The sequence below is a fragment of the Allobosea sp. P1_B10 genome (assembly GCF_056406735.1).
In genome coordinates this window covers 55,768-111,027 of sequence record NZ_JBFTZP010000001.1, presented here as the reverse complement: position 1 = coordinate 111,027, position 55,260 = coordinate 55,768, and the positions used below count along the sequence as shown (strand labels likewise).

General features: G+C 65.7%; 57 protein-coding genes (2 of these 57 cut by a window edge). 38 read left to right on the top strand and 19 right to left on the bottom strand.

Going from position 1 to position 55,260, the window contains the following annotated elements; all coding sequences use genetic code 11:
• From AC1D2L_RS00580 to AC1D2L_RS00555, 6 genes are all read left to right on the top strand, one after another.
• Positions 1-539: the 3' portion of an amino acid ABC transporter substrate-binding protein gene (locus tag AC1D2L_RS00580; protein ID WP_476843874.1), read on the top strand. It extends 487 nt beyond the left edge of the window; only the last 539 of its 1,026 coding nucleotides appear in the window; its start codon lies off the left edge, out of view; its stop codon occupies positions 537-539.
• Positions 540-707: 168 nt separating this feature from the next.
• Positions 708-1,733: an amino acid ABC transporter substrate-binding protein gene (locus AC1D2L_RS00575; protein WP_476843873.1), complete on the top strand. Its 1,026-nt coding sequence runs from the start codon at positions 708-710 to the stop codon at positions 1,731-1,733.
• A 145-nt stretch (positions 1,734-1,878) separates the two neighbouring features.
• Positions 1,879-3,072, top strand: a complete 1,194-nt coding sequence (locus AC1D2L_RS00570; RefSeq protein WP_476843872.1) for an amino acid ABC transporter permease — start codon at positions 1,879-1,881, stop codon at positions 3,070-3,072.
• A gap of 10 nt (positions 3,073-3,082) precedes the next feature.
• Positions 3,083-4,462, top strand: coding sequence for an amino acid ABC transporter permease (locus AC1D2L_RS00565; protein WP_476843871.1), 1,380 nt, complete (start codon positions 3,083-3,085; stop codon positions 4,460-4,462).
• A gap of 95 nt (positions 4,463-4,557) precedes the next feature.
• Positions 4,558-5,274, top strand: a complete 717-nt coding sequence (locus AC1D2L_RS00560) for an amino acid ABC transporter ATP-binding protein (RefSeq protein WP_476844640.1) — start codon at positions 4,558-4,560, stop codon at positions 5,272-5,274.
• 238 nt (positions 5,275-5,512) lie between these two features.
• Positions 5,513-5,782: a hypothetical protein gene (locus AC1D2L_RS00555; RefSeq protein WP_476843870.1), complete on the top strand. Its 270-nt coding sequence runs from the start codon at positions 5,513-5,515 to the stop codon at positions 5,780-5,782.
• A gap of 191 nt (positions 5,783-5,973) precedes the next feature.
• On the opposite strand, the gene AC1D2L_RS00550 is transcribed toward AC1D2L_RS00555, so the two are convergent.
• The 3 genes from AC1D2L_RS00550 to AC1D2L_RS00540 form a co-directional block, all read right to left on the bottom strand.
• Positions 5,974-7,143 (bottom strand): glycerophosphodiester phosphodiesterase, encoded by a 1,170-nt coding sequence (locus AC1D2L_RS00550; protein WP_476843869.1) that lies wholly within the window; start codon positions 7,141-7,143, stop codon positions 5,974-5,976.
• Between the two features lie 125 nt (positions 7,144-7,268).
• Entirely contained in the window at positions 7,269-7,412 is a 144-nt protein-coding gene (locus AC1D2L_RS00545) for a hypothetical protein (protein ID WP_476843868.1), read from the bottom strand.
• Positions 7,413-7,614: 202 nt separating this feature from the next.
• Positions 7,615-7,794, bottom strand: coding sequence for a hypothetical protein (locus tag AC1D2L_RS00540; protein WP_476843867.1), 180 nt, complete (start codon positions 7,792-7,794; stop codon positions 7,615-7,617).
• Between the two features lie 110 nt (positions 7,795-7,904).
• Between AC1D2L_RS00540 and AC1D2L_RS00535 the strand changes: the two genes are divergently transcribed.
• Together AC1D2L_RS00535 and guaA are read left to right on the top strand one after the other, a co-directional pair.
• Positions 7,905-9,209, top strand: a complete 1,305-nt coding sequence (locus AC1D2L_RS00535) for an RsmB/NOP family class I SAM-dependent RNA methyltransferase (protein ID WP_476843866.1) — start codon at positions 7,905-7,907, stop codon at positions 9,207-9,209.
• Positions 9,210-9,252: 43 nt separating this feature from the next.
• Positions 9,253-10,818, top strand: coding sequence for a glutamine-hydrolyzing GMP synthase (gene guaA / locus AC1D2L_RS00530; protein ID WP_476843865.1), 1,566 nt, complete (start codon positions 9,253-9,255; stop codon positions 10,816-10,818).
• Between the two features lie 489 nt (positions 10,819-11,307).
• On the opposite strand, the gene AC1D2L_RS00525 is transcribed toward guaA, so the two are convergent.
• Together AC1D2L_RS00525 and AC1D2L_RS00520 are read right to left on the bottom strand one after the other, a co-directional pair.
• Positions 11,308-12,108 (bottom strand): class I SAM-dependent methyltransferase, encoded by an 801-nt coding sequence (locus tag AC1D2L_RS00525; protein WP_476843864.1) that lies wholly within the window; start codon positions 12,106-12,108, stop codon positions 11,308-11,310.
• Between the two features lie 151 nt (positions 12,109-12,259).
• On the bottom strand, positions 12,260-12,865 hold the full coding sequence (locus tag AC1D2L_RS00520) for a cupin domain-containing protein (RefSeq protein ID WP_476843863.1): 606 nt from the start codon (positions 12,863-12,865) through the stop codon (positions 12,260-12,262).
• Positions 12,866-13,084: 219 nt separating this feature from the next.
• On the opposite strand from AC1D2L_RS00520, the gene AC1D2L_RS00515 reads away from it, so the two are divergent.
• Complete coding sequence (locus AC1D2L_RS00515) at positions 13,085-13,501, top strand: YHS domain-containing (seleno)protein (protein WP_476843862.1); 417 nt, start codon at positions 13,085-13,087, stop codon at positions 13,499-13,501.
• 30 nt (positions 13,502-13,531) lie between these two features.
• Here the strand turns inward: AC1D2L_RS00515 and AC1D2L_RS00510 are convergent, their stop codons facing one another.
• On the bottom strand, positions 13,532-15,289 hold the full coding sequence (locus tag AC1D2L_RS00510) for a winged helix-turn-helix domain-containing protein (RefSeq protein ID WP_476843861.1): 1,758 nt from the start codon (positions 15,287-15,289) through the stop codon (positions 13,532-13,534).
• Between the two features lie 157 nt (positions 15,290-15,446).
• On the opposite strand from AC1D2L_RS00510, the gene AC1D2L_RS00505 reads away from it, so the two are divergent.
• The 13 genes from AC1D2L_RS00505 (at position 15,447) to AC1D2L_RS00445 (ending at position 27,482) form a co-directional block, all read left to right on the top strand.
• A complete protein-coding gene (locus AC1D2L_RS00505; protein ID WP_476843860.1) occupies positions 15,447-16,352 on the top strand; it encodes a LysR family transcriptional regulator in 906 nt (301 codons plus the stop codon).
• A gap of 90 nt (positions 16,353-16,442) precedes the next feature.
• Positions 16,443-17,276 (top strand): NAD(P)-dependent oxidoreductase, encoded by an 834-nt coding sequence (locus AC1D2L_RS00500; RefSeq protein ID WP_476843859.1) that lies wholly within the window; start codon positions 16,443-16,445, stop codon positions 17,274-17,276.
• A gap of 36 nt (positions 17,277-17,312) precedes the next feature.
• Positions 17,313-18,293 (top strand): Bug family tripartite tricarboxylate transporter substrate binding protein, encoded by a 981-nt coding sequence (locus AC1D2L_RS00495; RefSeq protein WP_476843858.1) that lies wholly within the window; start codon positions 17,313-17,315, stop codon positions 18,291-18,293.
• A 3-nt stretch (positions 18,294-18,296) separates the two neighbouring features.
• The gene (locus AC1D2L_RS00490) at positions 18,297-19,439 is read left to right on the top strand and encodes a 4-oxalomesaconate tautomerase (RefSeq protein WP_476843857.1); all 1,143 of its coding nucleotides are present in this window, start codon (positions 18,297-18,299) and stop codon (positions 19,437-19,439) included.
• Positions 19,432-20,157 (top strand): PIG-L deacetylase family protein, encoded by a 726-nt coding sequence (locus AC1D2L_RS00485; RefSeq protein ID WP_476843856.1) that lies wholly within the window; start codon positions 19,432-19,434, stop codon positions 20,155-20,157. Before AC1D2L_RS00490 ends, AC1D2L_RS00485 begins: the two co-directional genes overlap by 8 nt.
• The gene (locus AC1D2L_RS00480; RefSeq protein WP_476843855.1) at positions 20,154-20,837 is read left to right on the top strand and encodes a 4-carboxy-4-hydroxy-2-oxoadipate aldolase/oxaloacetate decarboxylase; all 684 of its coding nucleotides are present in this window, start codon (positions 20,154-20,156) and stop codon (positions 20,835-20,837) included. The genes AC1D2L_RS00485 and AC1D2L_RS00480 overlap by 4 nt, the downstream gene beginning before the upstream one ends.
• A 47-nt stretch (positions 20,838-20,884) precedes the next feature.
• A complete protein-coding gene (locus tag AC1D2L_RS00475) occupies positions 20,885-22,063 on the top strand; it encodes an ABC transporter substrate-binding protein (RefSeq protein WP_476843854.1) in 1,179 nt (392 codons plus the stop codon).
• Between the two features lie 27 nt (positions 22,064-22,090).
• Positions 22,091-22,948 (top strand): branched-chain amino acid ABC transporter permease, encoded by an 858-nt coding sequence (locus AC1D2L_RS00470; protein WP_476843853.1) that lies wholly within the window; start codon positions 22,091-22,093, stop codon positions 22,946-22,948.
• The gene (locus AC1D2L_RS00465; protein ID WP_476843852.1) at positions 22,945-23,946 is read left to right on the top strand and encodes a branched-chain amino acid ABC transporter permease; all 1,002 of its coding nucleotides are present in this window, start codon (positions 22,945-22,947) and stop codon (positions 23,944-23,946) included. The genes AC1D2L_RS00470 and AC1D2L_RS00465 overlap by 4 nt, the downstream gene beginning before the upstream one ends.
• On the top strand, positions 23,943-24,695 hold the full coding sequence (locus AC1D2L_RS00460) for an ABC transporter ATP-binding protein (RefSeq protein WP_476843851.1): 753 nt from the start codon (positions 23,943-23,945) through the stop codon (positions 24,693-24,695). The genes AC1D2L_RS00465 and AC1D2L_RS00460 overlap by 4 nt, the downstream gene beginning before the upstream one ends.
• Positions 24,688-25,398 (top strand): ABC transporter ATP-binding protein, encoded by a 711-nt coding sequence (locus AC1D2L_RS00455; protein WP_476843850.1) that lies wholly within the window; start codon positions 24,688-24,690, stop codon positions 25,396-25,398. The genes AC1D2L_RS00460 and AC1D2L_RS00455 overlap by 8 nt, the downstream gene beginning before the upstream one ends.
• Positions 25,399-25,422: 24 nt before the next feature.
• Entirely contained in the window at positions 25,423-26,529 is a 1,107-nt protein-coding gene (locus AC1D2L_RS00450; RefSeq protein WP_476843849.1) for a 5-methyltetrahydropteroyltriglutamate--homocysteine S-methyltransferase, read from the top strand.
• The gene (locus AC1D2L_RS00445; RefSeq protein ID WP_476843848.1) at positions 26,526-27,482 is read left to right on the top strand and encodes a catechol 2,3-dioxygenase; all 957 of its coding nucleotides are present in this window, start codon (positions 26,526-26,528) and stop codon (positions 27,480-27,482) included. The genes AC1D2L_RS00450 and AC1D2L_RS00445 overlap by 4 nt, the downstream gene beginning before the upstream one ends.
• 37 nt (positions 27,483-27,519) lie before the next feature.
• On the opposite strand, the gene AC1D2L_RS00440 is transcribed toward AC1D2L_RS00445, so the two are convergent.
• The 12 genes from AC1D2L_RS00440 to AC1D2L_RS00385 all read right to left on the bottom strand — a co-directional run bounded on the left by AC1D2L_RS00440 (position 27,520) and on the right by AC1D2L_RS00385 (position 38,762).
• The gene (locus AC1D2L_RS00440) at positions 27,520-28,419 is read right to left on the bottom strand and encodes a hypothetical protein (protein ID WP_476843847.1); all 900 of its coding nucleotides are present in this window, start codon (positions 28,417-28,419) and stop codon (positions 27,520-27,522) included.
• Positions 28,420-28,648: 229 nt separating this feature from the next.
• The gene (yghX, locus tag AC1D2L_RS00435; protein WP_476843846.1) at positions 28,649-29,536 is read right to left on the bottom strand and encodes a YghX family hydrolase; all 888 of its coding nucleotides are present in this window, start codon (positions 29,534-29,536) and stop codon (positions 28,649-28,651) included.
• A 147-nt stretch (positions 29,537-29,683) separates the two neighbouring features.
• Entirely contained in the window at positions 29,684-30,010 is a 327-nt protein-coding gene (locus AC1D2L_RS00430; RefSeq protein WP_476844639.1) for a winged helix-turn-helix transcriptional regulator, read from the bottom strand.
• Between the two features lie 81 nt (positions 30,011-30,091).
• Positions 30,092-30,292, bottom strand: a complete 201-nt coding sequence (gene ccoS / locus AC1D2L_RS00425; RefSeq protein ID WP_476843845.1) for a cbb3-type cytochrome oxidase assembly protein CcoS — start codon at positions 30,290-30,292, stop codon at positions 30,092-30,094.
• Complete coding sequence (locus tag AC1D2L_RS00420) at positions 30,289-32,511, bottom strand: heavy metal translocating P-type ATPase (RefSeq protein ID WP_476843844.1); 2,223 nt, start codon at positions 32,509-32,511, stop codon at positions 30,289-30,291. Before AC1D2L_RS00420 ends, ccoS begins: the two co-directional genes overlap by 4 nt.
• Positions 32,512-32,515: 4 nt before the next feature.
• Positions 32,516-33,040 carry a FixH family protein gene (locus tag AC1D2L_RS00415; protein WP_476843843.1) on the bottom strand — a complete coding sequence of 175 codons (525 nt, stop codon included), beginning with the start codon at positions 33,038-33,040 and terminating at the stop codon, positions 32,516-32,518.
• Positions 33,041-33,074: 34 nt separating this feature from the next.
• Positions 33,075-34,541, bottom strand: coding sequence for a cytochrome c oxidase accessory protein CcoG (ccoG, locus tag AC1D2L_RS00410; protein ID WP_476843842.1), 1,467 nt, complete (start codon positions 34,539-34,541; stop codon positions 33,075-33,077).
• Positions 34,513-35,400: a cytochrome-c oxidase, cbb3-type subunit III gene (gene ccoP, locus AC1D2L_RS00405; RefSeq protein ID WP_476843841.1), complete on the bottom strand. Its 888-nt coding sequence runs from the start codon at positions 35,398-35,400 to the stop codon at positions 34,513-34,515. The genes ccoG and ccoP overlap by 29 nt, the downstream gene beginning before the upstream one ends.
• Positions 35,401-35,403: 3 nt before the next feature.
• A complete protein-coding gene (locus tag AC1D2L_RS00400; protein ID WP_476843840.1) occupies positions 35,404-35,559 on the bottom strand; it encodes a cbb3-type cytochrome c oxidase subunit 3 in 156 nt (51 codons plus the stop codon).
• 11 nt (positions 35,560-35,570) lie between these two features.
• Positions 35,571-36,341, bottom strand: a complete 771-nt coding sequence (gene ccoO / locus AC1D2L_RS00395; RefSeq protein WP_476843839.1) for a cytochrome-c oxidase, cbb3-type subunit II — start codon at positions 36,339-36,341, stop codon at positions 35,571-35,573.
• Between the two features lie 11 nt (positions 36,342-36,352).
• Entirely contained in the window at positions 36,353-37,990 is a 1,638-nt protein-coding gene (ccoN, locus tag AC1D2L_RS00390) for a cytochrome-c oxidase, cbb3-type subunit I (RefSeq protein WP_476844638.1), read from the bottom strand.
• 160 nt (positions 37,991-38,150) lie between these two features.
• A complete protein-coding gene (locus AC1D2L_RS00385) occupies positions 38,151-38,762 on the bottom strand; it encodes a helix-turn-helix domain-containing protein (protein ID WP_476843838.1) in 612 nt (203 codons plus the stop codon).
• 262 nt (positions 38,763-39,024) lie between these two features.
• Here AC1D2L_RS00385 and AC1D2L_RS00380 point away from each other — a divergent pair, with 262 nt between their 5' ends.
• The gene (locus AC1D2L_RS00380) at positions 39,025-39,501 is read left to right on the top strand and encodes a hypothetical protein (RefSeq protein ID WP_476843837.1); all 477 of its coding nucleotides are present in this window, start codon (positions 39,025-39,027) and stop codon (positions 39,499-39,501) included.
• Between the two features lie 56 nt (positions 39,502-39,557).
• Here the strand turns inward: AC1D2L_RS00380 and AC1D2L_RS00375 are convergent, their stop codons facing one another.
• Entirely contained in the window at positions 39,558-39,884 is a 327-nt protein-coding gene (locus AC1D2L_RS00375) for a hypothetical protein (RefSeq protein ID WP_476843836.1), read from the bottom strand.
• A 153-nt stretch (positions 39,885-40,037) separates the two neighbouring features.
• Between AC1D2L_RS00375 and AC1D2L_RS00370 the strand changes: the two genes are divergently transcribed.
• The 15 genes from AC1D2L_RS00370 to AC1D2L_RS00300 all read left to right on the top strand — a co-directional run.
• Positions 40,038-40,562 carry a Bug family tripartite tricarboxylate transporter substrate binding protein gene (locus AC1D2L_RS00370; protein ID WP_476843835.1) on the top strand — a complete coding sequence of 175 codons (525 nt, stop codon included), beginning with the start codon at positions 40,038-40,040 and terminating at the stop codon, positions 40,560-40,562.
• Complete coding sequence (locus AC1D2L_RS00365; RefSeq protein WP_476843834.1) at positions 40,559-40,969, top strand: Bug family tripartite tricarboxylate transporter substrate binding protein; 411 nt, start codon at positions 40,559-40,561, stop codon at positions 40,967-40,969. Before AC1D2L_RS00370 ends, AC1D2L_RS00365 begins: the two co-directional genes overlap by 4 nt.
• 270 nt (positions 40,970-41,239) lie before the next feature.
• Positions 41,240-42,490 carry an ABC transporter substrate-binding protein gene (locus AC1D2L_RS00360; protein ID WP_476843833.1) on the top strand — a complete coding sequence of 417 codons (1,251 nt, stop codon included), beginning with the start codon at positions 41,240-41,242 and terminating at the stop codon, positions 42,488-42,490.
• A gap of 158 nt (positions 42,491-42,648) precedes the next feature.
• Entirely contained in the window at positions 42,649-43,521 is an 873-nt protein-coding gene (locus tag AC1D2L_RS00355; protein WP_476843832.1) for a helix-turn-helix transcriptional regulator, read from the top strand.
• Complete coding sequence (locus tag AC1D2L_RS00350) at positions 43,514-44,524, top strand: branched-chain amino acid ABC transporter permease (protein ID WP_476843831.1); 1,011 nt, start codon at positions 43,514-43,516, stop codon at positions 44,522-44,524. Before AC1D2L_RS00355 ends, AC1D2L_RS00350 begins: the two co-directional genes overlap by 8 nt.
• Before the next feature lie 2 nt (positions 44,525-44,526).
• On the top strand, positions 44,527-45,612 hold the full coding sequence (locus AC1D2L_RS00345) for a branched-chain amino acid ABC transporter permease (RefSeq protein ID WP_476843830.1): 1,086 nt from the start codon (positions 44,527-44,529) through the stop codon (positions 45,610-45,612).
• Complete coding sequence (locus AC1D2L_RS00340) at positions 45,609-46,397, top strand: ABC transporter ATP-binding protein (RefSeq protein ID WP_476843829.1); 789 nt, start codon at positions 45,609-45,611, stop codon at positions 46,395-46,397. Before AC1D2L_RS00345 ends, AC1D2L_RS00340 begins: the two co-directional genes overlap by 4 nt.
• A complete protein-coding gene (locus tag AC1D2L_RS00335) occupies positions 46,390-48,639 on the top strand; it encodes a Tm-1-like ATP-binding domain-containing protein (protein ID WP_476843828.1) in 2,250 nt (749 codons plus the stop codon). The genes AC1D2L_RS00340 and AC1D2L_RS00335 overlap by 8 nt, the downstream gene beginning before the upstream one ends.
• Before the next feature lie 139 nt (positions 48,640-48,778).
• Positions 48,779-49,654, top strand: a complete 876-nt coding sequence (locus tag AC1D2L_RS00330; RefSeq protein ID WP_476843827.1) for a phosphoenolpyruvate hydrolase family protein — start codon at positions 48,779-48,781, stop codon at positions 49,652-49,654.
• A gap of 28 nt (positions 49,655-49,682) precedes the next feature.
• Positions 49,683-52,586 carry a flotillin family protein gene (locus AC1D2L_RS00325; protein ID WP_476843826.1) on the top strand — a complete coding sequence of 968 codons (2,904 nt, stop codon included), beginning with the start codon at positions 49,683-49,685 and terminating at the stop codon, positions 52,584-52,586.
• 12 nt (positions 52,587-52,598) lie between these two features.
• Complete coding sequence (locus tag AC1D2L_RS00320) at positions 52,599-53,036, top strand: SRPBCC family protein (protein ID WP_476843825.1); 438 nt, start codon at positions 52,599-52,601, stop codon at positions 53,034-53,036.
• 4 nt (positions 53,037-53,040) lie between these two features.
• Entirely contained in the window at positions 53,041-53,493 is a 453-nt protein-coding gene (locus tag AC1D2L_RS00315) for an SRPBCC family protein (protein WP_476843824.1), read from the top strand.
• Position 53,494: 1 nt separating this feature from the next.
• Positions 53,495-54,319, top strand: a complete 825-nt coding sequence (locus tag AC1D2L_RS00310; RefSeq protein WP_476843823.1) for an FAD binding domain-containing protein — start codon at positions 53,495-53,497, stop codon at positions 54,317-54,319.
• Positions 54,320-54,330: 11 nt separating this feature from the next.
• Positions 54,331-54,813: a (2Fe-2S)-binding protein gene (locus AC1D2L_RS00305; protein ID WP_476843822.1), complete on the top strand. Its 483-nt coding sequence runs from the start codon at positions 54,331-54,333 to the stop codon at positions 54,811-54,813.
• Positions 54,814-54,824: 11 nt separating this feature from the next.
• Positions 54,825-55,260: the start of a xanthine dehydrogenase family protein molybdopterin-binding subunit gene (locus AC1D2L_RS00300; protein WP_476843821.1), read on the top strand. The gene runs 1,331 nt beyond the window's last position; only the first 436 of its 1,767 coding nucleotides appear in the window; the start codon lies at positions 54,825-54,827; its stop codon lies off the right edge, out of view.

The window sequence follows — 55,260 nt, the reverse complement described above, 5'->3', positions numbered from 1 at the left end:
CGGACTTCTTCCGCTCCAACAACCTGAAGTACGAGGTTGTCGCCTTCGCCTCGGCCGACGAGACGGTCAAGGCCTATGACGCCGGCCGTTGCGACGCCTTCACGACGGACGCCTCGGGCCTGTATGCCGAGCGCCTGAAGCTGACTGCTCCCGACGACCACATGGTCCTGCCCGAGATCATCTCGAAGGAGCCGCTCGGACCGTCGGTTCGCAACAACGATCCGCAGTGGTTCAACCTGGTGAAGTGGGTTGGCTTCGCGATGGTCAACGCCGAGGAGCTGGGGGTCACCAAGGCCAACGTCGACGAGATGCTGAAGTCGCCGAACCCGGAGATCAAGCGTCTGCTCGGCACCGAGGGCAAGTTCGGCGAGACCATCGGCCTGACCACCGACTGGGCGTACCGCATCATCAAGCATGTCGGTAACTACGGCGAATCCTTCGAGAAGAACGTCGGCGCCGGGTCGCTGCTCAAGATTGCACGCGGTCAGAACGCGCTCTGGACCAAGGGCGGCCTGCAATACGCACCGCCGGTCCGCTAAGACCTGATGCGAGCGCCGGTGACCCCGGCGCTCGTTTCATTTCAAGGGGTTCGACAGGACCCTACTAGGCAAAAAGGAGGATAGACCGAGGCAGGGGCTTGGTCCGGGACTTGCAGAGGTTACGAGAACGGGCATGAACCCGTTCCGCCAAACAGGGGAAAAGAAAAAATGAAGAAGCTATTCGCCGCAGCGCTCGTCGCTGCAGCAACGTCGGTCGGCGTCGGCAGTGCCGAGGCACAGACGGGGGGGCTGCTCGCCCAGATCAAGAGCAAGGGCGTGCTGACCTGTGGCGTCGGTCCCGGCCTGGCCGGTTTCGGTATCCCTGATGCCCAAGGCGTGTGGAGCGGCCTCGATGTCGATCTCTGCAAGGGCATTGCGGCGGCGGTCTTCAACGACCCCATGAAGGTCAAGTACATCCCGCTTTCGTCGAAGGATCGGTTCACCGCGCTGCAATCCGGCGAGGTCGATCTGTTGTCGCGCAACACCACCTGGACCATGTCGCGCGACACCTCGCTCGGCCTGAACTTCGCAGGCGTGAACTACTATGACGGCCAGGGCTTCATGGTCCGCAAGAAGCTCGGCGTCGATTCCGCGCTGAAGCTTGCCGGCGCTTCCGTCTGCACGCAGCAGGGCACCACGACCGAACTCAACCTCGCGGACTTCTTCCGGTCAAACAAGCTGAAGTACGAAGTCGTGGCCTTTGCGAGCGCCGACGAGACGATCAAGGCCTATGAGGCCGGTCGCTGCGATGCCTTCACGACGGACTCCTCGGGCCTCTATGCCGAGCGTTTGAAGCTGGGCGTGCCTGCCGACCATATCGTCCTGCCCGAGATCATCTCCAAGGAGCCGCTCGGACCGGCGGTGCGCCATGGCGACGACACCTGGCTCGACATCGTCAAATGGACGCACAACGCCATGCTGAATGCCGAGGAACTCGGCATCACCAAGGCCAATGTCGATGAGATGCTGAAATCCGACAACCCGGAGATCAAGCGTCTGGTCGGCACCGAGGGCAAGTACGGCGAGGCGATCGGGCTGACCAATGATTGGGCCTATCGCATCATCAAGCATGTCGGAAACTACGGCGAATCCTTCGAGCGCAATGTCGGCACCGGCTCGCTGCTGAAGATCGCGCGCGGCCAAAACGCGCTGTGGACAAAAGGCGGCCTGCAATACGCTCCCCCGATCCGCTGAACTAAGCGTTCTGTGGCGCAAGCTCGCGGGCTTGCGCCACAGGGTTTTTTGGATCGCACTCAGACGAAGACGCGACCTCCGGCTCAGAGCCTGAACGGCCACCGTCGGATCGTCGGCTGAACCAGACGACAAGAAGGGCGTACAAGTGTCGACAATTCCGACCGAGACAGTGCAGCCGGGCAAAGCCTCGCTGCTCTACGATCCCAAGATCAGGGGCTATGTCTATCAGTTCGCGTTGCTTGCGATCGTCGGCTTCCTGATCTGTTCGGCGGCCTCAAACGCCATCGAGAACCTGCGCGCCCAGAAGATCGCCTCCGGCTTCGGCTTCTGGCACAACGCTGCGGGCTTCGACGTCAATCAGAAGCTCATTCCCTTCAGCGCCTCGGGCTCGACCTATGGCGAGGCCTTCTATGTGGGCCTGCTGAACACCCTGCTGGTCGCCGCGATCGGCATTGTGCTCTCGACCTTCCTCGGCTTTTTCGTCGGCGTCGCAAGGCTCTCGCCAAACTGGGTCCTGTCCAAGCTCGCGATGATCTATGTCGAGGTCATCCGCAACCTGCCGCTGCTTCTGCAGCTGTTCTTCTGGTACAACGCGGTCCTGAAGCCGCTGCCGAACCCGCGCGACTCCATCTCCCTTCCCGCCGGCGCGCTGCTCAACAATCGCGGCCTGTATCTGCCTGATCCGCACCTCGGCCCGAATGGCGGGTTGATCATCTGGGCGTTCGTCATCGGCATCGTGGTCTGGCTGGCGTTCCGCGCCTGGGCGCACAAGCAGCAGGCGGCGACAGGCCGGCAGTACCCGATTGGCTGGTCCGCGCTGGGCCTGATCATCGGCCTGCCGCTGCTGGTCTATTTCGCGACCGGCCGCCCTGTTTCCTTCGTCTATCCCGAGCTCGCCGGCTTCAACCTGCGCGGCGGCATCCAGATCTTCCCCGAGTTCGTGGCGCTGCTGCTGGGTCTGACGACCTACACAGCGGGCTTCATCGCCGAGGTCGTGCGCGCCGGCATTCTCGCCGTGTCGAGGGGGCAGACCGAGGCCGCCAACGCGCTCGGATTGCGTGCCGGGCCGACGCTGAAGCTTGTGGTCATCCCGCAGGCGATGCGCGTGATCATCCCGCCGTTGACGTCGAACTACCTCAACCTGACCAAGAACTCCTCGCTTGCCGTCGCGATCGGTTATCCCGATCTCGTCCAGGTCTTCACCGGCACGGTGCTGAACCAGACCGGGCAGGCGGTCGAGGTCGTCGCCATCACCATGGCGGTCTATCTCACCATCTCGCTCGTCACCTCCTTCATCATGAATATCTACAACAAGCGCATGGCGCTGGTGGAACGGTGAGGGCGCCACGATGACCGACGCAACACTCGAGAACGCCAAATTCGCCTTCGTCCGCAAGGAGACGCTGCAGCAGGAGACGCCGCCGCTATCCGTCGCGGGGCCCGTCGCCTGGATCCGCGCCAACCTGTTTTCCGGGCCGGTGAACACGTTGATGACGCTGGTCTGCGTCTATTTCGTCGTGACCACCGTGCCGGAACTGGTGAAGTTCTACTTCATCGACGCGGTCTGGAGCGGCACCAACCGCGATGCCTGCCTGGCGGACAAGGTCGGCCGTCCGGTCGGCGCCTGCTGGGCCTATATCGCCGACCGTTTCCAGTACTTCGTCTATGGCTCCTATCCGATCCCGCAGCGCTGGCGCGTCAACATCGTCTTCGCAATGTTCGCGCTCGGCGTCGTCTGGCTGCTGTGGGAAAGGGTGCCGCTGAAGAAGGTCGGGTTCTTCTACTTCTTCGTGCTGCTGCCGATCAGCGCCTATGTGCTCCTCCTCGGCGGCGCCACCGCCGAAGGTTTCCTGCGCTGGCTCATCCTGATCACCATCGCGCTGATGGTGGTCTACCTCGTGCTCTCCTTCGCTCCTGGGCTGGCGCGCTTCTGGCTCGGGCCGGCCTTCCTGGCGGTCGAGGAGGCCCTGCCGCCGTGGCAGCGCTTCCATCGACCCAAGCGCCTGCTGCTGCTCTCGCTCGTCGTCTTCGGCTTGATCGCAATCCTGGCCGACACCGCAAGTCTCCCCCGCGTCGACACCGGGCTCTGGGGCGGCATGATGGTGACCTTCCTGATCGCGGCGGTCGGCATCGTGTTCTCGCTGCCGCTCGGTGTGGTGCTGGCGCTCGGCCGGCGCTCGAAGCTGCCGATCATCCAGCTGCTCTCGGTGGTGTTCATCGAGATCGTGCGCGGCGTGCCGTTGATCACGGTGCTGTTCATGGCCAACACCATGCTGCCGCTCTTCGTGCCTCAGGAATATTCGCCTGACCGCCTGCTGCGGCCGCTGATCGGCGTCGCACTCTTTGCGGCGGCCTACATGGCGGAGGTCATTCGTGGTGGCCTGCAGGCCATTCCGAAGGGCCAGTACGAGGGCGCGATGTCGCTCGGGCTCGGCTACTGGCAGATGATGCGGCTGATCATCCTGCCGCAGGCGCTGCGCATCGTCATCCCGGGCATCGTCAACACCTTCATCGGGTTGTTCAAGGACACGACGCTGGTCACGATCGTCGGCATCTTCGACTTCCTGCGCACCATCGAGGCGACGCTCGTCGATCCGACCTGGGCGACGCCGACCACCCGCGCGACAGGCTATGCCTTCGCCGCAATCTTCTATTTCTTGTGCTGCTGGGGTATGTCGCGCTACTCGATCTCGGTCGAGAAGCGGCTCGCCGCCGGTCAAAAGCGTTAAGGGGACTATCAATCATGACCATGGCACAGACCACCGCCGCGAGCCGTCCCAGCGCCTTGAAGGTGACCTCGCTGAACACCCCGACCGCCGTCGAGATGATCGGCGTCAACAAATGGTACGGCGAGTTCCACGTCCTGCGCGACATCAACCTCAAGGTCGAGCGCGGCGAGAAGCTCGTGATCTGCGGCCCCTCGGGCTCGGGCAAGTCGACGATGATCCGCTGCATCAACCGTCTGGAAGAGCACCAGAAGGGCCAGATCATCGTTGACGGCACCGAACTGACCAACGACCTCAAGAAGATCGACGAAATCCGCCGCGACGTCGGCATGGTGTTCCAGCACTTCAACCTGTTCCCGCATCTGACGATCCTGGACAATCTGACGCTGGCGCCGATCTGGGTTCGCAAGATGCCCAAGAAGGACGCTGAAGAGATCGCGATGCACTATCTGACGCGCGTCAAGATACCCGAGCAGGCCCACAAGTACCCGGGCCAGCTCTCGGGCGGCCAGCAGCAGCGCGTGGCGATTGCGCGCTCGCTCTGCATGAGCCCCAAGATCATGCTGTTCGACGAGCCGACCTCGGCGCTCGATCCGGAGATGGTCAAGGAGGTGCTCGACACGATGGTCTCGCTCGCCGACGAAGGCATGACCATGCTCTGCGTCACGCACGAAATGGGCTTTGCCCGTCAGGTCGCCGACCGCGTGATCTTCATGGATGCCGGCCAGATCGTCGAGATGAACGAGCCGAATGCCTTCTTCAAGAACCCGCAGCACGAGCGCACCAAGCTCTTCCTGAGCCAAATCCTGCACTGAAGCTCCCAGTAGCCCGGGGGCGGCGATAACGCGACGCTCCCGGTCACCACGCATGGCCGCGCGGGTCGCGGTGACCCGGCCCGATGATGAGAAAATCGGGCTGCTGTCTGTGCCAACTATCGCCTTGAGAACAGGCATGTTCCTGGGCTTCACCGCCAAGTAACGCATTGATGAGTTGGGCGGCGCTGGAACAATGCTGGCCATAACGGGTTTCTCCGCCAGATTGGAGGAACCCACCATGAAGCCTTTCATTCCCGCTTTACTGGCCGCCCTCATCACGACTGGCGGCGCCTACGCGCAATCGATCAGTGTCGGCCCCGGAGGTGTGGAGGTTGATCCGCGCTCGCCGCGTGAACGAGCCGTCGACCGGGAGATACGCCGCGAGGACCGCGCCCGCGATCGGGACCGCTACTACCGCGTTCGGGATCGTGGCGACTGCCGTACCATCACGACCACCCGCGAAACGCCCCGTGGCGAAATCCGCCGTACCGAGCGCGTTTGCGACTGATCGGGCATGATCCGACCAACAGATTGAGCCCGTTTCGCGTCACGCGAAACGGGCTTTTTCTTGATATTTTGGCAATCGCTGCTCAACTGCAACGTCATGCTGGCCGATCCGCCGCGCGGATTGTTGAATTTGGCGCGGCGTTATCGCCGTTAAGCGATCACCGACTGGCCGACGTGCCGACGGCGTAAAACCTACTTGCCGTCGCGCGCCTTCACGGCCTGGTCAGGAAAATCCGAGAACAGGCCGTCGATACCAAGCGCCAGGAACGCCTTGTATTCGGCTGCCGGATCATTCTTGAAATCGGAGGTCAGGCGCTTGGGCTCGCTGCGAAACGTCCAGGTGAACACCACAAGCCCGGCGGCATGGGCGTTCTTGACCACGTCGGTCGGCTCCCCGAGAACGCGGTCGCGCTCGTCGATCACACCGTCCTTGTTCAGATCCTGTGGCTTGCCGTCCGTACCGATGACCTGCTTGCCGGCCAGGATATACGGCTTCCAGGGACCGATGCCGTCCGCGTAGGTCGCGATCTCCTTGAGGCCGTCGGCAGAGACCATGTCCTGGAAGGTCCGCTTGTCACCGGTCACCGCGAAGTCATAGGGACGGTCGAAGGGCGCCGCGAGCGTGACCTTGCCATCCTTGTCGACACCATCGCCATCGACGAGCTGGACGAGGCGCAACTGCGTCCTGTTACGCAGATATTTCAGATTGGCTGTCTCAAAGCTCTGGATCACGACAGGCGCGGTTTTCTCGGTCCAACCGGCAGCCTTGAGTACGTCGAGCAGCCGGTCCTCGAGCGCAAGCCCGATCGCGGCGTGGAAGATCGGGTGCTTGGTCTCGGGGTAAATACCGATGGTGCGCCCGGTGCGGGTGCTTTCGGTCTTGGCGAGGTCGATCACCTCCTGAAAGGTCGGGATCAGATACTTGCCGTTATGCGATTGGTCGCGATCGGCAAATGCCTGCTTGGCGCGCAGCGTCTTGATTTCCGCCAAGGTGAAATCGCCGGCGAACCAGTCATCGGTATCGACGCCGTCGATCTTGCGCACGCGCTTTCGGCTGGCGAATTCGGGCTTGTCTGCGACGTCTGTCGTGCCGCTGAGCATCGGCTCGTGGCGCACGATCAGGACGCCGTCCTTGGTGGAAACCAGATCGGGCTCGATGAAGTCCGCGCCCATCTCGATTGCGAGCTTGTAGCCCTCGATGGTGTGCTCGGGCCGGTACCCGCTGGCGCCGCGATGCGCGACGATCAGAGCCTTCTGGCCGGAAAGCGTTGGCACCGCCGTCTGGGCCGACGCCGGATCGGAGAGAGCGGTGCCGGCCAGGCACGCGAGCAAAGCGGTAGTCGAAAGGAGAGTCGTCTTCATGGCCTGTCCGATCCAAGGTTGCATCGATTTCGGCGCGACCTTGATCATACCCCATGACAGCCTGGTGACCTATCGGCTGCGGATGCGGCGAGGGATCGCCGACCGTCCGCAGCGAAGGCGAGGCCTCAGCGGCGCGGGGCGCCCTCGAGCGTGGACTTGGCGTCGAGGCGCTTGGCGGGCGGCGGCGTCAGGTCGGGAGCTTGCGTCGCGCAGGCGGCGAGAGAGATGGCGAGCAGGCTTGCAACGACGATTTGGCTGGCGCGGAGCATGAATAGGGACCTTATTGCCGGAGGGGCATACGGAAACCGTCTTTCTGCCAGCCTGATCGTTAGGTCAAGCTGGTGCTTTCCCTGCCAGCCTCTTTGCTCATGTGTTGAGCAACGCACGGTATTCGCGGAGATGTGATCGATCGTCTTGCCGCGCGGCAGCGCCATCAGGCGGTCGCGCGGTCAGATCGGCGCGTCCCGCGACTCAGAAGGTGCGTGTCTCCATGTATTTTCGGGCCGCTGCGGTATCGTCGGTGGCAGAGGCCGTGGCGGAGGCCGATGGCGGGCTCAGGATCGAGCCGACATGCATGGTGTCATTTTCGACGCAGCCACTGACCAAAACGGCCGCCAGCACGGCAAAGGTGATCGAAATCAGGGCTTTCATGGCAAGGAACTCCCGACAGCAGTCGATGTGGTGTCGCCCTGCGTGGCAAGATGTGGCATCAGATCGCCGAAATTGTGTCACGTGACGTGGCGCCCGACCGGAACCATGACATGACGCCAGCCGCTCGCATCAGCGCCGCCATCGAGGTGCTTGAAGATCTCATCCAGCGCCGCCGGCCCGCCTCCGACGCGCTCAAGGACTGGGGCCTGTCGCGCCGCTTCGCCGGTTCCAAGGATCGTGCGGCTGTGGCGACGCTGGTCTATGACGCGCTGCGGGTGCGCTCGTCCTCGGCCTACGCGATGGCGTCCGAGACGCCGCGCGCGCTGGTGCTGGGCATGCTCGCGCATCTGCGCGCGATGGACGTCGCCGAGATTTCCTCCCTGTGCTCGGGAGAGAACCACGCGCCGTCGCCACTGACCGACGAGGAGCGCGAGCGCCTGACCGCCTTCTCGCTCGACGGCTCGCCGGATTGGGTGCTGGCGGATGTTCCCGAATGGCTCTGGCCGGCTTTCGCGGCCGGCTTCGGCCGGGAGGCGATCGAAGAGGGGCGGGCCCTGGCCGATCGCGCGCCGATCGACATCCGCGCCAACCGCCTGAAGACGAACCGCGACACCCTGCTGCAGGATCTCGAGCATCTCGCACCGGAGGCCGGTGCCCTGTCGCCGGATGCGCTGCGCTTCCAGCCCGGCCCCGATGGGCGCGGACCGTCGTTGCAGACCGAGCCCGGCTTCTTCGCCGGCGGCTTTGAGGTCCAGGACGAAGGCTCGCAACTCGTGACGATCCTGGCGGGCGCACGGCCCGGCCAGACCGTCGTCGATCTCTGCGCCGGGGCAGGGGGTAAGACGCTCGCTCTCGCCGCGCTCATGGCCAATGAGGGCCGCCTGTTCGCCACCGACCTCGACAGCCGTCGCCTCGCGCCATTGCATGAGCGTCTGGCGCGCTCGGGCGCGACGAATGTCGAGATCCGCATACCCCGCTCGCGCGGCCATGAGCCCCTGAGCGATCTCGCCGGACAGGTCGATCTCGTGCTGGTCGATGCGCCCTGCACGGGCTCGGGCACCTGGCGCCGCAATCCCGATGCGAAGTGGCGTGTGCGTCCCGGCGCGCTCGCCGAGCGGGTCAAGGATCAGGCCGAGGTGCTGGCGCGCGCGGCGAAGCTGGTGAAGGCAGGCGGCCGCATCGCCTACATCACCTGCTCGATGCTGCCCGACGAGAATGACGCGGCCTTGGAAGGCTTCCTGGCGAAGCACCCCAACTTCAGGGTCGTTCCGGTCGCGGACGTGCTCGGAGGCGCTGGCGACGGTTTTGCGGGCTTGGCGCTGTGCGCGACGATCCACGGCCTGCAGCTCTCGCCGCGCCGCACTGGAACCGATGGTTTCTACCTCGCTTGCGTGGAGCGCTTGGCGGAATCGTGAGCGGAGCGTTGCGCGCTCGCGCGTGATCCATTAACCGAGCGCGATGACAACCGAAAACATTCACGACTCCATTCTCATCATCGACTTCGGCTCGCAGGTCACGCAGCTGATCGCGCGGCGCGTCCGCGAGATTGGCGTCTATTGCGAGATCGCTCCGTTCCAGTCTGCGGCTGAGGCGTTCGAACGGCTGCAGCCGAAGGGCGTGATCTTCTCCGGTGGCCCCGCATCGGTCCCCGACGAGGGCAGCCCGCGCGCTCCCGAGGCCGTCTTCGGCGCCGGCATCCCGCTGATGGGCATCTGCTATGGCCAGCAGACCATGGCTCATCAGCTCGGCGGCAAGGTCGAGGGCGGGCACGCCGCCGAATTCGGCCGCGCCGATGTCGAGATCGTCGCTCCCTCGGCGCTCTTCGCCGGGGTGTGGGAGAAGGGCTCGCGCCACCCGGTCTGGATGAGCCATGGCGACCGTGTCACGCAGTTGCCCAAGGGCTTCTCGGTCAAGGCGACCTCGGAAAACGCGCCCTTCGCGGTCGCGACGGACGAGGAGAGCCGGCGCTACACGACCATGTTCCACCCCGAGGTCGTGCACACGCCCGATGGTGGCAAGTTGCTACGCAACTTCGTGGTCGAGATCTGCGGCTGCAAGCCGGACTGGAGCATGTCGGCCTATCGCGCCGAGATGCAGAAGAAGATCAAGGACCAGGTCGGCACCGGCCGCGTGATTTGCGGTCTGTCGGGCGGCGTCGACTCGGCCGTGGCTGCGGTCCTCATCCATGAGGCGATCGGCGACCAGCTCACCTGCGTCTTCGTCGACCACGGCCTGATGCGCGAGGCCGAAGCCGTGCAGGTCGTGGAGCTGTTCCGCGACAGCTACAACATCCCGCTGGTTCACGTTGAAGCCGAAGAGCTTTTCCTCACCGAGCTCGCCAAGTGCGGCGCCGACCCGGAAGCCAAGCGCAAGACCATTGGCCGCCTCTTCATCGAGGTGTTCGACGAGGAGGCCCGCAAGCTCGGCGGCGCCGATTTTCTGGCGCAGGGCACGCTTTATCCCGACGTGATCGAGAGCGTCTCGTTCAGCGGCGGCCCCTCGGTGACGATCAAGTCGCACCACAATGTCGGCGGCCTGCCCGAGCGCATGAAGATGAAGCTCGTGGAGCCGCTGCGCGAGCTCTTCAAGGACGAAGTCCGCGTGCTCGGTCGCGAGCTCGGCTTGCCGGAAGCCTTTGTCGGCCGCCATCCCTTCCCGGGCCCCGGCCTCGCGATCCGCTGCCCCGGTGAGATCACCAAGGAAAAGCTCGACATCCTGCGCAAGGCCGACGCGATCTATCTCGACGAGATCCGCAAGGCGGGCCTCTACGACGTGATCTGGCAGGCTTTTGCGGTGCTGCTGCCGGTGAAGACCGTCGGCGTGATGGGCGACCACCGTACCTACGACCATGTCTGCGCCCTGCGCGCCGTGACCTCGGTCGACGGCATGACAGCCGATTTCTACCCCTACGACATGGCCTTCCTTGGCCGCACCGCGACCCGCATCATCAACGAGGTCAAGGGCATCAACCGCGTCGTCTACGACGTGACCAGCAAGCCGCCCGGCACAATCGAGTGGGAATGAGGCGCTAGCCTCGTTTCGCTGGAGAGGCCACCTCCCGCTGACGTGGTACAAAGAAGCCCGGGCTTGCCCGGGCTTTTTCGTTCCAGCATGCCGGATGTAGGCAATGTGAGCGTGACGAGCGACGGCGGGGTTGGACCGTTGACTCCCACCGGGGCCGCCCATTCTGCCGGCGCTCTACCGGGCGATGATGACGCCAAGGCTGTGAACGAGCCCGGTGCGGTCTTGGCCCCATCAGCCTGATCCGAAATTGACTGCCAGCAGGGCGAGCACGGCACGAGGCCCCAGGATCATCCTTCTACTGGCAGTCAGCCCCTTTTCGACTCCGCAGAGGTCGTCCGGTTGCCCGGCCTGGGGACTCTGCAGCTCGACGTTCGGGCCTTGCCGGGCGGACTGGATCAAGGACGCCCTGGTGTCAATTTGACATCGGCCTGCCAGCCTGGCCCCGCACTTCTGCGCGTTTCACATCGACAGGGAGCGCGGCATCCCCGATCACGGAACGGTTCCGCGGCAAGCCCAGGCGACGCTGACGAAAGATCGTGGACCATCCGGCCGGCCCGCTTCATAGGCGTCCCGCACCGCCCGGCCGGTTCGCTGCGTCTCGGCCGCGTCCAGTGTTGCGATGAACTTTCCAAGCGGTCCTTCGCCTGCGGCGATGGGGGCCCAGTAGTCGTCGAAGTCCCGGTATTCCATTCGGATCATCAACTCGGTGCCCGTGACGCCTTGGAGGCCCTGCTCGACGAAGCTGCGCTTCATTTCATCCGGCTGGGTCATCGGCTGGAAGTTGTAGTGGTTGCGCAACTGGCGGCCGCCCTCGCTCAGTGCCGCGACCGTATCGATCGTCATCCGCATGCCCGGCATGCCGCCGAGATGATCCCACACGGCGGCGGCGACTGTGCCGCCGGACCGCACCACGCGGCGCATCTCGGCGACGGCCTTGCCTGCCTGCGGAACGAAATGGAGTACGAGTAGCGCGAAGGCGCGGTCGAAACTTCCATCAGCGAAGGGAAGCTCGCACGCATCCGCTTGGCTGATATGGATACGCGGGTCGCTGTTGCGGCGGCTCGCCGCCTCGACGAAGACAGGCGAGTAGTCGATCGCCGCGATCTCGGCGAGGCCGGCCATCCCGGCCAGGGTGAAGGTCAGGCTGCCGGTGCCACAGCCGACATCGAGAACCTTGTCGCCATCGGCGACACCCGCGAAATCAACGAAGAGCGGAGCCAGCCGCCGGCTCCAGCGGCCCATAAGCTGTTCGTAGCCAGACGCGTCATGGACAGTGAAGCATGAGGTCATATCAGCCTCCTTGCCAGCCTCCTAACATCGCCGGATGCTACTCCCCGACAGAGAAACGGCCAAGCCATCAGGTCGATGGGCCCCCGGTGAGGCAACCTCGCTCGAGCGCAGAAACCGCGCGCCCGACCGAGGCCGTGTGTGGCTCCGGGGCTCAGTCGAACGTCGCGGGGGAGGAGAACGGCCGGGTCGCATCGACAAGGAACAACACGATCTGGTCGAGATCGGTTGTGCCTGCGCTGAAGACCTCCATCGCCATGTCCGCATGGCCACCGTTCATCGTCTTGCCGGCATCGGCATGCATGACACCATGGCTGGTCCTCATCCCCAGGCGCCCGGTCAGCACGTAGAAAGCCTCGGAGCCCGGATGTGAGTGCACAGGGGTCTTGGTGCCCGGCGGGCCGCCCGCCTGGTTGATCCGGAGCAGATATTCCGGGGCCGCGATCACCGAAACAGGGCCGATCTCGGTGACCTTCGTCGCATGGGGCGTCGCACCGCCTTTCTGCGCGAGCGTGAACAACCAGGCCTTGCCCGAGACCTCGGCAGCGATCGAGGATTCGCTCGCAGCTGCTTTCGCGGCCGCCAATGTCGGGAGGGTCTCGACTCGCCAGTAGAGCGGCCCTTCGGGCAGGCGTTTCAGCTTGATTTCGGCCACGGGTTTGATCTCGAATTTCGGCTGCGAACTCGCGGGCTGGATGAAGGCGAAGATTGCGAGCGGCAGCAGGATCGTAAGCCGCCGGCGAAAGGTGGACGGTGACATCGGCATCTCCTTTGCGGTTGCCACGACGCCGGGCCGTGCCCATGCGCCGTTGACGTGGACGATGCGGAGATCACGGAACCGCGTCACGAAAGCGGACCGAAATCCTCCCGAAAATGCGCTTGGCAACGCGCGTTCGAGGATTAGAGTCTGCCCCGTGGTTCATGCGGGGGCGTGGGCAGGTGAGACATGGAAGCGTTGACGCGACGCGGATGCCTCCGATTGATCGGCCTTGCTACCTGGCCCGGCATTGCGGCAACCGGGGTTCATGCGGAAGCGGACGTGCCGCTCGCGATCAAGGGTTACGATCCCGTCGCCTATTTCACGATCAGCAAGGCGACACCGGGATCGAGCGCCTTCGAATATCGCTGGGACGGGCATCTCTTCCGCTTTGCGCGCGCCGATCATCGCGAAATGTTCAAGAGCGAACCAGCCCGCTACGCGCCGCAATTCGAGAACTACTGCGCCATGGCTCTCGCGCGCGGCGAGTTCGTCGAGGGCAACCCCGAGAACTGGATGGTCAGCGAGGGCAAGCTCTACATTTTCGCCCTGCCGGTGGGTGTCGAGCGCTTCCGCCAGGAACTGGCTGGAAACACCGAAAGAGCGGGCCGCAACTGGCAAGCTGCGCCATCGCGCTGAAGCAGTGAGCTCGCGTGCGTCCAGCCGATCTCAGCCCGGTTGGAGCCGTGCCTTGCGCAGGCCGTCGCGTAGATGGGCGAGATCGTCGGGTCTGAGGAATTTCGTGCCGAACCCCAGCAGGTTCAGGCTCGCATCCAGCCGACGCAGCGACGCCGCGACGCGGTCGGCGTCGTCGACCCGGCCCTTCTGGGCATAGGCTGCGGCCAGGATCGGCAGGTTGAAATGCGCATCCCTGGCAGACTGGAGATTAAGTTCGGCCTGCGCGACGGCGTCGTCATAGCGATGCCTGGAGTAATAGGCCAGGGCGAGCGCAAAGCGATCGATCGAGCCCAACTGCGGGTCGATGCGTTGCGCCAGCTCCAGCGCTTCGATGGCCGCATCGCCGCGCCCAAGCCAGGTCAGCAGATTGCCGAGCCCGCCGAGAGCCTGCGCGTCGCTGGGGTTGATCTCGGTCGCGAGCGCGAGCTCTGTCTCGGCCTGCTCGTAGCGCCGGTTCAGGATGTGGATGCGTCCCAGAACTATCCGGGCCGATGCCTGTGCCGGATCGAGGCTCAAGGCCGTCCGGGCGCTTTCCTCTGCCCGGGCAAGTGCGGCCGGAGGCGATTGAGCCCAGCCCATCGACAGGTCGGTATAGTGACTTTCGGCGAGCGCCGCGTGCGCGCCGGCATAGCGCGGGTCCAGGTCGAGCGCGTGCCGCAAGAGCTCGCGCGCCCGCGCAGTGCCGGCCCGCGATGGGGCTTGCAGCAGGGGGCGCGCGCGCAGCACCAGATCATAGGCTTCGAGGCTCGACGTCGGGCGCTCCAGCGCGCGCCGCTGCTCGGCTTGCGCCACGCGTGCCGCGAGCGCACCTGCGACCGCGCCGGCAATCTTCCTGTGCAGCGAGAAGACATCGGACTTCGCTTCGTCGAACTGGCCCGACCAGAGGATGCGACCGGCCGCATCGACGAGTTGCGCATTCACCTGCAGCCGGTCCGCCGCCTGCACGATTTTGCCCTCCACCTGATACACGACGTCCAGGGCCTGGGCGACGCGCTTTGGCGACGTCCCGCGACGATGAGACTCCACCGCATTCCAGGACATCACGGTCAGCGCCGGAAAGCGGCCGAGCGCGGCGATCACATCCTGCGTGATGCCATCGACGAAGTGGCTGCCGGCATTGTCGTCGCCGCTGAAAGGAAGGACCGCGATCCCCGGTCGCCCCGAAACCCTGGAGACCTCGACGGGGGCGCGCAGCAGCGAACTCAGCGGTGCGGCGTAGAGCGCCCAGCCGGCAACAGAGATCCCGATCGCCATGGCGACCGAGACGCGCATGAGCCGAGGACGGGCAAGGCGAGATGGCGGTGCAGCCTGAGGCGGGCTTGAGAGCGCGCCGTGGGCGACGCTCGCGCGGGTGCGGTCCGATAGGACAGCCACATCGACGCGATAGCCTCGCCGCGGGACGGTCCTGATGATCACCGCGCCATCGGGAGCCAATGCACTGCGGAGTTCGCTGATACTCTGGACCAAAACATCGTCCGTCACTGCCAGCTTCGGCCACACCGCCGCGAACAGCTCGTCCTTGCTGACGAGGCGCCCTGCATTCTCAAGCAGGTGCCGCAGCACCGCGAATGTCTTGGGACGGAGATAGATCTCGTCGCCGTGACGCAGGAGTTGGCCGGCGTCGAGGTCAAGGCGGAACTGGCCGAAGCACAGTTGCTCGGCACGTGACGAGGCGAGGAGAGGCTGAAGGCTCATCGCTTCGCGCTCCTGTTCCGGCGCGATAATCTCACGCAGCGGCTTGCGGATCAAATGACCCTCGGGGCTCGACTTGCCGGCAAGCGCCGCAAACGCGGACCGGTGCTGGGAAGCAAGGCCGCCCCGCCGCTTGCCAAGACGTGGTCCAGCCCCGAAGTTGCTGGCGCGACGAGCGTCTTGTTGGGACAGGGGTGCAGAGGTGAGGGGGGACGTGCTGGGCCTGCAGGCCTTCGTCAGTATTGCCGAGCGCGGCAGTTTTCATGCGGCGGCCTCGCATCTCAACCTCTCCCAAACCGCGCTGAGCCACCGTATCCGCAAGCTCGAGGAATCGCTGGGCACCAGCCTGCTGCTGCGCACCACGCGGCAGGTCTCGCTGACGTCCGCAGGTTCCGCGCTCCTGCCGCGCGCCCGAAAGATTTTCGAGGAGCTGGGCGCGGCCATCGATGAGGCGCGCGTCGATGGCGGTGACGGCAGTGACGAGGTCTCGGTGGGTTGCCTGCCGACGATCGCAGTGCACTGCATGCCGTCGGTGATCGCTGAGTTCGCGCGCAGCCACCCGGCCGTGCGCGTCAGGGTGCACGACAATTCGGCCTCGGAGATCGCTGACAAGGTGCAGTCCGGGCAGGCCGAGTTCGGCGTGACCATCGTTGCCGCCAATCGCTGGGACCTCGAACTCAAGCCGGTGGTGAAGGAGCCCTTCGTTCTCGTCTGCCATCGCAGCATGCGGTTGGCGGAGGCGGAGTCGCTGAGCTGGGCCCAGCTCCAGGGTCTTCCGCTCGTGCGGATCAGCGCCGAGACAGGCAATCGAATCCTTATCGACGATGCGCTGGGCTCCCGTCGCGAGACGCTGACCTGGCGCTACGAGGTCCAGCGCGTGATCACGGCGGTCAGCCTCGTGCGGGCGGCGATCGGCTACGCCATCGTGCCGCAGCTCGCGCTCGATGCCGTCGATGCCGGAGACCTCGTCGCCATCCCCCTGCGTTCGCCGAGCGTTACGCGCACGTTGGGGATCGTCACGCGAAAAGGCCCTCCGCTGCGCCCTGCCGCGCGCGAGCTCCTGGGTCTGATCGGTGCCGAACTGAAGCGCAGCATCCAGGATAAGGATGCACGAAAGTAATCAATCGCTGCATTCTTATCATTTGATGACAGAATGACTTAAGGGCACCGTCCTCGCGGGATCAAGGAAACGTAAGCGCGGGGACGGCCGATGCTGGGCTCAAGGCCGGCGGCGATCGCATTCATCGGATTTGGCGAAGTCGGCCAGGTTTTTTCGCGCGGGCTGCTCGCGCAAGGCGGCCTGCACATCTGCGCCTATGATCTCCTGTTCGGCGCAGCGTCCGGCAAGGCGATCGAGACGGCTGCGACCGAGATCGGCGTCAGCCGGGCAGCGTCGCTTCAGGAGGCTTGCGCGGGCGCCGAGATCATCTTCTCGGCGGTGACCGCCGATCGCGCGGAGGCCGTTGCCATCGAGGCAGCCATCTGGCTGGAGCCGGGCCAGATCCTGGTCGATGTCAATTCCGCTGCGCCTTCGACCAAGCAGCGCGCGGCGGCGAGCATCCAGGCGAGCGGCGCTCACTATGTCGAGGCCGCGGTGATGGCGCCGGTGCGCAAGCCTGGCATCGCGGTGCCGATCCTGGCGGGTGGTCCGCAAGCCCAGGCGCTCTCCCTCACGCTGAACGCGCTTGGCATGAACCTGACCGCGGTTTCCGAGGTTTATGGGCGGGCCTCGGCGATGAAGCTTTGCCGCAGCATCGTCATCAAGGGTCTGGAGGCGTTGATGGTCGACTGCGCCGCCTCCTGCGAAACCTGGGACGTCAAGGATCAGGTCTTTGCCAGCCTGAATGCGACCTTCCCGTCGATCGACTTCCACGCGCTTGCGGCCGACATGCGCGAGCGTGTCGCGACCCATGGTATCCGCCGGGCGGCCGAAATGCGCGAGGCCGGCGAGATGCTGGCTGCGGCTGGGCTCGAGCCCGGCCTGGCCTATGCCGTCGCTGAAAGTCAGCAGCGCGGCGCCCGGGTCCAGGCGAGGGAGAACTGAGCGATGGGCGCGTGCGACACGGCGAAAGGCGGGTCCGTGATCGATCGCCGTGCCGTTCTGGCAGGGCTCGGCGTGACGGCCGTGGCAACCGTTTCGCCGGTTCGGGCGCAGGCCGCCTGGCCGACGCAGATCATCCGGCTGGTGGTGCCCTTCACGCCGGGTGGCAGCACCGATCTGCTGGCGCGGATGATCGCCAGCCGGCTCGAGCGCAGCATTCCCGGCAAGGGCTTCGTCATCGAGAACCGCCCCGGCGCCGGCGGCATGATCGCGGCCACGCAGGTCGCGAAATCCGACCCGGACGGCCACACCCTGATGATGGGGCATATCGGCACGCTGGCTTTCAATCCGGCGCTCTATGCCAATGTGACCTATGATCCGATCCGGGATTTCAGGCCGGTGGCGCTGGTCGCGATGGTGCCCAACATCCTGGTCGTCAATCCCGGCTTGCCGGCGAACTCGTTCGCGGAATTCGCGGCTTACGCCAAGGCCAATCCCGGTAAGCTCAACTACAGCTCGGGCGGGCAGGGCAGTGCGGCCCACATCGCCGGCGCTTATCTCGCCTACCGCGCCGGCTTCGAGGCGGTGCACGTGCCCTATCGCGGCACTGCTCCGTCCGTGACGGATCTCGTCGCCGGGCAGGTGCAGTTCACCCTGACGGGTGGTCCGGCCGTGCTGCCGCTGGCTGCCGGAGGCCAGTTGCGCGCGCTGGGCGTCGCCAGTCGAGACCGGGTCTCCTTTGCGCCGCAGCTGCCCACGCTCGCGGAAGACGGCCTGCCCGGATTCGAAGCGGTGCAATGGTATGGCATCGTCGCGCCGGCGCAGGTGCCCGATCCCATCGTCACCCGCCTCAACAGCGAGATCAACTCGCTGCTCGGCGAACCGGAGTTCGCCGCCGCGCTCGATCGCGACGGGGCGATCGCCCGCAAGGAAACGCCCGAGGGCTTTGGTCGGCTGATCGCCTCCGAGCTCGAACTCTGGCGCGACATCATCTCGCGCGCCGGCATCAAGGGGGCCTGAGCGATGGCGCAGATTGCCGTGCCCTGCATGCTGATCCGAGGCGGCACCTCCAAGGGAGCCTATTTTCTCGCGGACGACCTGCCGTCGGACACGGCCGAGCGCGATGCCTTCCTGCTGGCGGTGATGGGCTCGCCCGACAAGCGACAGGTCGATGGACTCGGCGGCGCGCATCCGCTGACGAGCAAGGTCGCGATCGTCTCGCGCTCATCGGAACCCGGCTGCGATATCGACTTCCTGTTCGCGCAGGTCGGCATCGAGACCGCGTCTGTCGACACCACGCCAAACTGCGGCAACATCCTTGCGGGCGTCGGTCCCTTCGCCCTGGCGCGCGGGCTGATTTCCTCGAGCGGTCCCGTGGCCACCGTGCGGGTGCGCACCATCAACACCGGCACGATCGCCGACCTCACGATGCGGACCGATGCCGGCCAGGCCGCAGCCGATGGCGAGGCACGAATCGACGGCGTGCCAGGCACGTCGGCGCCGATCGATATCAGCTTCCTCGACACGGAAGGCTCGGTCTGCGGCGCGTTGCTCCCGACAGGCAATGCCGTCGATATCATCGACGGCATTGAATGCACGCTCATCGACAATGGCATGCCCGTCATTGTCCTGCGCGCCTCGGATCTCGGTCGGACCGGCCATGAGCCGCGCGAGGTCCTGCAGAACGACGCCGAATTGGAACAGCGGATCGAGCGTATCCGCCTTGCTGCAGGGCCGATGATGCGGCTCGGGGACGTCACGGCGAAGGTCGTTCCGAAGATCGCACTGGTCGCGCCGCCCGTCGCGGGCTCGATCGCGACCCGCAGCTTCATCCCCCATGAGTGCCACGCCTCGATCGGTGTCTTCGCCGCGGTGACGGTCGCGACCGCCGCGGCGTTGCCGGGATCGCCGGCTGCCTCGGTCGTGGTCATGCCGCAGGGCCGCGAGCGCACGCTGTCGGTCGAACACCCCACCGGCGAGTTCAGCGTCAACCTGACGGTCGGCGGCACGGCGCAGCATCCGGTCATCGAGCGCGCCGGTCTGCTGCGCACCGCCCGCATCCTGATGGACGGCAAGGCCTTCGTGCCCTCGCGCCTGCTCGCGGGGGTAGGCCGCCAAACCAATGGGGTCGCGACTGGCCCCGACGAGAGGACTGCGCATGTCTAGCCTGCAGAAGACAGGTCTGGTGATCACGGCCCATCCCGGCGATTTCGTCTGGCGCGCGGGCGGCGCCATCGCCTTGCACGCCAAACGCGGGATGCGGGTCAAGATCCTCTGCCTGGCCTATGGCGAGCGCGGCGAGAGCCAATTCGCCTGGAAGCAGGCCGGCGTGCGGATTGGCGACGTGAAGGCGCAGCGGCGCGACGAGGCGGAGCGGGCCGCGGCAACGCTCGGTGCCGAGATCGAGTTCATGGATGCCGGCGATTATCCGCTGCGCACCACCGGGCCGATGCTCGACCGTGCCATCGACATCTTCCACGAGCTCAACCCCAGCTTCGTGCTGACCCACTCGCTGGAAGACCCCTATAATGTCGACCACCCGGAAGCGGCGCGATTTGCGCAGGAGGCGCGGATCATCGCGCAGGCCGCGGGGCACAAGCCCGACCCGATGCGCAGCTATGCGGCGCCGCCGATTTTCTTGTTCGAGCCGCACCAGCCCGAGCAGTGCAACTTCAAGCCCAACGTCATCCTCAATATCGACGAGGTCTGGGAGACCAAGCGCAAGGCCTTCGAGATACTCGCCGCCCAGAAGCACCTCTGGGAATATTATACGCGGGTGGCACTGAACCGGGGCATGCAGGGCGGCCGCAACTCGGGCAAGGCGATGACCTATGGCGAGGCCTATCAGCGGCTGTTCCCCGAAGCGCTGGAGCAACTGGCATGAGCGGCGTCGTCATACGCACCAGAAAGCGGGCGGCGGCCTCGGACATGGCGGTGCTGCGCGAGGCCGGCGTCTCGACCACCCATGAGGCGATGGGCCGGACCGGCCTGCTCAAGCCTTACATGCGCCCCATCTATCCGGGAGCGGGGATCGCAGGCGGCGCCGTGACGGTGCTGGCTCAGCCCGGCGACAACTGGATGATCCACGTCGCGATCGAGCAGATCCAGCCCGGTGACGTGCTTGTGGTCGCCTGCACGACGGACAACACTGACGGGATGTTCGGCGATCTGCTTGCGACCTCGCTTAGGGCGCGCGGCGGGGTCGGGCTCGTGATCGACGCCGGGGTGCGCGACGTGCGGGTGCTGACGGAGATGGGCTTCCCGGTCTGGTCGCGGGCGATCTCGGCCAAGGGCACGGTCAAGGCGACGTTGGGCTCGGTGAATGTCCCCGTGGTCTGCGCCGGTGCGCTCGTTACGCCCGGGGATGTCGTGGTTGCCGATGATGACGGGGTGGTCGTCGTCCCGAGGCAGGACGCGGGAAGGATCGCCGCGGCCGCGCAGGCGCGCGAGGCCAATGAGGAGGACAAGCGTCGCAGGCTCGCTGCCGGCGAGCTTGGGCTGGACATGTACAAGATGCGCGAGGGGCTGGCGAAAGCCGGGCTGGTCTACCGCGACGACGACTGAAAAAGACGCCTCAATCATAAAAAACGGACATTCAGGGGAGGACGACGATGACAACGATCCGCAGGACGTTTCTGAAGGCCATCATGGGCGGGGCAGTGGCGGCGGGCGTAGTCGCGGGCGCGCAGGCGCAGGAAACCGTCAAGGTCGGCCTGATCCTGCCGATGACCGGGCCCTTTGCGTCGACAGGACGCCAGATCGAGGCGGCTGTGAAACTCTTCCTGGCCCAGAGCGGCGCGACACATGGTGGCAAGCGTCTTGAGGTCGTTCTCAAGGACGATGCCGGCAACGCCGACGCGACGCGCCGCATCGCGCAGGAACTCGTCGTCAACGACAAGGTCGCCGTGCTCGCAGGCTTCGGCCTGACGCCGCTGGCGATGGCCACGGCTCCGATCGCGACGCAGGCCAAGATCCCCCAGATCGTCATGGCTGCCGCGACGGCGACCATCACCGAGGCCTCGCCCTTCATCGCGCGCACCTCCTTCACCTTGCCGCAGGCCTCCGAGCCGATGGCCGACTGGGCCTGGTCGAACGGCATCAAGCGTGTCTTCACCGTTGTCACCGACTACGCGCCGGGCATCGACGCCGAGACCTCCTTCACCAGCAAGTTCAAGGCGGCGGGCGGAACGGTCGAGAGCGTGCGCGTGCCGCTGCGCAACCCCGATTTCGCACCGTTCCTGCAGCGTGTCTCCGAAGCCAAGCCCGACGCGCTCTTCGTGTTCGTGCCGTCGGGCATTGGCGCGCAGTTCATGAAGCAGTTCGTCGAGCGCGGCCTCGACAAGGCCGGCGTCAAGCTGATCGGCCCGGGCGACGTCGTCGACGACGACATCCTCAACGGCATGGGCGATGTCGCGATCGGCGCCATCACCACGCACCACTATTCGGCAAAGCATGACAGCCCCGCCAACCAGGCCTTCGTGAAGGCCTTTGAGGCTGCCAATCCCGGCATGCGCCCCAATTTCATGGCTGTCGGCGGTTATGACGGCATGCGGCTGATCGCCGAGGCGCTGAAGGCCACCAATGGCGATGCCAATGGCGAAAAGCTGATCGCCGCGATGAAGGGTGCGTCCTGGGAAAGCCCGCGAGGGCCGATCACGATCGATCCGGCGACGCGCGACATCATCCAGAACATCTACGTCCGCAAGACCGAGAAGATCGGAGCCGACCTGTTCAACGTCGAGTTCGCCACGATTCCTCAGGTCAAGGATCCTGTGAAGGCCCGCAAATAGGCAGGCGCCGGCGGCTGGGAACCCGCAATGCTCACCATCCTGTTTGATGGCATCGCCTATGGGATGGTGCTTTTCGTGCTGGCCTGCGGGCTCTCCGTGACAATGGGGTTGATGAACTTCGTCAACCTGGCGCACGGCGCCTTCGCGATGCTCGGCGGTTACGTGACCGTGTTGCTGATGCAGCGCCAGGGCGTGCCGTTTCTGCTGACGCTGCCGGCGGCATTCCTGGCCGCCGCACTCGCCGGCATCGTGCTGGAGCGGCTGGCCTACCGGCCGATGTATGCCAAGAGCCATCTCGACCAGGTCATGTTCTCGATCGGGCTGGTGTTCATGGCGGTCGCCGGCACCGACTGGCTGATTGGCTCGAGCCAGCAGATCATCCAGCTGCCGGCCTGGCTGCTGGGGCGTTTCTACGTCTTCGGCATCGGGATCGGCTACTATCGCCTGTTCGTGATCGGCATCTGCGGCTTGCTTGCGGTCGCGCTGCAATGGGGCTTCGCCAGAACACGCTTCGGCAGCCGTCTGCGGGCAGCCGTCGATGACGCCCGGGTCGCGCGCGGATTGGGCATCCCGGTGAACCGGCTGTTTGCCATGACCTTTGCGCTGGGTTCAGGGCTGGCCGGACTCGGCGGGGCGCTCGGCATCGAGTTGATGGGGCTCGACCCGACCTTTCCGCTAAAATTCATGATCTACTTCCTGATCGTCGTGACGGTCGGCGGCACCTCGACGATCACGGGGCCCTTTCTCGCAGCAATGCTGCTCGGCGTGGCCGATGCGATGGGCAAGTATCTGGTCCCGCAGGCCGGCGCCTTCATCATCTACGCCCTCATGGTCTTCGTGCTGCTGCTGCGCCCCGAGGGGCTGTTCGCGAGGGGGCGCGGATGACACGGAGCACGCTCGAAGACCGCGTCGGGCAGTCGCTCCGGCGAGCCCGGCGCTGGCACCCGGCGGAATTTGCGTTCTGGCTGATCGCCGGCGCGTCGTTGTTCCTGTTCCCGACGCGCGCCTTGATCCTGAATGAAATCGCGATCCTCGCCCTGTTTGCGCTCTCGCTCGATCTCATCCTCGGTTATGCCGGCATCGTTTCGCTCGGGCATGCGGCTTTTCTCGGCATGGGTGCCTATGCGGCCGGGCTCTTTGCAAAACATGTCTCCGGCGATCCGCTGGCTGGCCTTGCCTTCGCCATGGCCGTTTCGGCTTTGCTGGGGTTGCTGACCAGCCCGCTCGTGCTGCGCGGCACCGATCTCGCGCGGCTGATGATCACGCTCGGCGTCGCGCTGATCCTCTATGAGGGCGCCAATTCGCTGGCCGCGATCACTGGCGGGGCCGATGGATTGCAGGGCATCGCGATGACGCCGATCCTCGGTCTCTTCGATTTCGACATTTTCGGGCGCACCGCCTACGCCTACTCGCTGGCGGTATTGTTCCTGCTGTTCCTGGTCGCGCGGCGCATCGTCAACTCGCCCTTCGGCTTGTCGCTGCGCGGCATTCGCGACAACCAACTGCGCGCGGCGGCGTCCGGCGTGCCTTTGGGCCGGAGGCTCGCGACGGTCTACACGCTGTCGGCCGCCTATGCCGGCGCTGCGGGCGCGCTGCTGGCGCAGACCACCCAGTTTGTCTCGCTGGACGTGTTCGACTTCCACCGCTCGGCCGATTTGATGCTCGTCCTGATCATCGGCGGCGCCGGCTATCTCTATGGAGGCCTGATCGGTGCGATCGCCTTCAAGTTCCTTCAGGACGCGATCGCGAGCTTCACGCCGCAATACTGGATGTTCTGGATCGGGCTCTTCCTCGTCCTCTTCGTTCTCGGCGGGCGGGAGATGGTCCATGGCGTGGTCAAGGCGGTGGTCGCGCGGCTGTCGCGGCGAGGGGCGTCGTCATGAGCGCCGTCCTCGAAACCCGCGACCTGATCAAGCGCTTCGGCGGACTGACGGCGACGGACGATGTGAGCTTTTCGCTGGAGAAGGGCGCGCGTCATGCGCTGATCGGACCCAATGGCGCGGGCAAGACCACCTTCATCAACCTGCTGACCGGTGTGCTGCGACCCACATCGGGGCGGGTCAGCCTGATGGGGCAGGACATCACCGGCCTGTCGCGCGAGGCGCGGGTCAAGCGCGGCATGGTGCGCACCTTCCAGATCAACCAGCTCTTCGGCACGCTGACGCCGCTCGAAATGGTCACGCTGGTGACGTCCGAGCGTCAAGGCCATGGCATGCGCCTGTTTCGCGCGCTGGATGCCGACCAAGCGATCATCGCAGAGACCGCCGAGATTCTTGCGCGCTTCCGGCTCGAGGACGTCATGGATCACCGTATTTCGCTGCTGCCCTATGGCAAGCAGCGGCAGGTCGAAATCGCGGCGGCCTTCGCGGCCAAGCCCAGCGTCCTGCTCCTCGACGAGCCGGCAGCGGGCGTGCCCGAGGCCGAGCGGCGCGACCTGCTCGACACCGTCGCGGCCCTGCCCGACGATGTCTCGGTGCTGTTGATCGAGCACGACATGGACATCATCTTCCGCTTCGCGACGCGGATCACCGTGCTGGTCAATGGCCGGGTGCTGGCGCAGGGTGAGCCCGCCGAGATCGCGCGCGACCCGGCCGTCAAGCGGGCCTATCTCGGCGAGGCCGCTCATGTCTGAGCTTCTGAGAACGAGCGGATTGAGCGCCGGCTATGGCGAGGCGGTGGTCCTGTTCGACATCGCGCTGTCGCTGGGCGAGGGCGGATCGCTTGCCCTCCTCGGGCGCAATGGCGTCGGCAAGACGACGCTGGTCAACACGCTCATCGGCGTGACGCGGCGTCGCGCCGGGCAGATCATGTTCGCGGGAAAGGACATATCCAACGCGTCGCCCGAGCAGCGCGCCCACGCCGGCATCGGCTGGGTCCCGCAGGAACGCAACATCTTCAAGTCGCTGACGGTGGTGGAAAATCTGACAGCCGTCGCACGCCCCGGCCGATGGACCGTCGAGCGCGTCTTCCAGATGTTTCCGAGGCTGGCCGAACGCAGGGCCAATCTCGGCAACCAGCTTTCGGGCGGGGAGCAGCAGATGCTCGCGATCGGCCGCGCCCTGATGCTCAATCCCAGGCTGCTGCTGCTCGATGAGCCCACGGAAGGGCTGGCGCCGATCCTCGTCGAGGAACTGCTTGCCGCTCTGAAGCGGCTGTTTCGGGAGGAGGGGCTGGCCGCCATCGTCATCGAGCAGCACGCCCGCAAGATTTTGGCGCTGACCGACCGCGCGATCGTGCTCGAACGCGGCCGGATCGTGCTCGCCGAGGACAGTGCGCAGCTGCTGCGCGAACCCGCGCTGCTCGAGCGCCATCTCGGCCTCAGCGCCGCAGCCTAGTCAGGAAGCAGGGAAGGAAACGCCATGACCCTCCGACAGAAGCCACCCTTCCGGGCCGACATGGTCGGCAGCCTGTTGCGCAGCGCGGCCGTCAAGGAGGCGCGGGCGAAACACGCGTCGGGCGAGATATCGGCCGACCAGCTCAAGGCGATCGAGGACTCGGAGATCAAGGCGCTGGTGAGGAAACAGGAGGAGGTCGGCCTTCAGGCCGTGACCGATGGCGAATATCGCCGCGCCTTCTGGCATTTCGACTTCCTCGAGAACCTCACAGGCGTGCAGGGCTACGACTCCGATTCCGGCATCCAGTTCAAGGGCGTTACCACTAAGGCGCGGGGACTGCGCGTCGTTGGAAAGCTCGATTTCCCGGACGACCACCCGCATCTCGCCCATTTCCGCTACCTCGCCTCGGTCACCAGCCGGGTCCCGAAAATGACTATCCCGAGCCCGAGCATGCTGCATTATCGCGGCGGCCGGAAAGCGGTCGACATCTCGGCCTATTACCGGATGGAGGACTATTACGCCGACCTCGGCAACGCCTATGCCAAGGCGATCAGGGCCTTCTACGATGCCGGCTGCCGCTACCTGCAGCTCGACGACACCAGCCTGTCCTATTTCTGCGACCCTGATCAGCGTCAGATGCTGGTCGATCGCGGCGACGAGCCCGACCGGTTGATCCACATCTATCGCGATATCATCAATACGGCGACCGCAGCCAAGCCGGCCGACATGGTCATCACCACTCACACCTGCCGCGGCAATTTCAAGTCGACCTTCATCGCCTCTGGCGGATACGAGCCCGTCGCCGATCTCGTCTTCAATGAGATCAATGTCGACGGCTATTTCATGGAGTGGGACGACGACCGCTCGGGCGGCTTCGAGCCGCTGCGCTTCCTGCCGAAGGGCAAGCAGGTCGTACTCGGGCTCGTGACCTCGAAGTTCGGCGCGATCGAGAGCAAAGATAATCTCAAGCGCCGGATCGAGCAGGCCTCGGCCTTTGCGCCGCTGGAGCAGCTGTGCCTTTCGCCGCAATGCGGCTTCGCCTCGACAGAGGAGGGCAACGTACTCGCCGAGGACGAGCAATGGGCCAAGCTCTCGCGCATCGTTCAGGTCGCGCAGGAGGTCTGGGGATGAGCCAGGAGCCGTGCTTCGATATCGCCCACCTCGCCCATGTCGAGCTTTTCACCGACAAGCCGGAGGCCAGCCTCGCCTTTTTCGTCGATATCCTCGGACTGACCGAGAGCGGCCGGGACGGCGACAGCGTCTATCTGCGTGCCTGGGACGACTATGAATTTCATACGCTGAAGCTGACCGCGTCTCACACTACGGGCGTGGGTCATGTCGCCTATCGCGCCAGCAGCGAGGCTGGGCTGTTGCGGCGCGTCGCGGCGATCGAGGCCATGGGTGCAGGCCTGGGCTGGAGCGAGGGCGATCTCGGCCATGGCCGGGCCTATCGGTTCCGCGATCCCGACAACCACGTCTTCGAGATCTATTTCGACACCAACAAATACCAGGCACCACCGCATGAGCGCCCCGCGCTCAAGAACCAGGCCCAGCGCAATCACGGGCGCGGCTGCGCCGTGCGACGGCTCGACCATGTCAACCTGCTGGCGCAGGACGTCTCGGTAATCCGCGATTTCATGCCGAAGGCGCTCGGCAGCCGCGTCACCGAGCAGATCGTGCTCGATTCCGGCGAGGTCGGCGGCTGCTGGTTCACCGTCAATAACAAGAGCTACGACATCGCCTACACCCGCGACCACACAGCGGCGCTCGGCCGCTTCCACCATCTCACCTACGCGGTCGACCAGCGCGAGCACATCCTCGAGGCTGCCGACATCTTTCTGGAGAATGGCGTCCATATCGAGACCGGCCCGCACAAGCACGCCGTCCAGCAGACCTTCTTCCTCTATGTCTACGAGCCAGCCGGAAACCGGGTCGAGATCGCCAATGCAGGCGCCCGCCTCATCCTCGATCCCGATTGGCAGACGGTGACCTGGACCGAGACCGAGCGGAAGAAGGGCCAGGCCTGGGGGCTGAAGACGATCGACAGCTTTCACACCCATGGCACCCCGCCGGCCGGCGGCTGAGCGGGCTAGAGCCGCGCCGCGGAGGCCGGCGCCCGGCTCAGATCTTGTTGCCGATATTGTCTCGGTTCTTGCGGCCGGCCGGGGGCCAGCGGAACGGCCCTGCCGCCTTCAGTTGCGCGACATAGGGCAGGTAGTCGCTGAGGGCCTTTCGCGTGCCTTCGTTGCTCTCGGGCGCCAAGCCTTTGAAGACCCTGTAATAATCCTCGATGATCGCGGCGCATTGCTCCATGTTGAAGTAGCTGAGCGACGTGGATGAATCGAGATTGTATTTATAGGCGTCCTCGTACTCGTCGTATTTCAGCCAGAGATACGCGCCTCTGAGGATGTTGTGCCGGCCGTGCCCGGACTGCCAGACATGCACCATCTCATGCACGAAGATCGCGGCGTCGGTGTCGGACGCCATGCTGTAGTCCCAGCTCCAGATCAGCGGGGACATGTTCGGGAAATAGCCCGGCGTGAAGGAGTTCCCGATGCCGCCCGTATGGGAGTCATTCCTGTCGACGGTCTGGTTCGGGTAGTCCAGCGTCGCGCCGAAGATCGGGAAGAGCAGGTGTTTCTCCCCCGCCGTCAGCCCGCGCGGAATAGGGCCGCTGGTCGGCGCGACGGGAGGAGGCGTGGCGGGCGGCGGCGGCTGGACCACAGGCGCAGGTGGAGTGGCCGCCAGGGCTTCGAGCTTCTTGAGCATCGGTCCGTTCGGCTCGAAGAAACCCAGGCGCTGGGTCGGAAAATACTTCGCCTCGAAAGCGAGGATCGCGGCGTAAACCCCGTCGCTGACGATGCCTCCGACTATCCTCGGCTGCAGGCTTCCGCCCGTTCCGCCACTGCTGGCCGGGACGCGGTTGAGCAGGTCGATCACGGTTTTCTGGTCGTCGGACCAATTCTGGCATTGGCGGCCAGCGGCCCGACTGTGTTTTCCGACGCGCGCACGAAGAGGCATGGTCCAACTCCCGACCTGGTTCCCCCCAAACCCCGGAAACCGCCCTCGGTAGCTCAGTCTTGCGCCTCGTATCCGTCCCGGACGTCATGCGATCGTCGGATGTCGACGACTTCGGGAGGCCGTCGCGTCCACCGTCACCACACCATGCCTCGGCGCGCTGACCGGATCGGTCCGCCGGATCCATGCCTGCTCACTGCCAAGCGAGCGGCATGGATCCGGCGCGGGCGGCTCAGGCCAGGTAGCGCTTGAACCAGGCGATCGTCCTATCCCAGGCGAGCTTCGCGTCCGCCTCGTCGTAACGCGGCGTCGAATCGTTGTGGAACCCGTGATTGGCGCCTGGATAGATGTACGCCTCATAGGTTTTTCCGGCCGCCTTGAGTGCGGCTTCATAGGCGGGCCAGCCGGCATTGATGCCGGCGTCGAGCTCGCCATAGTGGATCAGCAGCGGCGCCCTGATCCGAGCGACATCCTCGGCCCGGGGCTGGCGACCATAGAACGGCACCGCCGCTCCGAGTTCCGGATAGGCGACGGCCGCCGCATTGGCGACGCCTCCGCCATAGCAGAAGCCGGTGATGCCGACTTTTCCGGTGGTCTGGTCGCTCTTCATCAGGAATTCGATCGCCGCGAAGAAGTCGTTCATCAGCTTTTCGGGATTGACCTGCTGTTGCAGCTCGCGGCCCTTCTCGTCATTGCCGGGATAGCCTCCGACCGAGCTCAGCCCATCGGGAGCGAGCGCGATGAAGCCGGCCTTTGCGACCCGGCGCGCGACATCCTCGATATAGGGGTTGAGGCCCCGGTTCTCGTGCACCACGACCACTGCGGGGACCCGGCCCGCGGCCTTCGCCGGGCGCACCAGATAGCCCCGGACTTCGCCATGCCCCTTGGGAGAGGGGTAGGTGATATAGCTCGCGACAATATCGGGGTCGGTAAACGAGATCTGCTGCGCAAGCGCATAATTGGGGCTCATAGCGGCCAGGATCGACGCCGCGGTCATGCCGCCGATGGCGTATTTGCCCGCGCGATCAAGAAACTCGCGTTTGCTGATCTTGCCGTGAGCATAATAGTCGTAGAGTTCGAGCAGCTCTTGCGAAAAGTCCTTGGCTGTCAGGCGCGACACGGCATTTCCCCTTATGTCTTCTTGCGGCATTGAGAGCCGATCCTAACGTCCGCAACAAGCCTGTCGTCGAAATTCAGCCCGCCGGTTTTCAAGATCGCGTGTTTTAGCGGGGGCTTTGCGGCAAGTTTGCGTCAGCTGGCCGGCAGCCTATCCCTGGCTTGCCGGAGCTTCCGCCGACGGCGATTGCGTCTGCGGCGCATCGCCCTCGCGCAGGGCTGCCCATGTCAGCAGTGCGTCGAGCGCGGGGCAGAGCGCCTGTCCCCACTCGGTCAGCCCGTATTCGACCTTGGGCGGCACCTGATGGTGCACGATCCGGCCCACGATGCCGTCCTGCTCCATGGCCCGCAACTGCTGGATCAGCATCTTCTGGGACACCGCAGGAATAGCCCGTTCGAGATCCGAAAAGCGCAGGACGCGCCCTCCGAACAGGTGGAACAGGATCACAATCTTCCAGCGGCCTTCCAGAAGCTTCAGCGCCTTTTCGACGCCTTCGGCCGCGCTGTCCTGGGGGGCGCTGGGCCTGCTTTCACGCGTGTACCTTGGTTTTTGTGGGCATCACGGTGCCGGCGCAGCCGCCGTGCGATCCTCCTCCCGAGATTGGCAGGGCGTCGAGGAGAGATCGTCGTCTTGAAGGACCCGCCAGCCCGATCCCTCGAGATCGCTGAACTGGCCAGACCGCATGCACCAGAAGAACGCGGCAAGCCCCGCCAACCCGAGCCCAAGCGCGAGAGGGAAGAGGATCACAAGGATGTTCATGGCTCTGCCCTCGGCGGGACTGCTTGTGCCCCGCCACCGCCGCGCAGGGCGTTGAGCGTGACGATCAGGGACGAGCCGGACATCGCGGCGGCGGCGACCAGCGGCGTCGCAAGGCCCGCGACCGCGATCGGAACGGCAACGAAGTTGTAGAGCACTGCGAACCAGAGGTTCTGCATCATCAGGCGGCGCGCGCGCCGGGCGATACGGATGCTGGCGGCGACGGGTGAGAGGCTGTCACCGAGGAAGACGATGTCGGCCGCGGCCTGGGCCAGATGCGTCGCGCTGATCGGGGACATCGAGACATGCGCCTTGGCGAGCGCAGGCGCGTCGTTCAGCCCGTCGCCGACCATCAATACCTTGCGGCCCTGTGCCGCGAGTTCGTCAAGAATCGTCAGCTTTTCGGCGGGGGCGAGGCCTGCATTGTAGTCGGTGATGCCGAGCGCCCTCGCGACGGGAGCAACGGCCGTCCCGCGATCGCCCGAGAGGATTGCGACACCAAGCCCCAGCGATCGCAAGCCTTCGATACAGGCTTCCGCCTCCGGGCGAAGGCGTTGGCCGATTGCGAAGACGGCGCAGTTCTCGCCCTGTCTCCAGGCGATCAGCGAGGCCGACGGGAAGGCCGTCGCGACCGGGCCGGCCATCGCCTCTGCGTTGCAGAAGGCGATGCTGCCGAGACGCATCTCGCCGTTCTCTGACTGCGCCGACAGGCCCAGCCCCTGATGCTCCTGCACGCCGTGTATCGGCGCCGGGCTTCCGCCGGCGCGGCTGACCGCCTGCGACAGCGGGTGCCGGCTCGCCGCGGCAAGCGCAGAAGCCTGCGCGATGACGTCGGAGTCGAGGCTGTCGGCATTGAGGAGTTCGGCTTCCGGCAGGGTCAACGTGCCCGTCTTGTCGAAGACGACCATGTCGGCCTCGGCCAATCGCTCAAGCGCGCCGCCTTCCTTGAGCATGACCTTGCAGCGAAACAGCGCGGAGGCCGCGACGACCTGGACTGCCGGGATTGCAAGGCCCAGCGCACAGGGGCAGGTGATGATCAGCACGGTGATCGCAATGATCAGCGCCTGCTGCCAGGCCAGTCCGAACGCGATCCAGCCGAGCAGCGTAGCGAGGGCCGTTGCATGCACGAGCGGAGCATAGAGCCGCGCTGCCCGGTCGGAGAGGTGGACATAGCGCGACTTGCTCTCGACGGCCTGCGCCATCAGCTGGTCGATCTGGTCGAGCAGCGTGCCTGTGCCGGCGGCCTCGACCCGAACGGTGAGCGCGCCGCCGAGGTTCAGCGTTCCCGCATGGACACGGCCGCCCATCGCGATTGCGACAGGCGCGGTCTCGCCAGTGACGAGGCTCTGGTCGATCTCGGAGGAGCCGCTCTCGACGAGACCGTCGACGCAGACACGCTCGCCGGGCTGGACGAGCACGAGGTCACCGGCCGCGACGGCGGCGATCGGGACCACCACGGTCGTGCCGTCGGCCTGCAGGCGCGTGGCGGTCTCGGCCCTGAGGGCAGCCAGGTTGCCGGCGAGATCGCGCGTGCGGCGGCGCATCAACTGGTCGAGATAGCGCCCGATCAGCAGGAAGAAGAGCAGCATCACCGCGCCGTCGAAATAGGCGTGCTCGGCGTGGTTCCAGGTCTCGATCACCGACATGCCGAGCGCCAGCATCACACCGAGCGTGATCGGCACGTCCATGTTGACGGCCCCGGCCCGGAGCGCCCGCAACGCGCTCTCGAAGAAGGGGCGCCCGGCATAGGCCGCGGTCGGCAGCGCGATCAGGGCCGAGAGCCAGTGAAAGAAGTCGCGCGTGACCGGGCCGATGTCGCCGCTGTTGCCCGACCAGACGGAGACCGAGAGCAGCATGATGTTCATGGCTGCAAAGCCAGCCACACCAAGGCAGCGCAGGAGCCGCTTCTCCTCGCGCGTGACGCTGTCCTGCTCCTGCGCGGGCAGGAAGGGGTAGGCCTTGAAGCCGAGCCGCGACAGGCGCTCGATCACGACCTCGGGCGCGATCGCGCCTGTGCGCCATTCCACCGTGACGCGGCGCAGCGCCAGGTTGACGCGCGCGCTCAGGATGCCGACGTCGCCGGCAAGCCCGCTTTCGATCGCATGCATGCAGCCGGCGCAGCGGATACCGTCGACCGCGAGCTCCATGCCCGCGATGCCGGGATCGCGCTGCCGGACGAAGATCGAGAGATCCTGGAAAGCGCGGGGTTCCGCGAGGCTCATCGACCTACTCCTTCAGCAGGATGCGGCTGCGCGAGCTGAAAACCGCCTCACCATCGCGCCTCGCTTCGAGCGTGAGCGTCCAGGCGCCGCCATGAATGGCGGGCAGCTTCGCCGCGTAGCGCCCACTGCCGGTCTCGACCAGGCTGGCGATGCGATCCTCACTGCGGTTTGCGGGGTGCTGAAGCTGCGCCTCGATGCCAAGCCCGGGGACCGGCGTGCCCGAATTGTCGAGCAGCGAGAGCGTGATTTCCGCATCGGCACCGGTCCGGTTGACCTGCGCCTGCGCCTGCCAGCCGCGCTCCGCTTGTGCGTGCATCCGCGCGATCTCGCCGTTGAAGCGCTGGCTCGTCTCGTAGGCGCTCTTCGCCTCGACGCCCGACATCGTCTTGATCGCGGCGGTCATCATGATGGCGTTGACGCCGGCAACGACCACGAAGAAGCCGATGAAGCCCGCCAGCACCATCCGCCCGCTGAGCACGAAGGAGGGACGAGGCTTGGCCGGCAAGCGGCTGGGCAGGTCGACGGGCATGATGAAGGCTCCGCAGCAGGACATGATCTGTGCTCTAGCGCGCAATGAAATGGTCCTGGGCGGTCACCGTCTCGCCCGCGAAAAGATCGGACGCGGTGAAGGTGATCGCCTGGGACTTGTCGAGGGGGGTGTCCGACGGAACGGTGACGAGCGCCCGGACCTCGCGCGAGGAATCGGCCTCGACCGTCACTATCGGCCTGATATCTGCGGTTGCGCGCGTCCCGACCACGTCGATGCGCACGCCTGAAGGGCCCGACACCGTCAGAGCGAAGGGCCGTGCCTCGGGCCGCTTGTTCAACAGGCGGATGACATAGGCGTTGCGGATCGCGCCGTCGCTCAGCGTGACGAAGAGCGGCGAGCGCTCGTGCAGGACGGAGATTTCCGCCGTCCTGCGCGTCGCAAGCTGGTAGACCATCGCGCCTCCGACGAGCGCGATCAGCGCGCCGTAGATCAGCGTGCGTGCCCTCACAGGCCTGTAGACCGGAGCCTGCTTGGCAAGGCGGCGCTGGACATTGTCGTTGGTGTCATAGGCGATCAGGCTCTTGGGATAGCCGATCTTCGCCATCACGGTGTCGCAGGCGTCGATGCAGAGCCCGCACTGGATACAGGCCATCTGGTTGCCGTCGCGGATGTCGATCCCCGTCGGGCAGACGGCGACACATAGCCGGCAATCGATGCAGTCGCCGGCAGGCTCGCCGGCAGCGCGCAGCCGCTCCGCCTGCTTCACCGAGGCGCGCGGATCGCCCCGGTCGTAGCGATAGGTGACGTTCAGCGCATCGTCGTCGGTCAGTGCGGCCTGGATGCGGGGCCAGGGGCACATATAGGTGCAGACCTGCTCGCGCATGATGCCGGCAAGCACATAGGTCGTGAAGGTCAGCGCTGCGATCCAGAGATAGGCCGTCAGCGGCGCGGTGAAGCTGGCAAGCTCCCGCACCAGCGTCGGCGCATCGGCGAAGTAGAGCACCCAGGCGCCGCCGGTCCACCACGCGATAACGAGCCAGACTGCGTGCTTGGCGCTCTTGCGGGCTGCCTTGTCGAGGCTCCAGGGAGCCTCGTCGCGCTTGATGCGCTCGCGCCGGTCGCCCTCGAAGAAGCGCTCGACGGCCAGGAACAGGTCGGTCCAGACCGTCTGCGGGCAGAGATAACCGCACCAGACGCGGCCGGCGAGCGCGTTCATCAGGAACAGGACGAAGGCGCCGATGATCAGCAGCCCGGTGAAGTAATAGACCTCCTGCGGCCAGATCTCGATGAAGAAGAAATAGAAGCGATTGTTGGCGATATCGGCCAGCACTGCCTGGTTGGGCAGGTTCGGGCCGCGATCCCAGCGCAGGAAGGGCAGCAGGTAGTAGATGCCGAGGCAGACGAAGAGGATCACCCACTTCGCGCGCCGGAAGGGTCCCGACACGCTTTGCGGATAGACCTTCTTCGTCGCAGCAAAGAGCGGCAGGTCGTCGGCCTCGGAGGCGTTCACCTTACTGGCCCCCTCCGAGCGAATGCACATAGACGGTCAGCGCCTTGATGGTGGTGGCGTCGAGGCGGGTCTTCCAGGCCGGCATCACGCCGTTGCGGCTGTTGCTGATGGTCTCGGTCAACGAGGCCAGGTCCATGCCGTAGAGCGAGATGGCGTCCGTCAGGTTGGGCGCGCCGAGTTCCTGGTTGCCCTTGCCGGCAGCGCCATGGCAGGCCGCGCAATTCTGCTCGAAGAGCTGCTTGCCCTTGGCGAGATCGGCCTTCGGCGCCGTCGGGAGCCCGGCAAGCACGCGGACATGGTTGGCCACGGAAGCGATCTCGTCGCGGTTCAACATGCCGTCGCGCCCGAAGGCCGGCATCTGGCTGACGCGGGTATCGTTGTCGCCTGCGACGCGGATGCCATGCTGGAGGGTCGTCTCGATTGTCGCCAGGGACCCGCCCCAGAGCCAGTCGTCGTCGTTGAGATTGGGGTAGCCCTTCGCGCCGGCGCCGCCGACGCCGTGGCAGGCGGCGCAGTTATCGCCGAACGCAGCCTTGCCCTGGGCCATGGCGATGCGGAACAGCGATGGATCGGCCTTGATCTGATCGAGCGAGGCCTCGGAGAGCCCCTTCGACTGTCCGGCCCGGAAGGCCTTCAGCGTGTTCATGTCCTCCTCGATCGCGAGCCGCGTGGCGTAGCCGAGCACGCCCTTGGTCGCGTCGGAGATCAGCGGCCAGGCGGGATAGACCACCCAGTAGCCGACGGCCCAGATGATGGTGGCGTAGAAGATGTTGAGCCACCACCGCGGCAGCGGCGTGTTGAGTTCGCGGATGCCGTCCCATTCATGGCCGGTGGTCGACTGGCCGGTGACTGTGTCGAATTCCGGCTCGGGCTTGTTGACCTGGTGCATCGCTCAGTCCTCCCGCAGCGGCGTGCGGGCGGCTTCATCGAAGCGCGCGCGGTTGCTCGGCCAGAACGCGTAGGCACAGACGCTGAGGAAGATGCCGACGAAATAGAGCAGCCCGGCCGATTGAGCGAAGCCTGCAAGCCATTGATATGTTGATTCCATGGCGTCCTCGCTCAACGGATGTTGGCTTTGTTGTCGTAGAGCTTGAAGTCGACGAGGGTGCCCAGGACCTGGAGATAGGCTACCAGCGCGTCGGCTTCCGTGATGCGGCCGGGATTGCCGTCGAAATCCCGCGCCTGGACCTTCGGGTAGCGCGCCTCGAGATCGCCAGCCCCCGGATGATCGGGCGTCGCCTGGGCCTCGAGATCGCGCCGGGCCCGCGTGATCATCTCGTCGCTGTACGGCACGCCGCCGCCGCGATTGGCGCGCAACTCGTCGGCGATATCGTTGTAGTTGAGCTCGGTCTTCGCCAGGAACGGATAGCCGGGCATGATCGACTGCGGCACGAGCGCGCGCGGATCGGCGAGGTGCTCGCGCTGCCACTCGTCGGAATATTTCCCGCCGACGCGGGCGAGATCGGGCCCCGTGCGCTTGGAACCCCACTGGAAGGGCTTGTCGTACATGCTCTCGGCCGCGAGCGAGTAGTGCCCGTAGCGCTCGATCTCGTCGCGCAACGGCCGGATCATCTGGCTGTGGCAGTTGTAGCAGCCCTCGCGCACATAGATTGCGCGGCCGGCAAGCTCGAGCGGGGTGTAGGGGCGCATCCCGTCGACCTTCTCGATGGTGTTCTTGAGGTAGAACAGCGGGGCGATCTCGACGAGGCCACCGACCGAGATCACCAGCAGAACGCCGAGGATCAGGATGATCGAATTGGTCTCGAAGATCTTGTGCTTCGACCAAAGCGACTTGCGTGGCGCAGGCGCGCGGGTGTCCAGGCTCGACATCTCTTGTGTCCTTACTGCGCGGGAACGAGCTGCGGCTGCAGCGTGGCGTCGGAGGCCGGTACGTCGGCCTCCTCGGTCCGCACCGTCATCCAGAGATTGAACGCCATGATCAGCGCGCCGATCAGGAAGAGCGCGCCACCCAGCGCCCTGATCACGTAGAAGGGGTGCATCGCCTCGACGGTCTCGATGAAGGAGTATTCGAGGAAGCCGAGCGAGGTATACGCGCGCCACATCAGGCCCTGTAGGATGCCCGAGACCCACATTGCAGTGATGTAGAAGACGATGCCGAGCGTCGAGATCCAGAAGTGCCAGTTGACCAGCTTGAGCGAATAGAGCTCACGGCGGTTCCAGAGCCAGGGCACGAGGCAGTAGATCGCGCCGAAGGAGATGTAGGCGACCCAGCCGAGCGCGCCAGAATGGACGTGGCCGATGGTCCAGTCGGTATAGTGCGACAGCGAGTTGACCGCCTTGATCGACATCAGCGGACCCTCGAAGGTCGACATGCCGTAGAAGGCGAGCGAGACCACCATGATGCGCAGCACAGGGTCGGTGCGCAGCTTGTCCCAGGCGCCCGAGAGCGTCATCAGGCCGTTGATCATGCCGCCCCAGGAGGGCATCCAGAGCATGATCGAGAAGGTCATGCCCAGTGTCTGCGCCCAGTCGGGCAGGGCGGTGTAGTGCAGATGATGCGGGCCGGCCCAGATATAGAGGAAGATCAGCGCCCAGAAGTGGATGATTGAGAGCCGATAGCTGTAGACCGGCCGGTTCGCGCGCTTGGGCACGAAGTAATACATGATCGCGAGGAAGCCGGCGGTGAGGAAGAAGCCGACCGCGTTGTGGCCGTACCACCACTGGAACATCGCATCCTGCACGCCCGACCAGACCACGTAGGATTTCGGCGAGAACACAGAGACCGGCAGCGCCAGGTTGTTGCCGAGATGCAGCACGGCGATGGTGACGATGAAGCCGAGATAGAACCAGTTCGCCACATAGATATGCGGCTCCTTGCGCTTGGCGAGCGTCATCAGGAAGACCAGCAGATAGGTCACCCAGACGATCGTCAGCCAGAGATCGGCATACCATTCCGGCTCGGCGTATTCCTTGCCCTGGGTGATCCCCAGCAGATAGCCGGTGCCCGCCAGCACGATGAAGAAGTTGTAGCCCAGCACCACGAACCAGGGCGCGAGATCGCCTGCCAGCCGCGCCCGCGAGGTGCGCTGCACCACGTAGAAGGAAGTCGCGATCAGCACGTTGCCGCCGAAGGCGAAGATCACCGCAGAGGTGTGCAGCGGCCGCAATCGGCCGAAATTGGTCCAGGGCAGGTCGAAGTTCAGGCCCGGGAAAGCCAGTTGCAGTGCGATGATCAGGCCGACGCTGAAGCCGGCGATGCCCCAGACCATCGCGGCGATGGTGGCGACCTTGACTGGCTCCATGTTGTAGTTGGGCTTGCCGTCGCGCTCCTGCGGCGCGGGCACGATGCCGGGCTTGAAGCAACGGTTGCCGATCAGGAAAACCGTGGCGATGCTCGCGAGCATGGCGAGCACCGCATGGAACGCGTAGCCGGAGTGCTCGGTCATCGCGGCGATCAGCAGGAACGGTATCGCCGCGCCAGCCGCTATCAGCAAGCCGGCCATTTCGCCGGTTGTCATCTGCCTGATCGGATAGCCTGTCGCCGACATGCGCAGCCCCTGTTCGTTGGCAGCGCATGGCATGCGCCGTTCGAACGGAGGCTTAGGCGTCCCTAACCGGGCGGGCCTTGATCCAAATCAAATGCCGTGCTGCCCGCGCCAAACGGCCGGAAACACGAGTTCAGGCAGCGGCGATATGCGCCATCCGGCCCGTGTTCACCAGCCTTACGCCATCGGGAACGATGAGGATCGTCTTGTCCTTGGCGAGCTTGGTGAAGGTCCGACTCACCGTCTCGATCGTCAGGCCGAGGAAATCGGCGATGTCCTGGCGGCTCATCGGCAGGGGCACGGTGACCGATGGCTTGCCGATCTTGCCCCAGCGCTCCTGCATCGTCAGCAGGAAGCAGATCAGCCTTTCCTCCGCCGTCCGGCGGCCGAGCAGCATCATCTGGTCCTGCGCCAGCGTCAGCTCGTGGGTCGAGAACTGGTGCAGGCGGCGCAGCAGGTGCGGCTTGGCGTCGACGAGCGCCGCATAGGCGGGGCGCGAGAACGCGCAGGCCGTGACGGTATCGATCGCATCGGCGGAGAATCCGAAGGCGTCGCGCATTGCGAGGCCAAGAAAATCACCGGGCAGGGCAAATCCGACGATCTGCCGTCGCCCGTCCCTCAACACGTTGTAGAGCCGCACCACGCCGGCGGTGATGTTGTAGACCGAATGCGCCGGCTGCCCCTGGCCGAACATGCTCTGCTTAGGAGCAAACGTCGTCTCTTGCGCCATGGCATCGAGCAGCATGAGCTCGTCGTCGGAGAGCGAGGCACAGACGCTGGACAGGCGAACCTTGCAATCCAGGCAGCCATTCGTCGGCTGGCCGTCGGACCGACAGGCCGCTGGGTGGCAATCCACGATCGAATACCTCAAATTCCGGCTGGAATATTATTCATGTCTGGCAATCAGCTTTTGAGCTCACTGACAAGCTTAGAAGAGCGATTGACCTGCATCAATGCGTCAATACGCGCAGCCGAAGCACGGTATCGCCGCATTGCGAGGGCCGCCGGTGAACGAGGACATATACGAGGCGGTCCGGGTCACGCCGCCTGAGATCCAGGGTGTCTATGGCCTGATCATGCTTTCGCATCCCGATGTCACGCTCGGTGACTGGAAGCAGTTCGCCCGGCCGCTCGTCAAGGCGCCGCGGCGGGATCGCGGCATCGTCGCGCTGCGCGACGGCCGGGGCTGTACCCATGGCCTGTTCAGCTTCCGGGTGGCCCAGTTGCTGGGCTGCGATACCGTCTTGCAGGTCACCGAACTCGCGGCGCTGCGTCTCCCCGGGACTGTCCTGCTTCAGGCCCTGCTGCGATTTGCCGATGATCTCGCCCGCGAACTGGGATTGCCCTCGATCGCGCTCGACATGCAGCGTTCGGCGACTGCCCAGCAGGATGTGGGGGAGCTTGAACGGCGCGGATTTTCCCTCGATCGTGTGCTGTTGCGCGGTCGGGCGAGCCGACGGACTGGGTCCTGCTCGGGAGCTTGAGGGCAGACCGCGACGGAAAGTCCGCCGATCGCAACCGGCGGACTTCCTGCGGTTGTTCAGGGTAGGAACGTGAACTTGCCGATTTCGCAGACATTCACCTTCTTCTTGATCACGGAGCTGCCGTCCGAGAACACCGCCTTGAAATCATAGATGCAGGCCGAGGTGCCATCGTCGATGTCCGCCTCGAGGGTCTCGCCGTTGTCGAGCGTGTCGTTGTCCAGCATGTCTTCTTCCCAGTTATCCGTGCCCGACGACGAGGCGAAGAAACTGGTCATGGTGCCGCCGGTCTTGTTGATGACGTCGACCTTCCGGTTCGCCGCGAGAGCGGCACCGGCAAGCATGGAAGATAGTGCGGCGGTGATAATCAGTAGGCGGATAGGCATCAGGCGTTTCCATAACGGCAGGCGAAACGGCTCGCCCGCAACCTCCGCCAACTGTCACAGCGTCAGGGCCGTGGCAATTCGATATTACCGTCCGGCACTACTGCGCCGCAGCATAATTACATCGCGGCCGCAGCATCAGCCGGCCGATGGGACGTGCCGGAGCACGCCATCGGCTGGGTCGTCGGAGCAGGGGCCTCCGATCGCCCCCTTCACATCATCCTGGGGTTCGGGCCCGGCATCGCGCCGGACGTCGCTCTCCGCACGTTTACGGAGAGACTGTCCCCGAAGCTTGGCCAGCCGATCATCATCGAAAACGTCACGGGAGCCGCCGGCAATCTCGCCGCGCAGCGCGTCGCGCAGTCGGAGCCTGATGGGCATACGCTCCTGTTCACCAGTTCGAGCAGTCTCGTCAGTGCAGCGCTCTACAAGTCGACGCCCGTCGATATGGCGACGGATTTCCAGCCGATATCGATCCTCTATGAGCATCCGAATGTTCTCGTGGCGAGCCGGAAGATCGGCATCGGGAACGTTGCCGATTTCATCGACTTCGTGTGCTCGCATCCTGGGAAACTGACCGTTTCATCGGCCGGGACAGGCACGACGCAGCATCTGGCGACGGAGATGCTGCGGGTATGGCCAGCGTGGATATCGCCCACGTCCCGTACCGGGGTGGAATGAATATCCTGCAGGACCTGTTGAGCAACCAGGTCAGCACGAGTTTCGCCGTGCCGACCAGCACGATGCCTTACGTGCGCTCTGGTGATCTCGTCACGCTCGCCGTGACCTCGGGGAAGCGGTTCCGGCTGCTGGCGGAGGTGCCGACCCTGGCCGAGGCGGGGTTTCCCGGCTTCGAGATGACGGTCTGGTGGGGGTTACTCGCTCCCGCGGGGACGCAGAGCGAAATCGTCGACAAGCTGCACAAGGCGACGATCGAGACGCTCGCCGAGCCGGAGGTTCGGAGGCGTTTCGAAGGCATGTATCTGGGCATCACGGCGAGCACGCCGGCCGGCTTTGCCGAGGTCATCGCGACAGAGACGCCCCGATGGGCGCAACTCGTCCGCAGCATCGGCCTGCAGCCCAACTGATCGAGGCCGCGCCGGGCCGCTTGGCGACCGTAGGAAGGTCGCAAAGTATTGCGGCCCCGATGAAGCGGTTAGCTGAGATGCCTGGCGCGCCAAGTGATCAAGTGTCTCTGTGCGAGCAGCCGTTGCAGCCAAAAAGCAGACCCAGCGCAATGTCCGCGAGCTTGGCAGCAGGGCGCTGTGTGCTACCTTCCCCTTAGAGCGGATCCAAAAGCCGCCATCGGCGTCGCCGTTGAATCCTTCGGCGTGGCCAGACACGTAGGGAGGAATACGATGCGAAAGGTGCTTTTGACCGCCGTCGCGGTCGGTGGTCTCGTTGCGGCCTCGTCAGTCGCGGGAGCTCAGGAAAAACTCAAGGTCGGCATGATGGCGACGCTGTCGGGCGCATTGACGTCCGGTGGCGAGGATGGCGTGCGCGGCGTCCAGGTCGCGCTCAAGCAGATGGGGAATAAAATCGCGGGTCGCGAGGTCGAGTTGATCATCGCAACGACCGATGCGAGCCCGGATTCGGCCTTGAGGGCGGCGCGGAAACTCGTCGAACAGGACAAGGTTCAGGTCATCGTCGGCCCGCTTTCGGGCTCGGAGGGCATCGCGATCCGCGATTACTCCAAGACCGTGCCGAACGTCACGATCATCGATGGTTCCTCGGGTGCGCTCGAGACGACCTACGTCAATCCCTCGCCAAACTACTTCCGTTTCAACAGCAACGGCGCGATGTGGATGGCGGGGCTCGGCGAATACGTCTTCAAGGACAAGGGCTTCAAGAAGATCTCGGTGATCGGTGAGGACTATTCCTTCCCCTACACGCAGGTCTTCGGCTTCGCGCTGGGTTACTGCAAGGCTGGTGGCGAGATCACCCAGCGCCAGTGGGTGCCGCTCGGGACTAAGGATTTCGGCTCGGTTATCGCCAACATTCCCGATGATGTCGACGCCGTGTTCCTCGGCCTCGGCGGCGGCGACGCCGTCAACTTCCTGAACCAGTACAGCCAGACCGGCGGCAAGGCGAAGTTCGTCGGCGGCTCGATCATGGTCGACCAGACCGTGCTCTCGTCTCGCGGCGCGGCCAAGCGCCTGCTCGTCGGCACGCCGTCCTCGGGCGGTGTGGCGGATGCGTGGGACGATCCGCGCTGGAAGGCCTGGGTGAAGGCCTATCAGGACGCATTCCCGGCCGACAAGCGCTTCGCCAGCCCGTCGCTCTTCGCGACGAACTACTACAATGCCTTCACCGCCCTCGCGACAGGGCTGACCAAGGTGAATGCGGACCTTTCGGATGGCGGCGCGAAGCTGCGGGCGGAACTCGCCAAGGTGGAACTCGACGCACCCAACGGGAAGATCAAGCTCGACGACGACCGGCAGGCGATAGCGACGACCTTCATCACAGAGGTCGCGGAACTGCCGAACGGCGAGCTGACGAACAAGTTCGTCCGCACCGTTCCCGACGTCTCGAAGACGATGGGGCTCTCTGCCGAGGCGTTCAAGGCGGTGGGGCTGCCCTCCCGCACGAACCCGGAATGCAAGAAATAGGCGCCTGACTCTGTCGAAGGGGAGCCGCGACATGCGCGCCCCCTTCGTCCCTTCACGTTCCGGTACCGGGTGTCCGCCGCCATCGCTGCGGACACATCGGGAGCAGCTTGCCTGATGAGGCGCGGCCCGCTCGCCCGGACAGTCCAACGCGAGGAACCATGAGTCGCGCAGTTGCGGTCTGCCACGGTCCTTTCGGTCGGGTTTCGATCTACGATCTCGACCGCCCGCTGGTGCTGCATGCCCATCGCGAGGCCCATCTGATCTTCTTCCTGGAGGGATCGCGAGGGCTCGTGACGGTCGGCGGCCGTTCGACGCGCGTCGACCGCTTCATGGCCATCGCGATCAACCCGTGGGAACCCCATAATTTCCAGCCGGAAAGCGCGGGCTCCTTCGGCCTGTTCCTGGTCGTCTACCTAAGGCCCGAATGGCTCGCGGCCCAGTCGATGACGCCGGCCGGCGGCATGGTATTCCCGTCATCCGAACTCGTCGTTACCCGCGAACTCGCCGCCTGGCGCGACAAGGTCGTCGAGATGCTGCTGTCCTCTCGGCGGGACCTCAATCTCGGGCCGGTGCTGATGGCGCTGGCGCAAGCCTCGAGCGAGCCTATCGAACCTGAATTGGCCTCATCGTTCGCCCATCTCGCGCCGGAGGGTGCACTCGACCGCCGCGTGCTGCGGGCCTGCCGATTGCTGGAGGAACACCCGAGCTACGAGGGCGCGCTCGAACGTGTCGCCCGCGAGGCCGGGCTGTCGCGAGCCCATTTCTTCAAGCTCTTCCGCCAGCAGGTCGGCGTGACCCCGACCGTCTTCGCGAACACCGTCCGGCTCGACGCCGCGCTCGACAGGCTGGTCTTCTCGCAGGATCCGGTGACGCGGATCGGCAACGGCCTGGGCTTCTCCTGCCAGAGCGTCTTCACCCGCTTCTTCACGGCCCATATGGGCATGGCGCCTCGCGACTACCGGCGCGTGCTGCGCACGATCGGCCCGATGCCACTGCTGGCGGCCAGCCCGATGCAGGCGGCCCATGTCTGACTTCATCGCCCGCCGCCCGGTCTGGTCGTTGCTGATCGTCATCGCGATCGGCATCCTGGCCTTCCTGGTCTTCTCGGTCTGGACACCGGGCGTCGAGGCGGTGCTGGGCCGCAAGCGCGTCTTCTTGAGCGCCCTGTTCAACGGCATCACGCTCGGCGCGCTCTATTTCCTCGTCGCCAGCGGCTTCACGCTGATCTTCGGCCTGATGCGCAACGTCAATCTGGCGCATGGCTCGCTGTATCTCTTCGGCGGCTATCTCGGCTTCAGCGTCGGCGAACTGACAGGCTCCTGGCTGATGGCGCTGCTTGCTGCCTTTATCGTCGTCGGCATCGTCGGCGTGCTGATGCAGGTGCTGCTCTTCCGTTGGATGGAGGGCCAGGATCTGCGCCAGACGCTGGTGACGATCGGGCTCTCGATCATCTTCGCAGACCTGCTGCTCTGGAACTATGGCGGCGACACCTTCCAGGTGACGACACCTACCTGGCTCTCCGGGCCTGTCGAACTGCCATTTGTCGTCGCGCTGCGCAGCAATGGCGAGGCGGTGATGATGATGTACCCCTTCGTGCGCATCGCCATCCTGATCGGCGCGATCATCCTCGGCGTCCTGATGTGGCTTGCCCTCAACCGCACGCGGGTCGGCATGCTGGTGCGCGCCGGTGTCGATGACCGCGACATGCTCTCGGCGACGGGCGTTCGGGTGCAACTCGTCTTCGTGATGATCTTTGCCTTCGGGGCAGGGCTCGCGGGGCTGGCGGGTGTCGTCGGCGGCACCTTCCAGTCGCTGCAACCGGGCGAAGACACCAAGATCCTGCTCTCCTCGCTGGTGGTCGTCATCGTCGGCGGGATGGGCTCGATCCCCGGCGCCGCGATCGGCGCGCTGATCGTCGGCCTCGCCGAGCAGTTCGGCTCCGTCTACATGCCGACCTACGCCGTGATGCTGACCTTCATCATCATGGTCGCGGTGCTGGCGGTACGGCCCCAGGGCCTGGCGGCGAGGCGCTGACCATGGCCATCGCCGATCTCAACCTCGAGCAGCGCGCAGGTCCCCGGGAGAGCTTTTCGAGCTGGCTCGGCCGTCGCGGCACGGCCTTCTGGGTCGTCGGCGTGCTGCTTCTGGTGATGCCGGCGATCGCCAGCCCCTTCTGGCTCATCCAGATCATCGCCTATGCGATGATCCTCGGCCTCGTCGCGCTGAGCCTGATGTTCCTCGCGGGCTATGGCGGCATCGTCAGCCTTGTGCAGATGACGGTCGCGGGCTGCGCCGGCTATCTCGTCGCGATCCTCGGGGACAGCGCGATCACGCAGATCAGCCTGCACTGGCCCTGGTGGATGGTGGCGCCAATCGCGATCCTGGTCGCGACGCTGTTCGGTACGCTGAGCGGCGCGCTCTCGGTGCGGACCGAGGGCATCTACACCATCATGATCACGCTCGCGATCGCCTCGGCCTTCTATTACCTTACGCTGCAGAACTACACCGTCTTCAACGGCTTCAGCGGCTTCAACGGGGTCAAGCCTCCGGTCTTTCTCGGCGTCGACTGGGGCGAGAACCTGCCGTTCTACTATCTGACGCTGGCCTGCACGGTGCTGGCCTACGGCGCCGTCATCTACGTCTCGCGCGCCCCGTTTGGCCTCGCCTTGCAGGGCACGCGCGACAATCCGCGCCGGATGGCGGCGCTCGGCTTCGACGTCGTCGCCCATCGCATTGCGGCCTACACCTTCGCCTCCTTCATCGCCGCCTGCGCCGGCGTGCTGCTGGTCTGGTACCAGCGCCAGATCTCGCCGGGCACGGCCGGCGTCGGCCCGGTCGTCGACATGCTGATCATTGCGGTCGTCGGCGGCCTGAGCCGGCCCATCGGCCCCTTCATCGGCGCGCTGGTTTATGTGCTGCTGCGGACGTTCTCGCTCGACATGCTCGAAGGCGTCGGGCTCGACGGCAAGCGCTACCAGCTGGTGATCGGGATGGGCTTCCTGATCATCGTGCTGTTCTCGCCCGACGGGCTGATCGGCATCTGGCAGCGCCTGCGTGAGCGCTATCGTCGCAACACGGACAACCGCGACGCCGGGATGCGAGTCGGGGGAGGCGCACCATGAGCGCCATCGCCGCACGCGAGGGACTGGCCTCGGCCGGCTCGGCCAATGCGCTGGAACTGCGCGGTGTGTCGCGGTTGTTCGGCGCGCTGGCTGCGCTTTCGGACGTGACACTCTCGGTCAGGCCGGGCGAGCGCCGCGCCGTGCTCGGCTCCAATGGCGCCGGCAAGACGACTTTGTTCAACTGCATCACCGGTGATTTCGCGCCGAGCGCGGGCATCATCCGCTTCTTTGGCGAGGACGTGACCGCTTTCCCGCCGCAGGAGCGCATCCGGCGCGGCCTGCGACGCACCTATCAGATCTCCTCGCTGTTTGCGGGATTGTCGGTCCTCGACAATGTCTACCTGGCCTGCCGGGGCGTCTCCCGGAACCGTTTTTCGCTGCTGCGGCCGCGCCGGGACGATGCGCTGATCCACGCGGCCGAGCGGCTCGTCGATGCGGTGCATCTGACCGCGGTGAAGGATCGGCTCGTCGGCGAGCTCGCCTATGGTCAGCAGCGCCAGCTCGAGATCGCGCTCGCGCTGTCGGGCGCGCCGCGCTTCATCCTGTTCGACGAGCCGGCGGCGGGCCTCTCGCCGACGGAGCGGCGCGACCTCGTCCACATCCTGACCTCGCTGCCGGCCCACATCGGCTACATCATCATCGAGCACGACATGGATGTGGCGCTGCGCGTCGTCGAGAGCGTGACGATGATGCACAACGGGCGCATCTTCAAGGAAGGACGCCCGGAGGAGATCGAGACCGACCCGGAAGTCCAGGAACTCTACCTCGGAGGCGCTCATGGCTGAGCGGCTCAAGGCTCCCCCGGCTCCGGGCGTGCCGGTCCTGCAGATCGCCGGGCTCAACGTCTTCTATGGGCGTTCGCATGCGGTGCAGGGCGTCGATCTCACCTTGCAGAGCGGCGTGCTCTCCGTGGTCGGCCGCAATGGCATGGGCAAGACCACCATGTGCAAGGCGATTATGGGGCTGGTGCCGATCAGCGCGGGCTCCATCCGCTTCTTCGGGGAAGAGATCGCGGGACGCTCGCCCGCGGAGATCGCGCGCCTCGGCATCGGCTATGTCCCGCAGGGGCGCCGGCTCTGGCGCTCGCTCACCGTCGACGAGCATCTGCGGCTGATGCAGCGCGGCAAGCGCGGCGCCTGGACGCCGGAGCGCGTCTACGAGGTCTTTCCGCGTCTCGCCGAGCGACGCAACAATGGCGGCGCGCAACTCTCCGGCGGCGAGCAGCAGATGCTGGCCATCGGCCGCGCGCTGCTGCTCAATCCGCGCCTGCTGGTGATGGACGAGCCGACCGAGGGTCTGGCGCCGGTCATCGTCGCCCATGTCGAGGAGATGTTGGTCCGGTTGGCGGAGCAGGGCGATGTCTCGATCCTCGTGATCGAGCAGAACATCGGCGTCGCCACGCAGATGTCCGACCCCGTCGCGATCATGGTCAATGGCCGCGTCAACCGCATCATCGCCTCGGCGACGCTCGCCGGAGACCGCGAACTGCAGCAGCGCCTGCTTGGCGTCGGGCGCCACGGCCATGACGAGACCGACGGCGCGCCGGACGCTGCCGCCGGCGCGACGGACGCCCACCCGACAGTATCGCCTGCATCGCCCGGCCCGACCCGCATCTACAACGCCAATCCTGTGATCCCGACGCGCTGGTCGCAACCGGTGCCCGCTTCGCGGATTGAGGCGCAGGCGCGCACCATCTCGCGGCCGACGCTCGCCACACGCAATGGCGAGCCGGTGGGCGCGCTCCGGCCCCTCGCTGCCGCTGCCGTCAGCGAGCCCTATGTCGTCGTCGCCGGCACGCTCGACACCAAGGGCGAGGAGTTGCGCTACATCCGCGACCTCATCCAGGCCGAGGGCCTGCGGACGCGGCTCGTCGACCTCTCGACCTCCGGCCGCAGCGCGGGCGGCGATGTAACGCCCCAGCAGGTCGCGCTCGCCTCGGCACGCGGCTCGACCGGCATCGCCTCGGGCGACCGCGGCACTGCGGTTGCGGCGATGACCGAGGCTTTCGCAGCCTGGCTCCCCCGCCAGGAGGGCGTGCTCGGAATCATCTCCGCCGGCGGCTCGGGCGCGACGGCCATGGTCACACCGGCCATGCAGGCGCTGCCGATCGGCCTGCCGAAGCTGATGATCTCGACCATGGCGTCGGGCGATGTGCGCGCCTATGTCGGCGCCAGCGACATCGCGATGATGCACGCCGTCACCGATGTGCAGGGGCTGAACCGCGTTTCGCGGCTGGTGCTCGGCAATGGCGCGCGGGCGGTGTCCGCGATGGCCAGGGCGCGGCTGGCTGACCTCCGTCGCGAAACCGGGCCACGCCGGCCCGAGCCCGACAAGCCGCTGGTGGGCCTGACGATGTTCGGCGTCACCACCCCTTGCGTCCAGCAGGTCGCCAAGCTGCTCGCTGCCGACTGGGAGCCGCTCGTCTTCCACGCCACCGGCACGGGCGGGCAATCGATGGAGAAGCTGGTCGATTCCGGGCTCGTCGGCGCGGTTATCGACGTCACCACCACCGAAATCTGCGATCTCATGATGGGAGGCTTGCTGCCTGCGACCGAGGACCGCTTCGGCGCCATCATCCGCTCGCGCATCCCCTATGTCGGCTCGGTCGGCGCGCTGGACATGGTCAACTTCTTCGCGCCCGAGACGGTGCCGGAGCGCTACCGCGCCCGAAAACTCTACCGTCACAATCCGCAGATCACGCTGATGCGCACCACTGCGGACGAGAATGCGCGCATGGGCCGCTGGATCGGCGAGAAGCTGAACCAGATGGAGGGCCCCGTGCGCTTCCTGATCCCCGAGAACGGCGTCTCGGCGCTCGATGCGCAGGGGCAGCCCTTCCATGATCCGGCAGCCGATGCCGCGCTGTTCCAGGCGCTGGAGCAGACGGTGCGGACGAGCCCGAGCCGGCAGCTGGTCCGCCTGCCGCTCCACATCAACGACCCCGCCTTCGCGGCCGCGCTGGTGCAGCAATTCAGGTCGCTGCACGCCGGCCGCCGGCGCGAGCGGGCCGCGGGAGGGCGGACGTGACGATGCAATCGAACCAGCCGTCATTGCGAGCGCAGCGAAGCACTCCAGGACTGCGACCTGGCGCCCCGTTGCCCCTGCATTGCTTCGCTGCGCTCGCAAAGACGCGGGCGCTTCCGGCGCGCACATGCGAGGCACGGCCATGACCTCCTTCGACAAGAAAGCCCTGCTCAAGCGCTTTCGCGCGATGATCGCGGCGGGCGAGCCGATCGTCGGCGGCGGCGCCGGCACAGGGCTATCCGCGAAGTGCGAAGAGGCCGGCGGCATCGACCTTATCGTCATCTACAATTCCGGGCGCTACCGCATGGCCGGCAGGGGCTCGCTCTCGGGCCTGATGCCCTATGGCGATGCCAATGCCATCGTCATGGAAATGGCTGCCGAGGTCCTCCCGGTTGTCAAAAACATCCCGGTGATCGCGGGCGTCTGCGGAACCGACCCGTTCCGGCGCATGGATGTCTTCCTCGACGAGGTCGCGCGCATCGGCTTCGCCGGCGTCCAGAATTTCCCGACGGTCGGGCTCATCGACGGCGTGTTCCGGCAGAACCTCGAAGAAACCGGCATGGGCTACGGTCTCGAAGTCGAGATGATAAAGCTAGCCAATGACAAGGGCTTGCTGACGACACCTTATGTGTTCTGCGAGGATGATGCGCGGGCCATGGCGCGGGCAGGAGCCGACATCATCGTCTGCCATCTCGGCCTGACGACGGGCGGCTCGATCGGTGCCGAGACCGCACTGAAGCTCGCCGACTGCCCGGCGCTGGTTGACGCCTGGGGCGCCGCGGCCCTCGCGATCAAGCCCGACGCGATCGTACTCGTCCATGGCGGCCCGGTGGCCGAGCCCGCCGATGCCGATTTCATCATGAAGAACACGCGCCACTGCCACGGCTTCTACGGCGCCTCCTCGATGGAGCGCCTGCCTGTCGAGGTCGCGATCCGCGAGCAGACCCGCGCCTTCAAGCAGATCGGGCGCGCGCAAGACAACACCAGACCGGCGATCGAAGCCGGCACGTCACAATGACCCGGATGTCGGGCGGGAGGATGAGGACATGACGGGACAGCTGATCGGATCGCTGATCCTCTGGCTGATCGTGGCGGTCATCGTGATCGCCATCGTCGTCTATCTGGTGAACTGGCTCTATCGCCGCTCGTCGAAAGAGGTTTCCTTCGTCCGCACCGGTCTGTTCGGCGAAAAGGTGGTGATCAATGGCGGCGCCTTCGTGCTGCCGATCATCCACGACGTCACCCCCGTCAACATGAACGTGCTGCAACTCGCCGTGACGCGCGCCAACAATGACGCGCTGATTACTCGGGACCGCATGCGCGTCGACATCGATGCCGAGTTCTATGTCCGCGTCCGGCCGCAGCGGGAATCGGTGGCCGTCGCCGCCGCGACGCTCGGCCGCCGCACGCTACAGCCCGACCAGCTCAACGCGCTGCTATCGGGCAAGTTCATCTCGGCGCTGCGCACGGTCGCCTCCGAGATGACGATGGAGGAGATGCACGAGCAGCGCGGCACCTATGTCCAGCGGGTCAAGGACGCCGCCGCCGAGGCGCTGGACCAGAACGGCCTCGTCCTGGAATCGGTCGCGCTGACCGACCTAGACCAGACCGACCTGCAATTCTTCAACCCGTCCAACCGCTTCGACGCCGTCGGCCTGACGCGGATCATCGAGGAGATCGAGGACAAGCGAAAGCTGCGCAACGACATCGAGCAGGATTCGATGATCCGTATCCGCACCCGCAATCTCGAGGCGGAGCGCCAGGCGCTCGACATCGAGCGCGACAGCGAGTCAGCTCGTCTCGAGCAGCAGCGCGAGATCGAGATCAAGCGCGCGGTGCAGCGTGCCGAGGTCGCGCGCGAGCGGGCCGCCCGCGACACCGAGGCCGAGCAGGCGCAGATCCTCTCCCGCGAGGAGATCGAGAAGTCGCGCATCGCCAATGAGCGCGGGATCAGCGAAGCGCGCATCGCATCCGAGCGCGACATTCGTCAGCAGGAGATCGCCCGTACGCAGGCCATAGAGGAGGCCGAGATCTCGGCCCGCGAGACGGTTGAGAAGGCGCGTATCGCCAACGAACAGACGATCAACGCGGCACGGATCAAGTCCGAGCGCGAAATCCGGACACAGGAGATCGAACGCTCCAAGGTGCTTGAAGCGGCGGAGATCGGCGCCCGCGAGGCGACGGAGAGGGCGCGCATCCTTCAGGAAACGGCTGTGAGCGCTGAACGCATCGCGCGTGAACAGGAGATCCGAAACCGCGAGATCGAACGCACGCGCACGCTCGACCAGGAGGATATCGCGGCACGCGAGGTCGTCGAAACCGCCCGCATCGCCCAGGACGAGCGCGTCAGGGCGCTCGCCATCGCCCGCAACCGGGCCCTTGACGAGGCCGAGATTGCCGCCCGCGAGGCGATCGAGAAGGCTCGCATCGCTCAGGAGGACGCGATCACCGCCGACCGGATCGCGCTCGACCAGCGCAAGAGCCTGCTGGAGATCGGGCGCAGCGAAGCGGTCGATGCCGCTGAGATCGCGGCGCGGGAAAGCGTCGAAAAGGCGCGTATCGCACAGGAGCAGGTCGTCTCGAGCGCCCGCATCCGCCGCGACGAGGAGATCCGCAATCTCGAGATCACCCGCAACCAGGCGATCGACACCGCCGAGATATCGGCGCGCGAGGCGACGGAAGCCGCCCGCATCGCGCAGGAAAAGGCGCTGGCCGCCGAGCGGATCGCGGCCGACCTTGCGACGAAGGAGCTCGAAATCAGCCGCAACGCCGATATCGATGCAGCGGAACTGAAGCGTCGCGACACGGTCGAGCGCCAGCGCATCGTGACAGAGCTGGGTCTGGAAACGGAACGTATCGGGTCCAGCAAGACCCGCGAGATGCTGCAAATCGCCCAGAAGAAGGCGGTTGAGGTTGCGGAGGAAGAGCGCGCCATCGCCATCGCCGCGAAGAAAGTCGAGCGGACCGATGCCGACAAGCTGCTGCGTCAGGCCGAGATCACGGCACAGCAGCAGGTCGAGACCGTCGACATCTCCCGCGAACAGGCTCTGGAGGCGGCCCGGATCGAGCGCCGCCGCGCTGTGGAGCAGCTCGATATCGCCCGGACGCAGGCACTCCAGGAGGCGCAGATCGCGTCCAACGAGGAGGTAGAGCGCGCCCGGATCTCGTCCGATCGAGGACTCGACGAGGCACGCGTCGGCCGCCAGCGCGAACTGCGAAAGCTCGAGATCAACCGCGAGCGTGAGGTCGAGAGCGCGACGATGGACAAGGCGATCGCGCTCTACGCCAAGTCGCTCGAGGAATCTGCGGCCCAGGCCAATGCCGAGATTGCGCGCGGCAAGGCCGTCGAGGCCGAGGAGAAGGTCAAGACCATTCGCGAGAGCGAGGGCGCCAGGCGCCGCAAGACCGTCGAGGTCCTGCTCGCGGAGAAGGCGGCCGAGGAATCGCGCATCGCCTCGGAGGCCGAGAAAATCCGCCGCGCCGTCGATGCCGAGGCGCAGAAGCTGCTCTACGAAGCCGAGAACGTCCTCACCGACGGCGCCCGCTACGGGCTCTTCCGGCGTCGGCTGCTCGAGAAGATCGAGGGCATCGTGCGCGAGAGCGTCAAGCCGATGGAGAAAATCGAGGGCATCCGCATCCTGCATGTCGACGGGCTGGCCGGCGGCGGCGGCTCGAGCGGCACGGGGGGCGCGGCGCGCTCGCCCACCGACGAGGTCATCGAATCCGCGCTTCGCTATCGCGTCCAGGCGCCGATGATCGACCAGGTGCTCAAGGAAATCGGCATCGAAGGCGGCAACCTCGCCAAGATGGGCGGCTTGATGCGCGAGGCGTCCGACTTGCAGCGCGTCGCCAAGGAGGCGCAGCCGGCAAAGCCCAAGGGCGCAGGCGAGGGCAGCGGACCCGGTGGCGGAACTGGCGGTGGCGACGCTGCCCCCGAGACGAAGGCTTGAGGACGAAACATCATGGCCCGCGTCTATGTCTCAAGCGTCATCGCCGCACCCGCCGCCAAGGTCTGGGGCCGCGTGCGCGATTTCAACGGCTTGCCGAACTGGCATCCCCGGATCGCCGAGAGCCGCATCGAGAACGGCGAACCGGCCGACAAGGTCGGATGCATCCGCGCCTTCACGCTGCGCAGCGGTGACAGGCTGCGCGAGCAGCTTCTGGGCCTCTCGGACTACGACATGTTCTGCACATACGCGATCCTGGATTCGCCGATGCCACTGACGAACTACGTCGCGACGCTGCGGCTGACGCCGATCACCGATCAGGAGCGTACCTTCATCGAGTGGTCCGCCGATTTCGACTGCGCGCCCGAGCGCGAGGCCGAGCTGGTCGAAGGCATCGGCACGAATGTTTTCCAAGGTGGGTTCGACGCGCTCAAGCGCGCATTCGGGGGATGAGGCCATGCCTCACGTCGTCCGCAGCACGATTATCGACGCGCCGGTGGACCGGCTCTGGGCGGTCCTGCGCGATTTCAACGGCCATGATCGCTGGCACCCGATCGTGGCGCGCAGCGAGATCGAGCGCGGATACCCGTCGGACAGGATCGGCTGCGTGCGGCGCTTCTCGCTGCAGGACGGGAGCGAACTGCGCGAGCAGTTGCTCACACTTTCGGATCTCGAAATGACGTTCAGCTACTGCCTGCTCGACACGCCGATTCCGCTCTTCAACTACGTCGCCCATGTCCGGCTTCTGCCGGTCACGGATGGCAACCGGGCCTTCTGGCATTGGGAGAGCCGGTTCACCACGCCGCCCGGCCGCGAGGCGGAGCTCGCCCGCATCGTCGGCGACGAGGTCTACACCAATGGCATCGAGGCGGTGCGCCGCCTGCCCGAACTGGCCTTGGAGGGCGCCTGACATGCTCGATGTGAGAAGCTGCACGACGCTGTCGGAAGCCGCCGGCATCCTGTCGGGAGACAGGCGAGCCGTGCTGCTCGGCGGCGGCACCCTGGTGATGCGCGATGTCAACGAGGGGCGCCTGACCGAAGGCACGTTGGTGCGCATCACCGATCCCGCCTTCAGACAGATCAACGCCGCCGGCTCGCGCATCGAGTTGGGGGCTGGCGCGACCATGGCGCAGCTTTTGTCGAGCCGCGAGCTCTCGTTCCTTCATCCCGCCGCGCGCGCCATCGGCGGGCCCGCAATCCGCAACATGGCGACGGTCGGCGGCAATCTTTTCGCGGCGTGTCCCTATGGCGACTTCACGGTGGCGCTGCTGGCGCTCGATGCACAGGTCGTGCTGCAGGCGGGCTACGGCACGGGGCGCGGGGTTCCGCTGGAGGAATTTCTCGCCAGCCGCGATCGCAACACCTCGCCTGGTCTCGTCACCGGCCTCCAGCTCTCCCGACCTGCCAATCCCGGCGACTTCCATTTCCGCAAGATCAGCCGGGTGAAGCCGAAGGGAATCTCAGTGCTGTCGATCGCCGCCCATCTGCCGACACAGGGCGGCCGGATTATGCAGGCGCGCGTGGCCTACGGCGCCATGGCGCCAGCGCCGATCCGGGCACGTGGCGTCGAGCGGGCGCTGGAGGGCAAGGCGCTCGATGCCGCGGCCATCCAGGCGGCAAAGCAGGCTGCGCTCGAAGGCTGCCAGCCGGCCACGGACGCGATCGCGAGCGAGTGGTACCGCCGCGAGGTGCTGCCCATCCATCTCGGCCGGCTGCTTGCCGGCGAACCCCGCTGAGGAGGCGCGCCATGGCCAAGATCCCGGTCCAGTTCCGGCTCAACGGGTCCGACCGAGCTGCCTTTGTCGATGCACCGGAGACACTGCTGAATACTCTGCGGCGCGGCCTCGGGGATTTCGCGCCCAAATACGGCTGCGGGCAGGGCACCTGCGGCGTCTGCACGGTGCTGGTCGACGGCGAGCCGCAGCTTTCCTGCCTGACGCTTTCGGTTGCTTGCGAGGGGCGCCATGTCGAGACCGCCAGCGGGCTTGCCAACGGTCCCGATCTGCACCCGCTGCAGGCCGCCTTCATGGACCATTTCGCCGCCCAGTGCGGCTTCTGCACGCCGGGCATGCTGACGGCCGCCCGCGCGTTGCTGGCGAAGAATCCGAGCCCTAGTCGCGACGAGGTGATCGAGGCGATCAGCGGCAACATCTGCCGCTGCACCGGCTACGAGCCGATCGTCGCCGCGATCCTGACCGCGGCGAGCGCGGCCGGCATGCGGCGAGCCTGAGGGGAACAGCCATGCTGGAAATGCGCAAGGACATCTTTGCCGACGAGCGGGACGACGATCTCAACGTGGTCGGCAAGGGCCTGCAGCGGCAGGACATGCCCGGGCATGTCACCGGCCGCACCCGGTTCTTCGACGACCACGCCTTCGACGGGATGCTGCATCTCAAGATCGTCCGCAGCCCCCATGCCCATGCCCGCATCCGCTCGATCGATGTCTCGGCGGCCGAGCGCGCGCCCGGCGTGAAGCGCGTACTGCGGGGTTCCGACGTGCCGGTGAACAAGAACACGCTGCTGAGCCTGATCAATTTCGGCAAGGACGACGAGCCCACTCTCGCGGTCGACAAGGTTCGCTACAGGGGCGAGCCGGTGGTCGCCATCCTGGCCGACAGCGAGGCGCAGGCGCTGGCCGCGCGCCAGCTCGTGCGGATCGACTACGAGCCGCTTCCGA

Bases quoted from the DNA above. Each gene is read 5' to 3' on its own strand.
- AC1D2L_RS00575 (WP_476843873.1), top strand. From the start codon at position 708: ATGAAGAAGCTATTCGCCGCAGCGCTCGTCGCTGCAGCAACGTCGGTC.
- AC1D2L_RS00565 (WP_476843871.1), top strand. From the start codon at position 3,083: ATGACCGACGCAACACTCGAGAACGCCAAATTCGCCTTCGTCCGCAAG.
- AC1D2L_RS00560 (WP_476844640.1), top strand. From the start codon at position 4,558: ATGATCGGCGTCAACAAATGGTACGGCGAGTTCCACGTCCTGCGCGAC.
- AC1D2L_RS00555 (WP_476843870.1), top strand. From the start codon at position 5,513: ATGAAGCCTTTCATTCCCGCTTTACTGGCCGCCCTCATCACGACTGGC.
- AC1D2L_RS00550 (WP_476843869.1), bottom strand. From the start codon at position 7,143: ATGAAGACGACTCTCCTTTCGACTACCGCTTTGCTCGCGTGCCTGGCC.
- AC1D2L_RS00545 (WP_476843868.1), bottom strand. From the start codon at position 7,412: ATGCTCCGCGCCAGCCAAATCGTCGTTGCAAGCCTGCTCGCCATCTCT.
- AC1D2L_RS00540 (WP_476843867.1), bottom strand. From the start codon at position 7,794: ATGAAAGCCCTGATTTCGATCACCTTTGCCGTGCTGGCGGCCGTTTTG.
- AC1D2L_RS00535 (WP_476843866.1), top strand. From the start codon at position 7,905: ATGACGCCAGCCGCTCGCATCAGCGCCGCCATCGAGGTGCTTGAAGAT.
- guaA (WP_476843865.1), top strand. From the start codon at position 9,253: ATGACAACCGAAAACATTCACGACTCCATTCTCATCATCGACTTCGGC.
- AC1D2L_RS00525 (WP_476843864.1), bottom strand. From the start codon at position 12,108: ATGACCTCATGCTTCACTGTCCATGACGCGTCTGGCTACGAACAGCTT.
- AC1D2L_RS00520 (WP_476843863.1), bottom strand. From the start codon at position 12,865: ATGTCACCGTCCACCTTTCGCCGGCGGCTTACGATCCTGCTGCCGCTC.
- AC1D2L_RS00500 (WP_476843859.1), top strand. From the start codon at position 16,443: ATGCTGGGCTCAAGGCCGGCGGCGATCGCATTCATCGGATTTGGCGAA.
- AC1D2L_RS00490 (WP_476843857.1), top strand. From the start codon at position 18,297: ATGGCGCAGATTGCCGTGCCCTGCATGCTGATCCGAGGCGGCACCTCC.
- AC1D2L_RS00485 (WP_476843856.1), top strand. From the start codon at position 19,432: ATGTCTAGCCTGCAGAAGACAGGTCTGGTGATCACGGCCCATCCCGGC.
- AC1D2L_RS00480 (WP_476843855.1), top strand. From the start codon at position 20,154: ATGAGCGGCGTCGTCATACGCACCAGAAAGCGGGCGGCGGCCTCGGAC.
- AC1D2L_RS00475 (WP_476843854.1), top strand. From the start codon at position 20,885: ATGACAACGATCCGCAGGACGTTTCTGAAGGCCATCATGGGCGGGGCA.
- AC1D2L_RS00470 (WP_476843853.1), top strand. From the start codon at position 22,091: ATGCTCACCATCCTGTTTGATGGCATCGCCTATGGGATGGTGCTTTTC.
- AC1D2L_RS00465 (WP_476843852.1), top strand. From the start codon at position 22,945: ATGACACGGAGCACGCTCGAAGACCGCGTCGGGCAGTCGCTCCGGCGA.
- AC1D2L_RS00460 (WP_476843851.1), top strand. From the start codon at position 23,943: ATGAGCGCCGTCCTCGAAACCCGCGACCTGATCAAGCGCTTCGGCGGA.
- AC1D2L_RS00455 (WP_476843850.1), top strand. From the start codon at position 24,688: ATGTCTGAGCTTCTGAGAACGAGCGGATTGAGCGCCGGCTATGGCGAG.
- AC1D2L_RS00450 (WP_476843849.1), top strand. From the start codon at position 25,423: ATGACCCTCCGACAGAAGCCACCCTTCCGGGCCGACATGGTCGGCAGC.
- AC1D2L_RS00445 (WP_476843848.1), top strand. From the start codon at position 26,526: ATGAGCCAGGAGCCGTGCTTCGATATCGCCCACCTCGCCCATGTCGAG.
- AC1D2L_RS00440 (WP_476843847.1), bottom strand. From the start codon at position 28,419: ATGCCTCTTCGTGCGCGCGTCGGAAAACACAGTCGGGCCGCTGGCCGC.
- ccoS (WP_476843845.1), bottom strand. From the start codon at position 30,292: ATGAACATCCTTGTGATCCTCTTCCCTCTCGCGCTTGGGCTCGGGTTG.
- AC1D2L_RS00420 (WP_476843844.1), bottom strand. From the start codon at position 32,511: ATGAGCCTCGCGGAACCCCGCGCTTTCCAGGATCTCTCGATCTTCGTC.
- AC1D2L_RS00415 (WP_476843843.1), bottom strand. From the start codon at position 33,040: ATGCCCGTCGACCTGCCCAGCCGCTTGCCGGCCAAGCCTCGTCCCTCC.
- ccoG (WP_476843842.1), bottom strand. From the start codon at position 34,541: ATGTGCATTCGCTCGGAGGGGGCCAGTAAGGTGAACGCCTCCGAGGCC.
- ccoP (WP_476843841.1), bottom strand. From the start codon at position 35,400: ATGCACCAGGTCAACAAGCCCGAGCCGGAATTCGACACAGTCACCGGC.
- AC1D2L_RS00400 (WP_476843840.1), bottom strand. From the start codon at position 35,559: ATGGAATCAACATATCAATGGCTTGCAGGCTTCGCTCAATCGGCCGGG.
- ccoO (WP_476843839.1), bottom strand. From the start codon at position 36,341: ATGTCGAGCCTGGACACCCGCGCGCCTGCGCCACGCAAGTCGCTTTGG.
- ccoN (WP_476844638.1), bottom strand. From the start codon at position 37,990: ATGACAACCGGCGAAATGGCCGGCTTGCTGATAGCGGCTGGCGCGGCG.
- AC1D2L_RS00385 (WP_476843838.1), bottom strand. From the start codon at position 38,762: ATGCTGCTCGATGCCATGGCGCAAGAGACGACGTTTGCTCCTAAGCAG.
- AC1D2L_RS00375 (WP_476843836.1), bottom strand. From the start codon at position 39,884: ATGCCTATCCGCCTACTGATTATCACCGCCGCACTATCTTCCATGCTT.
- AC1D2L_RS00365 (WP_476843834.1), top strand. From the start codon at position 40,559: ATGAATATCCTGCAGGACCTGTTGAGCAACCAGGTCAGCACGAGTTTC.
- AC1D2L_RS00360 (WP_476843833.1), top strand. From the start codon at position 41,240: ATGCGAAAGGTGCTTTTGACCGCCGTCGCGGTCGGTGGTCTCGTTGCG.
- AC1D2L_RS00355 (WP_476843832.1), top strand. From the start codon at position 42,649: ATGAGTCGCGCAGTTGCGGTCTGCCACGGTCCTTTCGGTCGGGTTTCG.
- AC1D2L_RS00350 (WP_476843831.1), top strand. From the start codon at position 43,514: ATGTCTGACTTCATCGCCCGCCGCCCGGTCTGGTCGTTGCTGATCGTC.
- AC1D2L_RS00345 (WP_476843830.1), top strand. From the start codon at position 44,527: ATGGCCATCGCCGATCTCAACCTCGAGCAGCGCGCAGGTCCCCGGGAG.
- AC1D2L_RS00340 (WP_476843829.1), top strand. From the start codon at position 45,609: ATGAGCGCCATCGCCGCACGCGAGGGACTGGCCTCGGCCGGCTCGGCC.
- AC1D2L_RS00335 (WP_476843828.1), top strand. From the start codon at position 46,390: ATGGCTGAGCGGCTCAAGGCTCCCCCGGCTCCGGGCGTGCCGGTCCTG.
- AC1D2L_RS00330 (WP_476843827.1), top strand. From the start codon at position 48,779: ATGACCTCCTTCGACAAGAAAGCCCTGCTCAAGCGCTTTCGCGCGATG.
- AC1D2L_RS00325 (WP_476843826.1), top strand. From the start codon at position 49,683: ATGACGGGACAGCTGATCGGATCGCTGATCCTCTGGCTGATCGTGGCG.
- AC1D2L_RS00320 (WP_476843825.1), top strand. From the start codon at position 52,599: ATGGCCCGCGTCTATGTCTCAAGCGTCATCGCCGCACCCGCCGCCAAG.
- AC1D2L_RS00315 (WP_476843824.1), top strand. From the start codon at position 53,041: ATGCCTCACGTCGTCCGCAGCACGATTATCGACGCGCCGGTGGACCGG.
- AC1D2L_RS00310 (WP_476843823.1), top strand. From the start codon at position 53,495: ATGCTCGATGTGAGAAGCTGCACGACGCTGTCGGAAGCCGCCGGCATC.
- AC1D2L_RS00305 (WP_476843822.1), top strand. From the start codon at position 54,331: ATGGCCAAGATCCCGGTCCAGTTCCGGCTCAACGGGTCCGACCGAGCT.